This is a genomic window from Pinirhizobacter sp. (assembly GCF_036499745.1).
Lineage (GTDB): Bacteria > Pseudomonadota > Gammaproteobacteria > Xanthomonadales > Rhodanobacteraceae > Pinirhizobacter.
Genome location: NZ_DASYDG010000057.1, coordinates 1 through 57,671 on the forward strand (window position 1 = coordinate 1; position 57,671 = coordinate 57,671).

The 57,671-nt window shown below is 59.9% G+C and carries 50 protein-coding genes; 29 read left to right on the forward strand and 21 right to left on the reverse strand.

From position 1 onward, the window contains the following. Together VGM61_RS18260 and VGM61_RS18265 are read right to left on the reverse strand one after the other, a co-directional pair. On the reverse strand, positions 1-540 hold a 540-nt coding region (locus VGM61_RS18260), incomplete at its 3' end, for an HAD hydrolase-like protein (protein WP_331524340.1). Beyond that, positions 537-1,715, reverse strand: a complete 1,179-nt coding sequence (locus tag VGM61_RS18265; protein ID WP_331524341.1) for a phosphoglycerate kinase — start codon at positions 1,713-1,715, stop codon at positions 537-539. The genes VGM61_RS18265 and VGM61_RS18260, both read right to left, overlap by 4 nt. Before the next feature lie 67 nt (positions 1,716-1,782). Here VGM61_RS18265 and maiA point away from each other — a divergent pair, with 67 nt between their 5' ends. Beyond that, positions 1,783-2,442 (forward strand): maleylacetoacetate isomerase, encoded by a 660-nt coding sequence (maiA, locus tag VGM61_RS18270; RefSeq protein ID WP_331524342.1) that lies wholly within the window; start codon positions 1,783-1,785, stop codon positions 2,440-2,442. On the opposite strand, the gene VGM61_RS18275 is transcribed toward maiA, so the two are convergent. Continuing rightward, complete coding sequence (locus VGM61_RS18275; protein WP_331524343.1) at positions 2,424-3,533, reverse strand: PilT/PilU family type 4a pilus ATPase; 1,110 nt, start codon at positions 3,531-3,533, stop codon at positions 2,424-2,426. The two genes, maiA and VGM61_RS18275, sit on opposite strands and share 19 nt — an antisense overlap. Before the next feature lie 87 nt (positions 3,534-3,620). Between VGM61_RS18275 and VGM61_RS18280 the strand changes: the two genes are divergently transcribed. The 6 genes from VGM61_RS18280 to VGM61_RS18305 all read left to right on the forward strand — a co-directional run bounded on the left by VGM61_RS18280 (position 3,621) and on the right by VGM61_RS18305 (position 10,297). Beyond that, the gene (locus tag VGM61_RS18280; RefSeq protein WP_331524344.1) at positions 3,621-4,154 is read left to right on the forward strand and encodes a DUF4398 domain-containing protein; all 534 of its coding nucleotides are present in this window, start codon (positions 3,621-3,623) and stop codon (positions 4,152-4,154) included. Then, on the forward strand, positions 4,151-4,774 hold the full coding sequence (locus VGM61_RS18285; RefSeq protein ID WP_331524345.1) for a hypothetical protein: 624 nt from the start codon (positions 4,151-4,153) through the stop codon (positions 4,772-4,774). Before VGM61_RS18280 ends, VGM61_RS18285 begins: the two co-directional genes overlap by 4 nt. 308 nt (positions 4,775-5,082) lie before the next feature. Then, positions 5,083-5,301: a YdcH family protein gene (locus VGM61_RS18290; protein WP_331524346.1), complete on the forward strand. Its 219-nt coding sequence runs from the start codon at positions 5,083-5,085 to the stop codon at positions 5,299-5,301. Between the two features lie 179 nt (positions 5,302-5,480). Beyond that, a complete protein-coding gene (locus VGM61_RS18295; RefSeq protein WP_331524347.1) occupies positions 5,481-6,851 on the forward strand; it encodes a pyridoxal-phosphate dependent enzyme in 1,371 nt (456 codons plus the stop codon). Between the two features lie 33 nt (positions 6,852-6,884). After that, positions 6,885-8,714, forward strand: coding sequence for a glutamine--fructose-6-phosphate transaminase (isomerizing) (glmS, locus tag VGM61_RS18300; protein WP_331524348.1), 1,830 nt, complete (start codon positions 6,885-6,887; stop codon positions 8,712-8,714). A 116-nt stretch (positions 8,715-8,830) separates the two neighbouring features. Next, positions 8,831-10,297 carry a hypothetical protein gene (locus VGM61_RS18305; protein ID WP_331524349.1) on the forward strand — a complete coding sequence of 489 codons (1,467 nt, stop codon included), beginning with the start codon at positions 8,831-8,833 and terminating at the stop codon, positions 10,295-10,297. Between the two features lie 10 nt (positions 10,298-10,307). Here VGM61_RS18305 and VGM61_RS18310 read toward each other — a convergent pair whose 3' ends face one another. Genes VGM61_RS18310 through rfbB form a run of 5 tightly spaced genes read right to left on the reverse strand, consistent with a single transcriptional unit; the run spans position 10,308 to position 15,121 of the window. Then, complete coding sequence (locus tag VGM61_RS18310) at positions 10,308-11,648, reverse strand: phosphomannomutase (protein WP_331524350.1); 1,341 nt, start codon at positions 11,646-11,648, stop codon at positions 10,308-10,310. A gap of 53 nt (positions 11,649-11,701) precedes the next feature. Next, positions 11,702-12,643: a dTDP-4-dehydrorhamnose reductase gene (gene rfbD / locus VGM61_RS18315; RefSeq protein ID WP_331524351.1), complete on the reverse strand. Its 942-nt coding sequence runs from the start codon at positions 12,641-12,643 to the stop codon at positions 11,702-11,704. Next, positions 12,640-13,197, reverse strand: a complete 558-nt coding sequence (gene rfbC / locus VGM61_RS18320) for a dTDP-4-dehydrorhamnose 3,5-epimerase (RefSeq protein WP_331524352.1) — start codon at positions 13,195-13,197, stop codon at positions 12,640-12,642. The genes rfbD and rfbC overlap by 4 nt, the downstream gene beginning before the upstream one ends. Continuing rightward, the gene (rfbA, locus tag VGM61_RS18325) at positions 13,194-14,078 is read right to left on the reverse strand and encodes a glucose-1-phosphate thymidylyltransferase RfbA (protein ID WP_331524353.1); all 885 of its coding nucleotides are present in this window, start codon (positions 14,076-14,078) and stop codon (positions 13,194-13,196) included. The genes rfbC and rfbA overlap by 4 nt, the downstream gene beginning before the upstream one ends. Further along, complete coding sequence (gene rfbB, locus VGM61_RS18330) at positions 14,075-15,121, reverse strand: dTDP-glucose 4,6-dehydratase (RefSeq protein ID WP_331524354.1); 1,047 nt, start codon at positions 15,119-15,121, stop codon at positions 14,075-14,077. Before rfbB ends, rfbA begins: the two co-directional genes overlap by 4 nt. A gap of 145 nt (positions 15,122-15,266) precedes the next feature. Between rfbB and VGM61_RS18335 the strand changes: the two genes are divergently transcribed. From VGM61_RS18335 to VGM61_RS18365, 7 genes are all read left to right on the forward strand, one after another. Further along, the gene (locus VGM61_RS18335; RefSeq protein WP_331524355.1) at positions 15,267-16,439 is read left to right on the forward strand and encodes a PLP-dependent aspartate aminotransferase family protein; all 1,173 of its coding nucleotides are present in this window, start codon (positions 15,267-15,269) and stop codon (positions 16,437-16,439) included. Further along, a complete protein-coding gene (locus VGM61_RS18340) occupies positions 16,439-17,803 on the forward strand; it encodes a glycosyltransferase family 4 protein (RefSeq protein WP_331524356.1) in 1,365 nt (454 codons plus the stop codon). Before VGM61_RS18335 ends, VGM61_RS18340 begins: the two co-directional genes overlap by 1 nt. An 86-nt stretch (positions 17,804-17,889) precedes the next feature. Next, on the forward strand, positions 17,890-18,456 hold the full coding sequence (locus VGM61_RS18345; protein WP_331524357.1) for a hypothetical protein: 567 nt from the start codon (positions 17,890-17,892) through the stop codon (positions 18,454-18,456). Beyond that, the gene (locus VGM61_RS18350; protein ID WP_331524358.1) at positions 18,453-21,710 is read left to right on the forward strand and encodes a glycosyltransferase family 1 protein; all 3,258 of its coding nucleotides are present in this window, start codon (positions 18,453-18,455) and stop codon (positions 21,708-21,710) included. Before VGM61_RS18345 ends, VGM61_RS18350 begins: the two co-directional genes overlap by 4 nt. Further along, a complete protein-coding gene (gmd, locus tag VGM61_RS18355; RefSeq protein WP_331524359.1) occupies positions 21,710-22,744 on the forward strand; it encodes a GDP-mannose 4,6-dehydratase in 1,035 nt (344 codons plus the stop codon). The genes VGM61_RS18350 and gmd overlap by 1 nt, the downstream gene beginning before the upstream one ends. Further along, entirely contained in the window at positions 22,728-23,630 is a 903-nt protein-coding gene (locus VGM61_RS18360; protein WP_331524360.1) for an NAD-dependent epimerase/dehydratase family protein, read from the forward strand. The genes gmd and VGM61_RS18360 overlap by 17 nt, the downstream gene beginning before the upstream one ends. Before the next feature lie 79 nt (positions 23,631-23,709). Then, positions 23,710-26,238 carry a hypothetical protein gene (locus VGM61_RS18365; RefSeq protein ID WP_331524362.1) on the forward strand — a complete coding sequence of 843 codons (2,529 nt, stop codon included), beginning with the start codon at positions 23,710-23,712 and terminating at the stop codon, positions 26,236-26,238. Here the strand turns inward: VGM61_RS18365 and VGM61_RS18370 are convergent. From VGM61_RS18370 to VGM61_RS18415, 10 genes are all read right to left on the reverse strand, one after another. Continuing rightward, on the reverse strand, positions 26,235-27,605 hold the full coding sequence (locus tag VGM61_RS18370; RefSeq protein WP_331524363.1) for a hypothetical protein: 1,371 nt from the start codon (positions 27,603-27,605) through the stop codon (positions 26,235-26,237). The two genes, VGM61_RS18365 and VGM61_RS18370, sit on opposite strands and share 4 nt — an antisense overlap. A gap of 17 nt (positions 27,606-27,622) precedes the next feature. Beyond that, positions 27,623-28,969 carry a hypothetical protein gene (locus VGM61_RS18375; RefSeq protein ID WP_331524364.1) on the reverse strand — a complete coding sequence of 449 codons (1,347 nt, stop codon included), beginning with the start codon at positions 28,967-28,969 and terminating at the stop codon, positions 27,623-27,625. 79 nt (positions 28,970-29,048) lie between these two features. Continuing rightward, the gene (locus VGM61_RS18380) at positions 29,049-30,461 is read right to left on the reverse strand and encodes a mannose-1-phosphate guanylyltransferase/mannose-6-phosphate isomerase (protein WP_331524365.1); all 1,413 of its coding nucleotides are present in this window, start codon (positions 30,459-30,461) and stop codon (positions 29,049-29,051) included. Positions 30,462-30,518: 57 nt separating this feature from the next. Further along, a complete protein-coding gene (locus VGM61_RS18385; RefSeq protein WP_331524367.1) occupies positions 30,519-31,418 on the reverse strand; it encodes a class I SAM-dependent methyltransferase in 900 nt (299 codons plus the stop codon). Positions 31,419-31,433: 15 nt separating this feature from the next. Further along, the gene (locus VGM61_RS18390; RefSeq protein WP_331524368.1) at positions 31,434-33,578 is read right to left on the reverse strand and encodes a hypothetical protein; all 2,145 of its coding nucleotides are present in this window, start codon (positions 33,576-33,578) and stop codon (positions 31,434-31,436) included. Continuing rightward, on the reverse strand, positions 33,575-33,982 hold the full coding sequence (locus VGM61_RS18395; RefSeq protein ID WP_331524370.1) for a GtrA family protein: 408 nt from the start codon (positions 33,980-33,982) through the stop codon (positions 33,575-33,577). Before VGM61_RS18395 ends, VGM61_RS18390 begins: the two co-directional genes overlap by 4 nt. Beyond that, on the reverse strand, positions 33,979-34,668 hold the full coding sequence (locus VGM61_RS18400) for a glycosyltransferase family 2 protein (protein ID WP_331524371.1): 690 nt from the start codon (positions 34,666-34,668) through the stop codon (positions 33,979-33,981). Before VGM61_RS18400 ends, VGM61_RS18395 begins: the two co-directional genes overlap by 4 nt. Beyond that, positions 34,665-35,618 (reverse strand): UDP-glucuronic acid decarboxylase family protein, encoded by a 954-nt coding sequence (locus VGM61_RS18405; RefSeq protein ID WP_331524372.1) that lies wholly within the window; start codon positions 35,616-35,618, stop codon positions 34,665-34,667. The genes VGM61_RS18400 and VGM61_RS18405 overlap by 4 nt, the downstream gene beginning before the upstream one ends. Before the next feature lie 16 nt (positions 35,619-35,634). Further along, entirely contained in the window at positions 35,635-36,957 is a 1,323-nt protein-coding gene (locus tag VGM61_RS18410; RefSeq protein WP_331524373.1) for a UDP-glucose/GDP-mannose dehydrogenase family protein, read from the reverse strand. Between the two features lie 181 nt (positions 36,958-37,138). Next, positions 37,139-38,149 (reverse strand): glycosyltransferase family 2 protein, encoded by a 1,011-nt coding sequence (locus VGM61_RS18415; RefSeq protein ID WP_331524374.1) that lies wholly within the window; start codon positions 38,147-38,149, stop codon positions 37,139-37,141. Between the two features lie 148 nt (positions 38,150-38,297). On the opposite strand from VGM61_RS18415, the gene VGM61_RS18420 reads away from it, so the two are divergent. Together VGM61_RS18420 and VGM61_RS18425 are read left to right on the forward strand one after the other, a co-directional pair. After that, positions 38,298-38,933, forward strand: coding sequence for a class I SAM-dependent methyltransferase (locus VGM61_RS18420; protein WP_331524375.1), 636 nt, complete (start codon positions 38,298-38,300; stop codon positions 38,931-38,933). A 4-nt stretch (positions 38,934-38,937) separates the two neighbouring features. Then, positions 38,938-39,852 (forward strand): hypothetical protein, encoded by a 915-nt coding sequence (locus VGM61_RS18425; RefSeq protein ID WP_331524376.1) that lies wholly within the window; start codon positions 38,938-38,940, stop codon positions 39,850-39,852. Here the strand turns inward: VGM61_RS18425 and VGM61_RS18430 are convergent. Next, entirely contained in the window at positions 39,849-40,790 is a 942-nt protein-coding gene (locus VGM61_RS18430) for an electron transfer flavoprotein subunit alpha/FixB family protein (protein WP_331524377.1), read from the reverse strand. The two genes, VGM61_RS18425 and VGM61_RS18430, sit on opposite strands and share 4 nt — an antisense overlap. Positions 40,791-40,812: 22 nt before the next feature. Further along, positions 40,813-41,559, reverse strand: a complete 747-nt coding sequence (locus VGM61_RS18435) for an electron transfer flavoprotein subunit beta/FixA family protein (protein ID WP_331524379.1) — start codon at positions 41,557-41,559, stop codon at positions 40,813-40,815. A 153-nt stretch (positions 41,560-41,712) separates the two neighbouring features. Between VGM61_RS18435 and VGM61_RS18440 the strand changes: the two genes are divergently transcribed. From VGM61_RS18440 to VGM61_RS18475, 8 genes are all read left to right on the forward strand, one after another. Next, positions 41,713-42,582 (forward strand): ABC transporter permease, encoded by an 870-nt coding sequence (locus VGM61_RS18440; protein ID WP_331524380.1) that lies wholly within the window; start codon positions 41,713-41,715, stop codon positions 42,580-42,582. A gap of 9 nt (positions 42,583-42,591) precedes the next feature. Then, positions 42,592-43,335, forward strand: coding sequence for an ABC transporter ATP-binding protein (locus tag VGM61_RS18445; RefSeq protein WP_331524381.1), 744 nt, complete (start codon positions 42,592-42,594; stop codon positions 43,333-43,335). Between the two features lie 275 nt (positions 43,336-43,610). Continuing rightward, the gene (locus VGM61_RS18450) at positions 43,611-44,612 is read left to right on the forward strand and encodes a hypothetical protein (RefSeq protein WP_331524382.1); all 1,002 of its coding nucleotides are present in this window, start codon (positions 43,611-43,613) and stop codon (positions 44,610-44,612) included. 51 nt (positions 44,613-44,663) lie between these two features. Continuing rightward, positions 44,664-45,287 carry an acetyltransferase gene (locus VGM61_RS18455; RefSeq protein WP_331524383.1) on the forward strand — a complete coding sequence of 208 codons (624 nt, stop codon included), beginning with the start codon at positions 44,664-44,666 and terminating at the stop codon, positions 45,285-45,287. A 23-nt stretch (positions 45,288-45,310) separates the two neighbouring features. Further along, positions 45,311-46,411, forward strand: a complete 1,101-nt coding sequence (locus VGM61_RS18460; RefSeq protein WP_331524384.1) for a DegT/DnrJ/EryC1/StrS family aminotransferase — start codon at positions 45,311-45,313, stop codon at positions 46,409-46,411. Then, complete coding sequence (locus tag VGM61_RS18465) at positions 46,412-47,446, forward strand: glycosyltransferase family 4 protein (protein WP_331524385.1); 1,035 nt, start codon at positions 46,412-46,414, stop codon at positions 47,444-47,446. It begins immediately after the preceding gene. Next, entirely contained in the window at positions 47,443-48,480 is a 1,038-nt protein-coding gene (locus tag VGM61_RS18470) for a glycosyltransferase family 4 protein (RefSeq protein ID WP_331524386.1), read from the forward strand. The genes VGM61_RS18465 and VGM61_RS18470 overlap by 4 nt, the downstream gene beginning before the upstream one ends. Then, positions 48,477-49,769: a glycosyltransferase gene (locus VGM61_RS18475; protein WP_331524387.1), complete on the forward strand. Its 1,293-nt coding sequence runs from the start codon at positions 48,477-48,479 to the stop codon at positions 49,767-49,769. The genes VGM61_RS18470 and VGM61_RS18475 overlap by 4 nt, the downstream gene beginning before the upstream one ends. A gap of 53 nt (positions 49,770-49,822) precedes the next feature. Here VGM61_RS18475 and VGM61_RS18480 read toward each other — a convergent pair whose 3' ends face one another. Beyond that, on the reverse strand, positions 49,823-52,423 hold the full coding sequence (locus VGM61_RS18480; RefSeq protein ID WP_331524389.1) for a GtrA family protein: 2,601 nt from the start codon (positions 52,421-52,423) through the stop codon (positions 49,823-49,825). A 165-nt stretch (positions 52,424-52,588) separates the two neighbouring features. On the opposite strand from VGM61_RS18480, the gene rfbG reads away from it, so the two are divergent. The 5 genes from rfbG (at position 52,589) to VGM61_RS18505 (ending at position 57,440) form a co-directional block, all read left to right on the forward strand. After that, entirely contained in the window at positions 52,589-53,686 is a 1,098-nt protein-coding gene (gene rfbG, locus VGM61_RS18485) for a CDP-glucose 4,6-dehydratase (protein WP_331524390.1), read from the forward strand. After that, a complete protein-coding gene (locus tag VGM61_RS18490) occupies positions 53,683-54,615 on the forward strand; it encodes an NAD(P)-dependent oxidoreductase (RefSeq protein ID WP_331524391.1) in 933 nt (310 codons plus the stop codon). Before rfbG ends, VGM61_RS18490 begins: the two co-directional genes overlap by 4 nt. Then, a complete protein-coding gene (locus VGM61_RS18495) occupies positions 54,612-55,565 on the forward strand; it encodes a glycosyltransferase family 2 protein (RefSeq protein ID WP_331524392.1) in 954 nt (317 codons plus the stop codon). Before VGM61_RS18490 ends, VGM61_RS18495 begins: the two co-directional genes overlap by 4 nt. Positions 55,566-55,573: 8 nt before the next feature. Then, positions 55,574-56,344, forward strand: a complete 771-nt coding sequence (gene rfbF, locus VGM61_RS18500; RefSeq protein WP_331524393.1) for a glucose-1-phosphate cytidylyltransferase — start codon at positions 55,574-55,576, stop codon at positions 56,342-56,344. Between the two features lie 385 nt (positions 56,345-56,729). Continuing rightward, entirely contained in the window at positions 56,730-57,440 is a 711-nt protein-coding gene (locus VGM61_RS18505) for a class I SAM-dependent methyltransferase (protein WP_331524394.1), read from the forward strand. Positions 57,441-57,671 lie beyond the last annotated feature (231 nt).

A 57,671-nucleotide genomic window follows, 5' to 3' on the forward strand; every position in this document is an offset into this window, starting at 1 on the left:
CACGCCCACGCTTGCGATGTGGTTAGCCACGGCGCCTTCGATGTCGAAGCTGCGGTCGCCGACCATCACGGTGGATTCGCGCGGGCTGGCGAAGTCCTCGATGGCGGCTGCGATCATGCTGGCCTTCTGGCTGTGCGCACTTTCAGGTCCCGGCGCATAGATCCGCTCGAACAGGTGCCCGAAGGGCAGATCGGCGATGATCCGCTCGGCATGGTTGCGGGTCTTGCTGGTCACCACCGCCAGGCGGTCGCCGCGGCCATGGATGGCGGCCAGGGCCTCGGGAATGCCTTCATAGACGCGCCGCTGCTGCCAGCCGTTCTCGGCGAAATATACGTGGTAATGCTTCACCGCCTGCTCGACTCTTTCAGAATCGAGTAGTGCGCCGAAGTTCTGGCGAAGCGGCGGGCCGATCCACGCCCGCAGCGCGCGTTCGTCTGGCACGGCAGTATCGAGCTGGCCCAGCGCGTAACGAATGCCACCGAAAATGCCGGGCTCCGAATCGATCAACGTGCCGTCGAGGTCGAACAGGCAAAGTGTCACTTGCCGGCCCGGGCTTTCAACGCCGCCACCGCGGGTAATTCCTTGCCTTCGAGGAATTCAAGGAAGGCGCCGCCGCCGGTGGAAATATAGGAAATATCTTTCTCGATGCCGTACTTGTCCACCGCCGCCAGCGTGTCGCCGCCACCGGCGATGGAGAACGCTTTCGACGCGGCAATGGCACGGGCCAGGGTTTCGGTGCCCTTGCCGAAGGCATCGAACTCGAACACGCCTACCGGGCCATTCCACACGACGGTGCCCGCTTTCGCGATGAGCTGTGCGTAGCTATCGGCGGTCTCCGGCCCGATGTCCAGGATCAGTTCGTCATCCTCCACCTGGTCCACGCCCTTCACCCGCGGCGTGGCATCGGCGGAGAACTTGTCGGCCACCACCACATCGGTGGGAATGGGTACTTCGGCGCCGCGCGCCTTGGCGTCGGCCATCACCTTCTTTGCGGCATCCAGAAGGTCGGCCTCGTAAAGCGACTTGCCGACCTTGTAGCCGGCCGCGGCAATGAACGTATTGGCAATACCGCCGCCGACGATCAACTGGTCGATCTTGCCAGCGAGGTTCTCCAGCAGGGTGAGCTTGGTGGATACCTTCGAGCCTGCCACGATCGCCAGCAGTGGCCGTGCCGGAGCCTCCAGGGCCTTGCCCAGCGCGTCGAGCTCGGCCGACAGCAGCGGGCCTGCCGCCGCCACCGGGGCGAAGCGGATCACGCCATGGGTGGATGCCTGGGCGCGGTGCGCTGTGCCGAAAGCGTCCATCACGAACACATCGCACAGCGCCGCATATTTGCGCGACAGTGCCTCGTCGTCGGCGCCTTCGCCCACATTCATCCGGCAGTTCTCCAGCACCACCACCTCGCCTTCGGCCACGTCCACGCCGTCGAGATAGTCGCGCACCAGCCGTACCTTGCCGCCCAGCTGGGCACCAAGCCACTCGGCCACGGGGGCAAGTGAGGATTCAGGGTCGAATTCACCCTCCTTGGGCCGGCCCAGGTGCGAGAGCACCATCACGCGGGCGCCGGCGTCTTTCGCGGCACGGATGGTGGGCAGGGAAGCATCCAGGCGCTGGGTGGAGGTAATCCTGCCGTCCTTCACCGGCACATTGAGGTCTTCGCGGATCAATACCCGCTTGCCGTGGAGGTCGAGGTCGCTCATGCGGGTGACGGACATCTTCGAAGCTCCAGCGGTCGGGGAAAACAGCTATTGTCTGGACCCGCCGACCGCAACGCAAATGTCCATGAATCCTTCACCCATCCTGTACAGCTATTGGCGGTCCTCCGCGGCCTATCGCGTGCGCATCGCCCTGAACCTCAAGGGCATTGCCTACGAGACACGCACGGTGCACCTGGTGGCCAATGGTGGCGAGCATCACTCCGAAGCCTACCGGGCGTTGAACCCACTGGAGCTGCTGCCGACGCTGATCGACGGCACGGCAGTGCTTACCCAGTCGCTGGCGATCATGGAATACCTTGAGGAAACGCGACCGGAAGTGCCCTTGTTGCCTGCCGATCCACTGGGGCGGGCCCGCGTGCGTGCCCTGGCCCAGGCGGTGGCCGTGGATACGCATCCGCTGGCGAACCTCAGGGTGCTCAACGCGCTGGGTACACAGTTCGGTGCCACCCAGGAGCAACGGATGGCCTGGACACGGCACTGGATCACCGTCTGCTTTGATGCGCTGGAAACCATGCTGGCCGGGCAGGGTGGGCGTTTCTGCCATGGGGCGCTGCCTGGCATGGCCGACGCTTGCCTGGTGCCGCAGGTGTATAACGCCCACCGCTGGAATGTACCGATGGAGCCTTATCCCACCATCGCCCGCATCCACGCCCAGTGCGCCACGCTCGATGCGTTCGCCCGGGCCGCGCCCGAGGCGCAGCCTGATTACACGCCGATGCCGTAGGGGTCGCTGGAGGCGAACTCGTTGCCTGTGGCGCCTTCGGACAGGCGGATCTTCAGTGCCAGGCCATCGCGGGAATCGGCCTTGTTGAGGGCTTCTTCCAGTTCGATCTGGCCCTCGCGGTACAGGCGGTAGAGGGACTGGTCGAAGGTCTGCATGCCTTCCTGCAGCGAACGGTCCATCGCTTCCTTTACCTCGTGGATCTGGCCGCGGCGAATCATGTCGCGGATCAACGGGGTGTTCAGCAGCACTTCGGTGGCCGGCAGGCGGCGGTTGTCCTTACCCAGCACCAGGCGCTGACTGATCACCGCGCGCAGATTCAACGACAGGTTCATCAGCACGTTCTTGTGGGCTGATTCGGGGAAGAAGTTCAGGATGCGCTCGAGGGTCTGGTCGGCGTTGTTCGAATGGAGCGTTGCCAGGCACAGGTGGCCGGTTTCCGAGAAGGAAATGGCCGCTTCCATGGTTTCGGTGTCGCGGATTTCGCCGATCATGATCACGTCCGGCGCTTCGCGCATCGCGTTCTTCAGCGCTTCGTGGTAACTGTGGGTATCCAGGCCCACTTCGCGCTGGTTCACGATCGACCGTTTGTGGCGGTGCAGGTATTCGATGGGGTCTTCGACGGTAAGGATATGCCCCGAGCTGTTCTGGTTGCGGTGGTCGAGCATGGCCGCAAGGGTGGTGGACTTGCCTGAGCCTGTAGCGCCCACCACCAGGATAAGCCCGCGGGGCTCCATGATCAGGTCGCTGAAGATCCCCGGTAGCCGCAGTTCGTGAACGCTGGGGATGTCATTCTTGATGGCGCGGATGACCATGCCCAGCTCGCCGCGCTGCTTGAACACGTTGATGCGGAACCGGCCGGCTTCCTTCACGGCCAGGGCCATGTTCAGTTCCAGGTCGCGCTCGAACTGGGGAACCTGGCCTTCGTCCATGAGGGAATAGGCGATTTTCTTCACCATGCCGCTGGGCAGGCCGGTATTACCCAGGGGATAGAGCTTGCCTTCCACCTTGATGTTTACCGGGGCGCCCGTGGTCAGGAACATGTCCGACGCGCCCTTGTCTACCATCAGCTTCAGGAAATACCCAATATCCACGCCTTGCCCCTGTATTTCATTGCATTCGATGTTTAGGCCTGCCCACAATATCGACCATACCGCGCAGAACTGTAAGAGGAACGAGTGATGGTCCACATCTTTTTGCCGAAGCTAAGAAGCAACTGGCTTCGGTTACCTGGTTTGCCCGCCGTGGTGCTCGCCGTCGCGCTGCTGCATGGCTGTGCCAGCGTGCCGCCGCCGGACAGCCAGATGAACCAGGCGCAAAGCCAGCTGCGTACGGCCCGGGACGCAGGCGCTGCCGATTATGCGCCCGTGGACCTTGGCTTCGCCCAGGACAAGTTCCAGCAGGCGTCCGGCGCCATGGCCAGCCGCAAGTATGACCTGGCCGCCCAGCTGGCCGATGAGTCCCGCGCTGATGCGGAAGTGGCCACCATGAAGGCCCGCCTGGGCGCCGCCCGGTCGCAGATTTCGCAGAAGTCCACGGAAAACGGCAGGCTTCGCTCCGAGCTGACGCAAGCCCAGGCCGATGCCGAGAACCAGGCCCAGCAATCGGTGGCGCCGCCGCCTTCCAATGTCCAGGAGACCGAGATGACCTTGCCGTCCCCGGCGGAGAGCACCGTCCCGCCCGCGGGTGACGACAGCCAGGGAGGCCAGCAATGAACCGCTTCACCAAGCTTGCCGCAGGCATCGCGCTGGCCTTCACGGCGACGCTTGCCGTTGCCGCCAAGGACGACCTCGATGCCCAGCGCCTGTCCAACAGCCTGGACCAGCTGGCCAACGACCCCACCCTGGGTGGTTACGCCCAGGGCGAGCAGGCCCGCGCCCGTGATGCCATCAACCGCTTGTATGGCCTGAAGTCCAAAGAGCGCGCCCATGCGCTCTACATCGCCGAGCGCCGGGTAGACGTAGCCCGGGCTGCCGCGCAATTGCAGGACGCCCAGAGCCGCATCGCCAAACTCGATCGCGAGCACGACCAGATCCTGCTCGATACCAGCCGCCTGGAGGTCGAGAACGCTCGCCGCGAACTCGACCGCCAACGCCAGCAGGCCCAGGCCGTGGCGGCGGAGAACGCCCGCCTGCAACAGGAAGGCATGGATTCAGCCCAGGCAGCTGAACAGGCCCGCGCCGAAGCCGACCAGTCGCGCCGGCTCGCCGAGGCCCAGGCCAAGGTGGCGAACGCTGCCAAGCGCCAGGCCGCGGCCGCCACCGCGGCGGCACGAGCCCTGCGTGATTCCGGCGACAGCGGTTCGGCCACGCCACCAAAAAAAGGCGGTCAGTGAGCTAACTGCGACTTCCGTCCCAACTTGGCGATATTGCTGGAAAAAGAGGCCCCGCGTATGCGGGGCTTCTTTTATCAAGTGTTTGAAATATAAAGGAATTAATGGGGGTTTAATACCTTCCATGACAGCTTGCACGACCGTTTCACGCGGAGTAGCTTCGGTTCTCCGGGGGGTGCAATGTCCCTCGGGCGACCTTCCGGAAACGCTTCCCGCCATGCCGGTTCCCGGCATCGAACGGGTCGCAGGTTTCCCCACCGATGCGGCCGCATGGCCCACGTGCGCCGCGTCAACAGATGCAGGAGTCGACCATGTTCGAAAACCAGCAGCGTGACGATGTCGAGGCATTCATGAGGAGCGACGTGGAATTCCGTCGCCTCTACCAACACCACCAGGAACTGGACAGCAAGGTTCACGACGCCGAGATTGGTGTCCTTCCCATCGGCGATGCCACCTTGACTGGCATGAAACTCGAGAAACTCAAGGCAAAATCACGCTTGCTTAGGATGTGGGACAAGCGCTACGCATAGGTAAGTCAAGCCCCACCGGCAATAGGTTCTACCCCTTAAGACGGGCGCCTCTATGGCGCCCGTTTTGTTGCGCGAAGGACGGTCGTGCACGACCCTCGGTTATCATGGCGCGTCACTACCGGCTCGTGTGCCGCGCGTCAGGCAGGGGCCGCGCGTGGGCAGGGGCGAATGGAGCAGCAATGAGCGTCTACGGCACCGTCCTCGACCTGATCGGTCGCACCCCGATGGTGCGCGCGCAACACCTTGATACCGGCAAGGCCGAGTTGTTCTTCAAGATGGAGAGCATGAACCCCGGTGGTTCAATCAAGGACCGCATCGGCCTGTCGATGATCGAGGGCGCCGAGCGCGCCGGTCGCATCAAGCCTGGCGACACGCTGGTGGAAGGCACGGCCGGCAATACCGGTTTGGGCCTGGCCCTGGTGGCACAGCAGAAGGGCTATCGCCTGGTGCTGGTGGTGCCGGACAAGATGAGCCGCGAGAAGATCTTCAACCTCAAGGCCATGGGCGCCGAAGTGGTGCTCACCCGTTCGGATGTGGCCAAGGGCCATCCGGAGTACTACCAGGACATGGCTGAGCGCATTGCGCGCGAAACCCCGGGCGCGTATTTCATCAACCAGTTCGGCAACCCCGACAACCCGCTGGCGCATGCCCAGACCACTGGCCCTGAGATCCTCGAACAGATGGATGGGCGCGTGGATGCCATCGTGCTCGGTTGTGGATCGTCCGGCACCATGAGCGGCCTGACAGCCTTCCTGAAAGAACACTCGCCCCATACCGATCTGATCCTGGCCGACCCCGTGGGTTCGATCCTGGCCCAGTACATCAACGAGGGCGTGCTCTCCACCAAGTCCGGCAGCTGGATGGTCGAAGGCATCGGTGAGGATTTCCTCCCGTCCATCAGCGATTTTTCCAAGGTGGTCAAGGCCTATGCGATCAGCGACAAGGAAAGCTTCCACGCCGCGCGCGAGTTGTTGGCGAAGGAAGGCATCCTTGGAGGCTCGTCCACCGGCACCCTGCTTTCGGCCGCGCTGAAGTATTGCCGCGAGCAGACCGAACCGAAGCGAGTGGTCACCCTGGTCTGCGACACCGGCAACAAGTACCTGTCGAAGCTGTACAACGACTACTGGATGCTCGACAACGGCTTCCTGGAGCGCGAGCGCTACAACGACCTGCGTGATCTGATCCTTCGTCCCTACGCCCAGCGGGACACCGTGGTGGTGGGGCCGTCGGAGCTCCTGATCACCGCTTATAACCGCATGAAGCTGTACGACGTGTCGCAATTGCCGGTGATGGACGGCGACCGCATCGTCGGCATCCTGGACGAATCGGACGTACTGCTTCACGTGCACGTCGACGAGGCGCGTTTCCGCGACCCGGTGTCCACCGCGATGATCGAAAGCCTGACCATCCTGGATGTGAAATCCCCCATCGAAGCGTTGATGCCGGTGTTCGATCGCGGCCACGTGCCGATCGTGATGGACGGCGAGCGCTTCCTGGGGCTGATCACCCGCATCGACCTGTTGAACTACCTGCGCCGGAAAGTGAACTAGCCGGCGCCCGCTGTTAACCCAAGGACCAACGCCATGTGTGGAATAGTTGCAGCGACCGCCCAGCGTGACGTCGCCCCGCTGCTGATCGCGGGCCTGAAGGCACTGGAATACCGCGGCTACGACTCCGCAGGCCTGGCCGTGCTAGACGACGGCACGCTGCGCCGCGTCCGCGCCAAGGGCAAGGTGCGCGAAATGGAAGCGCGTTACGACGCCGACCCCACACCCGGCGGCACGGGTATCGCACACACCCGCTGGGCGACCCACGGCGTGCCCAGCGAGCACAACGCCCACCCGCATGTGGCCGGCAGCGTGTGCCTGGTGCACAACGGCATCATCGAGAACTATGCGCCACTGCGCGAGCAACTGAAGGCGCGCGGCCGCGTATTTACCTCCGACACCGATTCGGAAGTGATGGCGCATCTGATCGACGAGCGCATCGGGCAGGGCATGGACCTGCGCGAGGCGGTGCTCGCCACCGTTCGCGAACTCGAGGGCGCCTACGCGATCGCCGTGATCAGCGACAAGCATCCCGACCGCGTGGTCGGCGCGCGCCGTGGTTGCCCTCTTTTAGTGGGCGTGGGCATCGGCGAGCACCTGCTGGGCTCCGATGCACAGGCGCTGATCCAGGTGACCAAGCGCATGATGTACCTGGAAGAAGACGATGTGGTGGAAATCACCCGCGCCAGCGCCCAGGTCTATACGCTCGATGGGCAGCCGGTCGAGCGCGCCGTGCACGATAGCGAGCTCACGTCCGACGCCGTGGAGCGTGGCGAATACCGCCACTACATGCAGAAGGAAATCTTCGAGCAGCCGCGGGCGGTTACCGAGACCCTGGAAGGGCGCCTCGGACCGCACGGCGTGCTGCCGAACATCTTCGGCCTGGGCGCCGAAGAGATGCTTTCGAAGACCCGCCAGATGCATATCGTGGCTTGTGGCACCAGCTACCACGCGGGCCTGGTAGCCAAGTACTGGATCGAAGAGCTGGCGCGCATTCCCGTGAGCGTCGAGGTGGCCAGTGAATACCGCTATCGCGAGGCCGTGGTGCCGCCCGATAGCCTGTTCGTGGCCATTTCGCAGTCGGGTGAAACCGCCGATACGCTTGCTGCCCTGCGCGAAACAAAGCGCCGTGGATACCTGGGCACGCTAGGCATATGCAACGTGCCCGAATCCTCGCTGGTGCGCGAGGCCGACCTCAAGCTCATGACCCGCGCCGGCCCCGAGATCGGCGTGGCTTCCACCAAGGCCTTCACCACCCAGCTGGCGGGGCTTGCCCTGCTGGCGCTGGAACTCGGACGCCAGCGTGGCCTGGACGGCGCGCTTTACCTGAAGCGCTGTGCCGAACTACAGACCTTGCCGCGTTACATCGAACAGGCACTTTCACTGGAGCCGGCCATCGTTGAACTGGCAGCGCAGTTCGTCAGCCGCCAGCACGCGCTGTTCCTGGGACGGGGCGAGCACTATCCGGTGGCGCTGGAAGGCTCACTGAAGCTGAAGGAGATTTCGTACATCCACGCCGAGGCCTATCCGGCCGGTGAACTCAAGCATGGCCCACTGGCGCTGGTGGATGAGAACATGCCGGTGATCGCGGTGGCGCCGAACGGACCCTTGCTTGAGAAGCTGAAATCCAACCTGCAGGAAGTGCGGGCGCGTGGTGGCACGCTGGTGGTGTTTGCCGACCAGGCAGCGGTGATGGATGAGAACTTTGAGCAGGACACCACGCTTCGGCTGGACAGTGGCGGTGATTTCATTGCACCGGCCGTGTTTACCATTCCATTGCAGTTGCTTGCGTATCACGTGGCAGTGCTGCGGGGAACGGATGTCGATCAGCCGCGGAACCTGGCGAAGTCGGTGACGGTGGAATGAGGTGGTTTGCCTGGATTTTGCTCGCCGTTGGAAGATCCAGCAGGCGACGATGGGATCGGGCGCACTGAACATCCAAGTGGCAGTCGGCTAAACTCCTCCCGTTGCAGGGGGAGTCCATGGACGAACGTGCTTATCGAATTTTTTGGCTGGCCATCCTGACGGTGTGCGCAGCGATGTTCGCTGCCTATCTGGGCCTGACGCCTCTTGGGCACTGGCAAGTGGATGAATACCAGACTATCCGCGCCGTGGGTGACGGCGGGGCGGGATTTCTTTTCCAACGTGTCATGGGGTGGAGCCCAAGACCCATGTCGGAGGCGTTCGTCTACGGCTATGCCCTTCTTGTCGAAGCGCGTCACCAGCCCATGGTTGCAACCGTACTGGTGTCCTGTTGGTCGCTACTTGCCATCGGTGTCCTTGTCTTGCCACTTCGTCGAGGTGGTGTCAGATCCTGGCTCCCGGTGTCTGCAGCGCTTCTTGTCTTGTTCTTCCTCGGGCACCCGGTGTCGGAAATGTTCTATTGGCCGATGGCCACGCTTGCTTACGTGCCAACCCTGGCGGCCATTGCGCTGCTGCTTGGGATCACCCAGTGCCTTGAGACATCGACGGTTGCAACCTGGGTACTCACTTCTGTGGCGTTGACTGTGGCCGCGGCAAGCACCGAAGTAGGCGCGATGTTCGTTGTGGGGTTCGTTGTACTGCTGGGAATGGGGTGGCTGCCGGGCGCCACGTCATATCGCCGAGCACGCATCATCGCGCTGTTGCCGCCGACACTCATGGCCGCCTGGGTGCTTCGACAGCTCGTGGTCGTTCGCGCTGGACAGGATGCCGAGGTATTCGGTAATGCCGCCATTGCCCATCACGCCTTCGTCGCGTTCAAGGCTATGGTTCCGCAGGCTGGACGTGAGTGGCTCACGCTCGACCCGTCGCGGGCCACCGATAAGCAGCTGACACTGGGGCTCATCGTCAAGGCATTGTTCGCGCTGGGCGTATATGGTCTAGCTACTCATCGCCACGATGCTGTTGCGCAACGCATGCGATTGTCCCTGGCCTTGTCCGCCCTGGCGCTCGTGCCGGCGACGATTTTTACCGCCTACTATCAATTCGGCTCGCTTTGTTGCGAGCGCCATGCGACGTTTCGCCAGTGTATGGTTTATGTAGGGATCGCAGCCGCGGCCTCATGGCTGGCCAACTGGAAACATCGTCAAAAGGGCGTGGCCGAAAACGACCAGCGCATCTCGATGCCAGCAGGGAAACAGGCGTGGTTTGCCCTGGCTAGCCTTCTGGTAGCAGTGCTGGTGGCCGCTTCGAGCAGCGTACCCAGAATCCGCCACGACTACCTCGCATATGATCGCATCGCTGCTGCACGCCAGGCCACGTGGGACTCCGGCGTGGCGAACGGACGCTCCGGAGTGTTCACGCGAGTTGTATCGGGCCGCATTGTCGGAAACGACCCCAAGCTCCCGCAGGGTGCTGTGCGGGTTGGCGACGACAAGAATGCCGATGCCATCCTTGCGTATTTTGGCAAGGACAGCCTCGTGGTAGCTGATGAGCAGATACCCGCTGGCGGGGAATCACCCCGCTAGCGGGAAGGGTTCACGCTTCGATCAGTCCGCGCAGTTCTTCCGTGCGCCGTTCGAGCACCGGCAGGTTGCCGCGGGTTTCCACGTTCAGGCGCAGCAGCGGCTCGGTGTTGGACGAGCGGATGTTGAAGCGCCAGTCGGCGAATTCCATCGATACGCCGTCTGTGCGGTCTACACGGGGCTTATCGTCGGCGAAGTGCTGTTCGATCTTCGCCACGATGGCATTGGCGTCGGACACCTTGAAGTTGATTTCCCCGCTGCACGGGAATGTCTTCATGCGCTCGGCCAGCATCGATTCCAGCGACGTGCCCAGCTTGCACACACGCTCGGCCACCAGCAGCCAGGGGATCATGCCCGAGTCGCAATAGGCGAAGTCGCGGAAGTAGTGATGGGCGCTCATCTCGCCGCCATAGACGGCGTCCTCCTTGCGCATGCGTTCCTTGATGAAGGCATGGCCGGTCTTGCTTTCGATCGCGCTGCCGCCGGCCTCCTGGACCATCTCGATGGTGTTCCAGGTCAAGCGCGGGTCGTGGATCACCTTGCCGCCTGGGTGTTTCTCCACCAGCTGGGCGCCGAGCAGGCCCACGATGTAATAGCCTTCGATGAAGCTGCCACGTGCATCGAACAGGAAGCAACGGTCGAAGTCACCATCCCAGCCGATACCAAAATCAGCGCCTGATTCGATCACCGCTTTCGCGGTGGCGTCGCGGTTCTCGATCAGCAGGGGGTTGGGAATGCCGTTGGGAAACGTGCCGTCCGGCTCGTGGTTCACGCGCACGAACTCGAAGGGCAGGTGAGGGGCTAGCAGGTCGATAATGGCACCAGCGCCACCATTGCCGGCGTTGACCACGATCTTCAACGGCTTGAGCGCCTTGCGGTCGACGTAGGTCAGGAGGTGCTGGATATAGGCCGATTTGTCGTGGTCGCTTGTAAGGCCGCCGCGCGGCTTCGCATCGCCGAAATCGTTGGCTTCGACCAGCTTCTCGATGTCCTTCAGACCTGTGTCGCCGCTGATCGGCTTGGCACCGTCGCGCACCAGCTTCATGCCGTTGTAGTCGATAGGGTTGTGGCTGGCGGTGACCATGATGCCGCCGATGCTGCCGCGGTGGGCTGTCTGGAAGTAGACCTCCTCGGTGCCACCCAGGCCGATGTCCACCACATCGCAGCCTTCGTCACGCAGGCCGTTGCTCACCGCTTCGGCAAGTTTGGGGCTGTCCAGGCGGATGTCGTAACCCACCACCACGCTGCCGGTGCCGACGGTGCGCGCGAAGGCGCGGCCGATGCGGTAGGCGATATCGGGATTCAGCTGGTCGGGGATGCGGCCGCGGATGTCGTAGGCTTTGAAACAGTCCATCACTTGCTCCGTCGAGTCATGTCTTCGCGCTGATATAGCACGGTGCGCCTAAATCAAACGTGTTTTGCCTCGCAAAGCTCGTTCATCACCTGCGTAAGACCCACCGTCCAGTCAGGTAAGGGAAAGGCGAATGCATGTTGGAATTTGCGGTTGTCCAGCACCGAATAGGCCGGGCGTCGCGCTGGTGTGGGGAAGTCCGAGGTGGCGATGGGCACGACGAGCGGGCGTCGCGCCAGCAATCCGGTGGAGGTCGCGCGATCGACGATGGCCTGGGCGAAGCCGTGCCAAGACGTCTGTCCCGAGGCGACCACGTGATAGGTACCTTCCAGCACCTGTCGTTCGCGGGGTAATGCGGTCAACCATGCCGCTATGGCAGCGCGCGTGGCATCGGCAATCAACGCTACGGAGGTTGGCGCGCCGACCTGGTCGGCAACCACGCGCAGTTCGTCTCGGTCGGCTGCAAGGCGCAGCATCGTCAACAGGAAATTCTTCCCCCAGGGGGCATACACCCATGCCGTGCGAAATAGCAGGTAATGGGCACCAGAGGTTGCCAGGAGTGCCTCACCTTCGAGCTTGCTTCGGCCGTACGCCCCTGCGGGACCGGTGGGTGCATCTTCGGGATAGGGTTCGCTGGCGCGGCCGTCGAAAATGTAGTCGGTGGAAAAGTGCACCAGCAGCGCGCCATGCTGGCCTGCCCACGCGGCGATATCGCCGACGGCTTGCGCGTTGATCGCCGATGCCGTGGCTTCGTCCGACTCCGCTGCGTCGACCGCCGTATAGGCCGCCGCATTGACGATGATGTCCGGTCGCACTCGTTCAAGCAGATCCAGGACACTATCGGGTGCGGCCAGGTCAGCCGTTGCCAGGTGCGCGTCGGATACACCCTCTACCTGACGGCCGTCGCGTGTGGCTGCTGTTATCTCGCCGAGGTCGGTTAGCGCGGCGCAAAGCTGGCGCCCAAGTTGACCGCCCGCACCCAGGACGAGAATTTTCATCCCTGGAAAATGGGCAGTCGTTCAGGATGCACGTCGGCCAGCAGCGGCGCGCGCGTGTCCTTTTCGGACAGCAGCGGTTCGCTGACCGGCCAGTCGATGCCGAAGGTTGCGTCATCGAAGCGGATCGCCGCATCGGCGGCGGGGTCATAGACCTCAGTGCAGTGGTAGCTGAAGATCGCCTCGTCCGAGACCACCGCAAAACCGTGGGCGAAACCTTCGGGTATCCACATTTGCCGATGGTTCTCGGCAGTGAGCATGGCCGACACCCAGCGCCCGAAGGTTGGCGAGCCCTGGCGGATATCCACGGCTACATCGTAGACCTCGCCCACTAGCACGCTCACCAACTTGCCCTGCGGACGAGGCCACTGATAGTGCAGACCGCGCAATACGCCGCGTGCGGAACGCGACACGTTGGACTGGCGAAGGTCGACATCGATACCTGCCTCGACGAAGCGTGGCTGGTGGTAGCTTTCATAGAACCAGCCGCGGCTGTCACCGAACACCTTTGGCTCGAGGATCACCACGCCCGGCAGGGCGGTCTGGATGACATTCAACGCACGACTCCCTGGTCGATCAGGCGGAGCAGGTACTGGCCGTAGCCCGTTTTTTCCAGCGGACGTGCCAGCTCGCGCAGTTGCGTGGTGTCAATCCAGCCGTGCAGAAAGGCGATTTCCTCCGGGCAGCACACCTTCAAGCCCTGCCGGTTTTCGATGGTCTCGATATAGTTCGATGCTTCGATCAGCGACTCGTGGGTACCGGTATCCAGCCACGCATAGCCTCGCCCCAGTTGTTCCAGATGCAGGCTGCCTTCGTCGAGGTAGCAACGATTAAGGTCGGTAATCTCCAGCTCGCCACGCACGGAAGGCTTGAGCTTCGATGCGAACTCGCTGGCGCGGCCGTCGTAGAAATATAGGCCAGTAACGGCGTAGTTCGACTTTGGCTGGGCGGGTTTTTCTTCGATGTCCACGACCTTGCCGTTGGCATCGAACTCGGCCACCCCGTAGCGTTCGGGATCGCGCACCCAGTAGCCGAAGACGGTGGCACCCCGTTCGCGAGTGGCCGCACGGGCCATGCGATCGGTCAGGCCCACGCCGTAGAAGATGTTGTCGCCCAACACCAGGCAGCTCGGGTCCCCATCGACGAACGATTCGCCGATCAGGAACGCCTGGGCCAGGCCATCCGGGCTCGGTTGCACCGCATACTCGATGCGGATGCCCCACTGCGAGCCGTCGCCCAACAGTCGCTGGAACAACGCCTGCTCGTGCGGCGTATTGATCACCAGTATGTCGCGGATACCGGCAAGCATCAGCGTGGCCAGCGGGTAGTAGATCATCGGTTTGTCGTAGATCGGCAGTAGCTGCTTGCTGATCGCCTTGGTGATCGGGTACAGGCGGGTGCCGGAGCCGCCGGCCAGGATGATGCCCTTGGTAGTCATGCGCCCAATCGCTCCATGCGGTAGCTGCCATCCAATACGCGGGAAGTCCAGGCCTGATGGGCCAGGTACCAGTCAACCGTGGCGGCGATACCCTGTTCGAAAGTGAGGGAGGGTGTCCAGCCAAGCTCGTCGCGCAACTTGCCGGCGTCGATCGCGTAGCGGCGGTCGTGGCCTGGACGGTCGCGGACGAAGGTGATCAGGGATTCGTGGGCCCGGCCATCGGCCAATGGGCGGCGAGCGTCCAGCAGTGAGCAGATGGCCTTGACCACGTCGATGTTGGCGCGCTCGGCGTTGCCGCCTACGTTATAGGTTTCGCCAATGCGGCCTGCCTCCAGCACCCGGCTGATAGCCGAGCAGTGGTCACCCACGTACAACCAGTCGCGCACGTTCAGGCCATCGCCATACACAGGCAGTGGTTCACCTTCCATTGCCTTCTGGATCACCAGTGGGATCAATTTTTCGGGGAACTGGTAGGGGCCGTAGTTGTTCGAGCAATGGGTGGTGAGGACGGGCAAGCCGTAGGTGTGGTGGAAAGCCCGCACCAGATGGTCGGAAGCAGCCTTGGAGGCGGAGTAGGGCGAATTCGGCGCGTAAGGAGTGGTTTCGGTGAATTTACCCTCGCTTCCGAGCGAGCCGTAGACCTCGTCGGTGGACACATGCAGGAAGCGGAAGTCGGCCGAGTTTGCGAGGGTGTCGCGCCAGTAGTCGCGCGCGCATTCAAGCAGGCCAAGGGTGCCAACCACGTTGGTTTCAATAAAGGCTGCAGGGCCGTCGATGGAACGGTCGACGTGGGATTCGGCGGCGAAATTCACCACCGCGTCCGGCCGGTGGGTGACCAGTAGCCCCGCGACAAGATCGCGGTCGCCAATATCGCCGTGGACGAAGACGTGGTGTGGGCTATTCGAGAGAGTCTCAAGCGTATCGAGATTGCCCGCGTAGGTCAGTTTGTCGAGGTTGACCACCCGATGGCCGGCGGCCACGGCGGCAAGCACGAAGTTAGCCCCGATAAAGCCGGCTCCGCCGGTAACGAGAAGGGTTTTCATCAGGCTCCCGGGCCCTTGCCAAGACACCCATTGTGTCATGGGTAAGTGCCTGTTTGAGGCCCTGGGAAGCTGAACGAGCATCGATGTGACGCAGATATTTCGCGGTATCATGCGCGGTCGCAACCCAAGCCCAAGTCGAGCCCCCATGGCCAAGAAGAAGTCCGCCGCCCGTCCCCTCGGACTGGGCACCCGCGCCATCCACGCCGGTCAGTCGCCCGACCCGAGCACCGGCGCCATCATGACGCCGATCTACGCGACTTCGACCTATGTCCAGTCCAGCCCGGGCAAGCACCAGGGCTATGAATATTCCCGTACCCAGAACCCCACCCGCATGGCCTATGAGCGCTGCGTGGCCGCCCTGGAAGGCGGTGCGGCGGGGTTCGCCTTCGGCTCGGGCCTGGGCGCGGCCTCCACGGTATTGGACTTGCTGGATACCGGCAGCCACGTGATTGCCATGGACGACCTCTATGGCGGCACCTACCGTCTGTTCGAGCGTGTTCGCCGCCGGTCCGCCGGCCTGGACTTCACCTTCCTGGATTTGAACGACCTGTCGGCTGTGAAAGCTGCCATTCGTCCCGAGACCCGGATGATCTGGGCCGAGACCCCCACCAACCCGATGCTCAAGCTGGTGGACCTGGCCAAGCTGGGCGCCTTCGCCCGCAAGCACGGGTTGATCCTGGTAGTGGACAACACCTTCTGCTCGCCCATGCTGCAGCGCCCGCTGGAAACCGGAGCGCACCTGGTGCTGCATTCGGCCACCAAGTATCTGAACGGCCATTCGGACATGGTCGGCGGCATCGTGGTGGCTGGGGACGCCGAGATGGCCGAGCGCATGGGCTTCGTGCAGAACTCCGTGGGTGCGATCGCCGGACCTTTCGACAGTTTCCTGGCTATGCGCGGCCTGAAGACGCTTCACCTGCGCATGCGTGCTCATTGTGAAAGCGCGATGGAACTGGCCAAGTGGCTGGAGAAGCACCCTGCCGTTGAGCGCGTGATCTACCCCGGGCTGAAATCGCACCCGCAGCATGGCCTGGCCAAGCGTCAGATGGACGGTTTCGGCGGGATCATCTCGATGGAGGTGAAGGGTGGGCTGAAGAAGGCCCGGCGAATGCTGGAGCGCTGCGAGCTGTTTGCCCTTGCCGAGTCACTCGGTGGTGTAGAGAGCCTGATCGAGCATCCAGCGATCATGACGCATGCATCGATTCCGGTGGCCAATCGGAAGCGGTTGGGGATTAGCGATAGCCTGGTGCGGTTGTCGGTGGGGGTCGAGGACATCGCCGATCTCAAGTCCGAGCTGGCCGACGCGCTGGGCGAGTGATGGCGGCCCGTCCGGCGATGGCCGAGACCCCGGGAAATGATGCCGGTCCGGACGCCCGAGGTATCGGGCTACTGAATTTTTCTGCATGGATCCGTAGCCAGGGCTGGCTGCGGTCGATGTATCGTCACCTGCCGCAGCGCTGGCGTGATGATGTTTCGCGGCGCCTGGCCAGTCGCGCGGTGGCCGCATTGAAATTCCCGCCGTCCCCGGTCCCGGCCAATGCGCCGGCCCACGCAGCGGTGTACCCGCCTGCATCGTTTGGCGCTGGCGTGAACCTCATTGGCTATTTTCGCGGACAGTTCGGCCTCGGCGAAAATGCTCGCCTCTATACCCGTTCCCTGATGAGCGCCGGTTATCGCGTCGCCATCGTTGACCTGGACATCGATATTCCCCACGGCCTGGATGAGCGCAGCCTGGATAACCATCTGGTAACCGACCTGCCGTATCCGGTGAACCTGGTTTTCGTTAATCCTGATCACCTGGATGCGGCGCTGGAGCGACTTGGTCGTGACCGCCTTGCCGGGCATTACACAATGGCTTGCTGGTTCTGGGAGCTGGAGCGTTTTCCCGACGAGTGGCGTCCGGCTCTCGACTTGGTCGACGAAATCCTGGTGGCAACGCATTTCGTCGAAAAGGTCATGTCGTCGGCCACCGATAAGCCGGTAACGCGTGTGCCGATTCCCATCGATGAGCCCGTCGATAGCGGCCGGTCCCGCCAGGCATTTGGTATCGGTCCGGAATATACGTTTCTTACGACATTCGATTTCAATTCCTTCATCGAGCGGAAGAATCCATTCGCCGCCATCAAGGCATTCAGGCTTGCCTTCCCGGGCAACGAACCTGTGCGCCTGCTGATCAAGAGCAGCAACGGACATAGGCATCCGGAACTGCTGCGCAAGCTGCTCAATGCAGTGGCAGGCGAGCCACGTATCGTCGTGCGCGACGACGTACTGCCGCGCGGCGATGTACAGGCCCTGCAACGATGTACCGATGCTTACGTTTCATTGCATCGTTCAGAAGGTTTCGGCCTGGGCATGGCTGAGGCGATGCGTCTGGGCAAGCCCGTGATCGGCACAGCGTATTCGGGCAACCTCGACTTCATGACGCCGGACAATAGTTGCCTGGTTGACTACCACCTACGGCCGGTCGCGGAGGGGGAATATATGTATACCGAGGGTCAACACTGGGCCGAGGCCGACGTGAACCAGGCCGCTAGCTTCATGCGGCGGCTTGCCGGCGACCCGCTCTTTGGGTCGAAGTTGGGGCGCTGCGCGGCCCGGGATATCCGCGAGGGCTATGCCCCTTCCGTCAACGCGGCGTTGCTTATCGATCGTATCGAGGCCGTGGCGGTGACAAAGGGCTAGGACGGCACGGGCGGACTTATACGCGGCGATCCATCACTGATCGTCGCGCCGTTGATGTGATGTAGAGGGTGGGGTGTTACTGATTCATGGCTGACCTGAACACGCTCGAGGAACGGCTGGCTGCCGCCATTGGGGAAAGCGAGAAGCTTCGCGCCCAGCGCGACGCCTTGCTCATGCGCGTGACCATCGTGCAGAAAGCGGCGCGTACGACGGAACGCCGATTGCGTGACGAGCAACGACATCTGCTTGAGCAGATGCATCTGGTGCATCTGGAAAGCGTCGCACGTGCACAAGCGCTAGAGCTGCTTTTGCATAGCACCTCCTGGCGCTTGACGCTGCCAATTCGCAAGGCCAAGGGGCTGGTTCGTCGTGCATGGCGCATGGCACGTCCCCTTGTGGCATGGAGTGCCCGGGCCATTCGTCCTGCAGTCCGCAAGGTAGTCGGCGTGGCGCCGTTCCGCCAGGTGTTCGATCGCGCGTTTCCGGAAACGTCCCGCCTGGGCATCCACTTGCGGGCATTCCTGAGCGTGATGCCACCAGGCGAGGAAGTCGTGCCCATGTCCGCCACCGCAAGCGTCATTGCAGACGATCTCACGTCTCGAATCACGCTCCGCGCGCACCAGGCAGGCCTGCAGGCCGGGAGCCGTCGATGAAGCTCGTGATCGATCTGCAGGCGTGCCAGTCTCCCGACGGTCGTATCCGTGGGGTAGGCCGCTACTGCATGTCCCTTGCCAGGGCGATGGCAACCGATCCGCGGGGTCATGAAGTATGGCTGGCGGTTAATGGGGCGATGCCTGAATCCGCCGTCCAGATCCGCGACATGTTTGAGGACGTGATTCCCCGGCACCGGGTGGTGGCCTGGGAAGGGCTTGCGGCGACCGCCTCGCGTTTTCCGGAGAACCGTGTCAGAAGCCTGGTGGCCGAAGCATTGCGTGAGGATTTCCTCGAGAGCCTCGCACCGGACGTGGTCCTGACGTCGAGCATGATCGACGGATGGGTCGATTCGGTAGTCACCTCAGTTTCGAGCGAATCCTCAGCCTTGCAGGCAGCCATCGTCTTCGACCTCATTCCGCTGGTAATGCCTGCGGCTTACTTGCGCCAACCCGGCCAGGAGGCGTGGTATCGGGAGAAGTTAGGCCATCTGAGTCGCTGCGATGTCCTGTTGGGGATATCTGAGTCGACCTGCGACGAAGTGGTCGGGTTGATGGGGATAGAGCCGGATCGTGTGGTCAACATTTCAGCGGCCGTGGGTGATGAGTTTGTTCGATTGTCGAATGCAGCCGGCCATCGCCATGCGGGCCGGAAATTCGGTATATCAAGGCCTTTCGTCATGTATGCCGGTGGCTTTGATGTGCGCAAGAACCTTGCGCGTCTTATCGAAGCGTTTGCGCGATTGCCCGAAGGCGTCCGTTGCGGTCACCAACTCGTGCTGGTCGGGAACATCGATGTCATCGAGCGGGACGAACTGACGGTCGTCCGCGAAGCAGCCGGACTTGATGAAGACGAGTTGGTATTCACAGGGTTCGTTTCCGACCAGGAGCTGGTAAAGCTATACAACGCCTGCGCTCTTTATATTTTCCCGTCCGAGCACGAGGGCTTTGGTCTCCCGGCACTTGAAGCGATGTCCTGTGGTGCCGTTGTGATGGGCGCCAATGCCACGAGTTTGCCCGAGGTCATTGGTTATGCATCAGCGCTGTTCGATCCCCTCGATATCGATGCTATTCGTGCCGCGATGGAGAAGGGGTTGCTCGACGAAGGCTTCCGCCAGGCTATACGTCAGCACGGAGCGAATCAGACCAAGCGATTTTCATGGCGGGCATCGGCGTCCGCTGCGTGGGGTGCCATCGAGAATGCACTAGCTCATCGGCCAAGCCAGTCGGGCCCGCAAGTTGTGACGCTCCCATCGACGCAACGGCTCGCTGTGCGTGACGATGAGACTACGGCACGCCTTCTGCCGAACCTCCGGGACAAGCCATTGGAGCTGGTGGGCTCCGGATTACTCCCGCTCGTTACCACGGTCCTGGCGTCGGAATCGCCGGCCTTGTTGTCCGAACTGACGTATCGCCGCGATGGTTATCCGCTAAAGCCAGATGCAGGCCATATCGAACCTGCGCTCTCCGTACATGACCTTCGTCTTGCCTCGCCCCGTTGGTCCTGGGTTGCCACCGAGGCTGACCAAGACCCAAGGCGCGTGCGTTACGAGAAGCTTGTCAACCGCTTGCTGGACATTCCTGGCATCCAGACCTTGCCACCAGCTGACCTGAAGCGCGTGGCTAATGCCATGGCCAGCCAAACGTCAACGCAGGGGTCGATGCGTTCGTTGTACCTGGATGTGTCGCATCTGGTGATTGAAGATGCCAAGACCGGGATTCAGCGCGTGGTTCGGCACATCGTCGCGGAACTCCTGGCCGATCCTCCACCTGGGTTCCGCGTCGAGCCGGTCTATCTTCAGCGAGACGGCGTATTTCGTTATGCGCGCCAATGGATGCAGGGCAGGGTGCAGGCGGATTTCGTCCTGCCACCCGATGAACTGGTGATATTCCAGGCAGATGACATCTTTCTGGGGATTGACCTCACCGCGCATATGGTTCCGTACCTGACCGCTACATTCCACGCCATGCGCAGCGTTGGCGTCGAAGTTATCTTCGTCGTTTATGACGTCCTGCCGCTTTTACGCCCTGATTGCTTTGATCCCGCGGGGCTTCCCATGTTCCGCAGCTGGTACGAGTCGATCGCCCGAATCGCGGACGGCCTCATTTGCATCTCGCGCACGGTGGCCGATGAACTTGTCGCCTGGTTGGACCAGGGACATCCAGAACGTAGTCGCCCTCTCAAGATTGGGTGGTTCCATCTGGGTGCGGACCTGGTTGCCAATGACTCATCGATACACGCGCCGAGCGAGTTGCCGGCACCGATGCAGGGTCGTCCAACCTTCCTGATGGTCGGCACGATCGAGCCACGCAAGGGCCATGCGCAGGCACTGTCGGCGTTCGAACTGTTGTGGGCTGATGGCGTGGAGGTGAACCTTGTCATCATCGGCAAAGCGGGTTGGCATATGGATGAGACGATCGACCGGCTGCGCGGTCATGCCGAAGCCGGTCGACATCTTCACTGGCTTGAACGCGCCGATGATGCGACGCTGGTATCGATGTACCACGGCGCCACAGCCTTGCTGGCGTCCTCGGAAGGCGAAGGTTTTGGGCTTCCGTTAATCGAGGCAGCCCAGTACGGCCTTCCCATCCTTGCCCGGGACTTGCCCATTTTCAGGGAAGTCGCCGGGTCACACGCTTCGTATTTCGATGGCCTGTCCGCGCGCGAACTGGCTGCCGCCGTCAAGCAGTGGCTCGCACTCGAATCCGACGGTGTAGCACCACCCTCGGCGGGCATGCCGTGGCTAAGCTGGTACGCCAGTTCGCGCCAACTCCTGGACGTGGTCATCAACGGAAAATGGCCACTATCCTGGCGGTCAGGCCCGCGGCGACGTCTTGCGGCGAGTGATTACATGTCAGACTCGTCTGCGGGTGCCCTGGTGGCGACGGCTCGGGTGTCGACGGGCGAGCCCGGCCAGCTATATCTGAGCCGAGCCTTCCCAGCCACGGCCGGCCACTATCGGGTGGTGGCCAAGGGACGCCGCGATGGTGCCGATGGCATTGCCTGGATCGACGTGCTTGCCCATCGTGAATCCTCCAATATGGCCTCCGAGCCTCTAGACATGGTCGATGGGTTTTCACAAACCTTCGAATTCGAACTCCTCGAAGACGTCGCCGATCTGCGCGTAGGCATCATGGTCGATGCTGAAGTAACACTGGAGTTGAGCGCCATTGAGGTGGAGCGCTTGAGTCTGGGCGACGTGTCACCCAAAATGCCCCGTTCACCGAACGATCTAACGCACGCGATGGGATCCTAATGAAAACTGCACTGATCACCGGCATTTCCGGTCAAGATGGCGCTTATCTGGCCGAACTCCTGCTAGAGAAGGGGTATCGGGTGTTCGGGACATACCGCCGCACCAGTTCGGTGAACTTCTGGCGCATCGAGGAACTGGGTATCCAGAACCATCCCAACCTCGAACTGGTGGAGTTTGACCTGACCGACACGGGTTCGGCGATTCGCCTGCTGCAATCCACGGGCGCAACCGAGGTCTATAACCTGGCGGCCCAGAGCTTCGTGGGGGTGTCCTTCGATCAGCCGGCGACGACCGCCCAGATCACGGCCGTTGGCGCGCTGCACATGCTTGAGGCAATCCGGGTAGTGAATTCGGGTATTCGCTTCTACCAGGCATCGACTTCCGAGATGTTCGGCAAGGTGCAGGCTGTCCCGCAGAAGGAAGATACGCCGTTCTATCCCCGTAGCCCGTATGGCGTCGCCAAGCTCTACGCTCATTGGATTACGGTCAATTACCGCGAGTCCTATGGCATCTTTGGTTCGAGCGGCATCCTCTTCAACCACGAGTCACCGCTGCGCGGGCGTGAGTTCGTTACCCGCAAGATCACCGATGCGGTGGCCAAGATCAAGCTGGGCAAGCTTGATACCCTGGAGCTTGGCAACATGGATGCCAAGCGCGACTGGGGCTTTGCCAAGGAATACGTCGAGGGCATGTGGCGCATGCTCCAGGTTGACGAGCCGGACACTTTCGTTCTGGCCACCAACCGTACCGAAACGGTGCGCGACTTCGTCGCCCTTGCGTTCGCGGCTGTGGATATCCGCATCCGCTGGGAAGGTAAGGATGAGCACGAGAAAGGCATTTGTGCCGATACCGGCAAGATGCTGGTGCGAATCAATCCCAAGTTCTATCGGCCGGCCGAAGTCGAATTGCTCATTGGCGACGCCAGCAAGGCCGAGGCCAAGCTAGGCTGGAAGCCCAGCACCACCCTTGAAGAACTGTGCCGCATGATGGTCCAGGCCGACCTTCGCCGGAACGAACGTGACGCCTCCTACTAAACCCGGTCGTCGCGTATTGGTGACGGGCCACCGGGGGTTCTCGGGGCACTACGTCACCGAGGCCCTGAGCAGGGAAGGATTCGACGTCGTCGGTCTCACCGTCGACGGGGGCTTGGACACGGCAGCAATCGATATTCTTGATCGCCAGGATGTGATGGCCGCCGTCGCAGCGATCCGGCCGACGCATGTCATTCACCTTGCCGCCATTGCTTTCGTGGCCCATGGGGATGCCGAGGAGATGTATCGCGTCAACGTGGTTGGCACACGGAATCTCCTTGAGGCGCTCGCCAAGCATGTCCCGGACATTGAGCATGTGCTGCTTGCCAGTAGCGCCAATGTCTACGGCAATAGCGACCAGGAAGTTCTTTCCGAGGGCCTGCCGCCACGTCCGGCCAATGACTACGCCGTAAGCAAGATCGCCATGGAATACATGGCGCGTCTGTGGATGCCACATGTACCGATAACCTTGGTACGGCCATTCAACTATACCGGTGTAGGCCAGGCAGACCAGTTCCTGCTACCGAAGGTCGTGGGCCACTTCCGTCGCGGCGAGCGAGCCATCGAACTGGGCAATATCGACGTCGCCCGTGAGTTCCAGGACGTTCGATTCGTCGCTTCGGTATATGTACGCATACTCAAGGCTCCTCCGGCCGGTGATGCGGTCAATCTTTGTTCGGGTATCTCGATATCGCTAACGGACGTAATACGTGCCATGGAATCCATTGCCGGTTATGCCATCGACGTGAAGGTGAACCCTGCTTTCGTGCGCGCCAATGAGGTTGCCCGGCTCACAGGCGATACACGGCGGCTGGTTGCCATGATCGGGCCCCTTGACACTATTCCCCTTGAAGAGACCCTTCGCTGGATGTACGCGCACGCTGGTTAAATCGTGGATCTGGATGCTCGATCAGGGTGGGCGTGTTACGTTTTGCTCCAAATCCTGCAAGCTGACGGAGAGGATCTTCATGGACAACCACGCAGCCCGTGTGCGCCTGCCATCGACTGACCGTGTCCTGGAGTTGCTGGCGGTTTTCATCGCCGCCATCTCGACCATTGGTCTAATAGCCTCACTTGCGCAATGCTTCCTCGCGCCGCAGGTGGCGCTGCTCGCGACGCTGGTGACATGGGGTTATGCGAAGTGGATACCGGCGGCCGACGTGCTTGCGAGGAACCCAGGCACGATACGCCCAAATGCCCGCGTGGTCTGGCTCCTCATCGGTTTGACATTGTTTTTCCGGCTTGTTCCTTATAACTACGTTTTTGGGGGGCAGGATCAAGGTATCTACGTGAATATGGCCGCCCAGATCGTTCGTGGTGGCGGGGTGCAAGTCGAGGAAGAGACCATGGCGCGTATAAGCGACACGGCTTCGCGCGCGCTTTATTTCAAAGACAATTACGTCCAGCAACTCCAGCGTCCGGGTATCTATGCCACTTCCCGTACCTCCGACGGCATCCCGGTCCTGGAGTTCCAGTTCTACCATCTTTTCGCCGTCTGGATGGCAGTGTTCTCCGGCCTCTTCGGACAACCAGCGGGGGTCTATGCCCTGACCGTCATGGCTGTCGCATCGGTGGTTTACTTCTATCGACTCGCTCTGGCCCTGGGCGGTGAACGAACGGCAGCCTGGGCTGGTTTTCTTCTCGCCTGCAATCCTCTGCATGCATTCTTTTCAAAATTCCCCGTCACCGAAGTGCCGACATTGATGTTCTCGGCCATGGGGCTCGGATTCTTGGCGATTTACGCAACCGCGCCGCCGGAGGGCCGCCATACCCGGTGGCTGACGCTCGCGGCCGTGGGCATGGCCGGAGTCTTCTTTACCCGCATTTCCGGCTTTATGTACTTACCATTCCTGGTGGCGATTGCCCTGCTGGCGGCTGTTTGGGATGAACAGCGCGGGCGGGCTGCTGCAATCGTGGCATGGGTTGGCCTCGTGCTGGCGATATTCGTCGCATCTTGCCTATATGGGCTTCACTGGTCCGGTTCTTACGCGGATGCCATTTACGCATCGTCATTTTCTTCGGTCTTCGGCCCCCACTGGTTACGCTGGCTAGGTTATGTGGCGCTGCTGTTCCTGTCGGCCTATGCCCTCGCAGTAGTTTTTCTCAGGAACGATCGTCTTCGACGAATCATAACTACGAGATTTACAAACAAGGCAACATGGATTCCTGCAGTTGCCACCGGCCTGTTTCTGGTGTTTGCGGTGATGAAGTTTCGTCGCCTGGCGTATAGTCATGCGTTGGTGAATGACCCATGGGTCAACCAGTTGTCGGTTATCGCTGGCCAGGGAACGCATGCACTAAAGTCAGCAAGCCTGGTCGTGGCAGCGGTTTATCTCGGGCCGGTGTTGATCGTGGGTTGCCTGGCGGCCATGTGTTGGCGCTGGCGGGATTGGCGCGTGATTTGCGTTGTCCTGTTCATGCTGGGTTTTCTGTTCTACGTCGGCGTGATGCAGAACGTCATCCCTTACCAACCGTACTACGCACGCTACCTGGTGAGCGAGTTCGTGCCTTATGCCATCCTTTTGTGCGTGCTTGCCGCTTGCTCACTTCAAGGGAGGCTAGCCCGCAAGTCAGTCGCTTTGGGGCTAGGGTTTTCGATCGTATATGGAGCAGCACTGTCCATTCTTCCGATGTCGCACCGGGCACTGGAAGGATCAGCCCCCGCGCTCGACGAAATCGCCGGCTGGGTAAGTTCAGATGACCTGTTGATGGTCGATGGACCTGCGATGCACGGCGCGGGCCTATTCGATGGTTCGCTGGAGACACCGATGACATCTATGTACGGTCGTTACGTGACCGACGTCAATGCTGCATCGTTGTCGAACTGGAAGTATCTGGCCAATCTTGACCGTGATTTCGATGCGATCTACCTGCTTACTACCTCAAGTGCGCAACCATCTGGCTTCGACCTTGCCACGTCGATGCATTTGCGTGTAGGTAATTTCAGGTTCAACCATCGGCCACCCGGGCAGTACGCATCCATGGTGGATACTCAACTCTTCCTCTACCGATTGGTACGGATCCCGCCGACGCTCGACGCGGACCTCCTTCCCTCGATGGTCAACGGTAACATCATGGCGTATCGGGACGGATGGAGCTCGGAAGAGCGCTGGGGACGCTGGACCACGGGATCACATGCTAGCTTGCGCCTGCGGGACCGTGGGAACGATTTCCTAAAGGACGTCGCCGCGGTCAAGTTGACGTTTCGTGGTTTCGTGATCGATGGCCGTAATATACAGACGCTCGTCGTGCGCTCACCAGGCATACCCGATCAAACGTGGACGTTCCGGCGTGTGGGCGAGACTTTCGTCGCTACGATTCCCCTGGATAAGAGCGTCCGCACCCAGGGCAACGCTTTGGACATCACCATACTTACACCATTGGCCGCGTCGCCGTCAGCGCTGGAGGTGAGCACTGATTCGCGCGTCCTTGGCGTTGGACTTACGTCTGTCAGGTTTGTTGCGGCAGGTTCCAGCGAAGCGCAGCCGCTACGTTAATCGGCGCGCTTGCTGGTGCCTTGAGGGGAAGGGTCGCGCAAGCTGTGGCACAGGTGCCACGCAAGCTTTGTCAGCATGGGTGCCATAGATGCCATGGACAACACGAGCAAGTAAATCGCCACGGCAGCCTGCCAGATCCCATACCGAAGATGGTGCCGCTCGGCGATGTGGAACCCGCTGGCGAACTGGCGCCATGGAGCACTGAACTCGGGCGTGTACCAGCAAAGCAGCTCCAGCGCGTAGTCATTCTGTTCGCAGGTGGCGAAGTCCTGTGTACCCCAGACGAAGCCCTGGATGGATACCCAAGCGCTCAGAATCAACGTCGCAGGCAACCACAGCACTCGCCACCCGGTGGCGATGGATTGTGAAAGCATCGCCGAAGCCATCAATAATGTGGCGGGTATCGAGGCCAGCAGGAAGAATCGAGGTCCCCATGATCCTCCGCCGTACCACGCCCACCAGCGCGCATACGTCAGGATCATGACTACGGTGAACAACACAAGTACCCCTGTCAACCGGCGCAGTTCCGTGCCTTGGGATGGCCATGGCGACAGCAGGGGAAGGAACAGCCCAGGGCTAAAGAACACTAATCCCCGACCAAAGGCGAATGTGATGGATAGCAGTCCGAACAACAATGGATAGCTGAAACCCGGCAAAGCAGAGAACGGGAGGATAGTTCGGCTGCCATGTTCGGTGTCGGCGAGATAAGCGGATTGAAACATGGTGCCATTGCGAAAGTAGTTGTCCAGCATGCCTAGCGCCAGCGGTAGCAAAACCAAAGCCAGCACCGATAGGCGCCGCTGCCGCCAGGCTTCCAGTGCCATAACAACACCGAATGCTGGCAAAAGTGCTGGCGAGTTGGCGATGCCGATAGACATGACAACACCGCCTGCCATCCGCTGCGTTCGGAAGAGCAGGTAACCCAGTACCACGAGCGTCAGTGTGGTTAGTTCGGTGAAGAAGTGCTCGGTGGCCTGTGGCAACATTGATGCGCACATAAGTAACAGTACTGTCCGGCGTGCAATGGCAGCACCTTCACGGCCACGTACCCATCCATGCAGACCCGCCAGCAAAACGACGAAGACGACAAAGTTATATCGCGTGAGGAACGCCTCGGCCCGGTCGAACTTGCCGCCTAGCCAGTAGAGCGGGCTGGCAAGCAATGGCTGGATGATCGAGTACTTGGCCCTTGAAAGGGGGCCATCACTGAAGAGCGATTGCACCATCTTCAGGCGCACCAGGCCATCACTGTCGATGGTTGGCACCGCCGAACGGAACAACAGCACGATGCCGACGGCCACCAGCAACCACTCCACGATGCGGAGTCTGCCTTCCCACGCGTTATCAGTGGCGTCAAGTCGGTTCATGTTGCCAGATGATGACCTTAGTTGAACAGTCGACCCGGCAGTGCACGCATGGTGGCGTAGTCTGTCTTGTCGTATTTCACATACCCCTTCCAATAGGAAAAGGTCATGGTGAGGCTGAGTGCAATCGCCACGAAGGCGCCAAGGTAAACCAGGCGAGACCATGCTTTTACCAGCCTGTCCAGGCCAGCCGCCAGGGGAAGCGCCAGCAGCGCCATGATATCCACCAGTGGACGCGACCCGTAGCTTGCACCAAAGAACCACGAATACCAGCTGGCGCAGACATAGATCTCGATCACGAAGATCGCGGTGATCGCTGCTGCGAGCCATCGATCCTTGCGGAATAGCGAAGGTATGCCTGCTACGGCAAGGAGCATCACGGGCGCCCAGAAGAAAAATCCCTTTCGGATGCTGAAGAGAAAATTGAAGAGCTCAGGATGCGTCCAGTTGAAGGACTCATGCAGGAACGATTCGGCGTACGTGTTGGCAAGGAACTTGCCAGTGGTGGCATGCTGGTAAACGAGCTGCGGCAGGAGCGCCACGAACCAGGCCAGCACGCACAGAGACGATGCCGTTGCAAATCGGCGTAGGTCGCGTTCGTTCCAGAGGCGCTCGAACAGCACGCATGCAGGTAACAGCACGACGAAGCCATTGGGTATGCGAATGATCGTGGCGAGACCGGCGAAAGCACCACAGGCCACGACAAAGCCTATGCGCGCTCGGTGCGTTGTCGCATCCCGGTACGCCAGCGCCAGACGCAACACGATCGCGAATGCCGCAAAGGAATACACATGCGAGAAGGAGCCGTCGTAAGTGGCGTAGTGAAACAAGTTCGTCGCGAACGCCAGCAATGTAACTGTAAGCAGGCTAATCCGTTCGTCGAACCAGCGTCGAAGTGCGCCATACACCATCAGAATGCCTATCAGCAGCCATCCGATGGAACTGCCTACGTTTGCATACTGGAACAACCGGGAGTAACCAGTGGCCGGTCGAGCCGTCACCTTCTCGCCAATGTAGGCCACGAGAAACGATGGCGTTTCCATGATCGCCGTGCCGATCGGATATTTGGTGAACCACTTTCCGGTTTCCGAATGACGGGCGATCCCGTACGACTCAAGATGGGTATGCGGTGGGAGGTTGGCCTGGAGCGTGGTGTAACTAAGATCGTGGTCGACAAACGCTGCGGGCAGGTACGAGTAATAACCGAACCCATCCGAGCGGACCACGGGGGAATTCAGGCCTTCCCCGTAGATGTAAACGCATGCGGCGATGCATATTGCGGCGATGACCGCCATTAAGGTAGCAAGACGCCGCCGCTCGGATACTTCGGCTGGCAAGATTGCCATGCTCATTCCCCTTTCTTCCATGAAGAAAATTAACGCCAATGTGCGCGGGGATCAGAGTTCCGCGCCTATACAAGATTATCCTGCCGCGCAGGAAACGCTTTCAGGACCGCCCGTAGACGTCTTCGAAACGGACGATATCGTCTTCCCCAAGATAGCTGCCCGACTGCACTTCAATGAGTTCCAGCGGCACCTTGCCCGGATTGCGCAGACGATGCGTGCTTCCAAGTGGAAGGTAGGTACTCTGGTTCTCCGCCAGCAGGAAAACCTTGTCGTTGCAGGTGACCTCGGCCGTGCCGGAGACGACGATCCAGTGCTCGGCGCGATGGTGGTGCATCTGCAGGCTGAGAGCGGCACCGGGACGTACCACGATACGCTTGACCTGGAAGCGTTCGCCCATGTCGATGGAATCGTAGGCACCCCACGGACGGTAGACCTTGCGATGGAAGAGGTGCTCCCTGCGACCGGCGCGCTTGAGCTCATCGACCACCGTCTTGACGTCCTGTGCGCCCGCCATGGTGGTGACGAGAGTAGCATCTGGCGTCGTGACCACGACGACGTCTTCAACGCCCACCACGGCCACCAGGTGTCGGTCGTGGGTGCGGACCAAATTGTTGCTGCTACCGATGCTGATCACATCGCCCTCAAAGGCGTTGTTGTCTGCATCTTTCTCACTCGCCTGCCACAGCGCTGACCACGAACCGATATCACTCCAGTTGCAGTCCACCGGTACCACGACGGCGCGGTCGGTTCTCTCCATCACGGCGTAGTCGATCGAGATGTCGGGCGACGTGGCCATGGTTTCAGCATCAAGGCGAACGAAGTCGAGGTCACGGCTGGAAGTGGCGTAGGTGGCACGTGCAGCGCGAGCCACATCCGGAGCGTGTGTGTCTAGCTCGGCAAGGAAGCGCCGCGCGCCGAAGAGGAACATCCCCGAGTTCCACTCGTACTCGCCGCTGGCCACGTAGCCTTCGGCTATCTCCAGAGTCGGCTTTTCGACGAACTGGTCGACTTTGAATCCACCCGCGCCACAGGCCTCGCCGTGGCGGATGTAACCGAAGCCGGTTTCCGGCCCCGAGGGACGAATGCCGAAGGTCACCAGAAGGTCCTCCCTGGCAAACGGCACGGCCTTGGCCACGGCGTCCAGGAAACTGCGGCTGTCACCGATCAGGTGGTCGGCCGGCAACACCAGCAGGAGTGCCTCGGGGTCCGTGGTCATGGCATGCAGGGCTGCGAGCGCGATGGCCGGGGCGGTATTGCGAGGCACCGGCTCAAGCAGGATCGAAGCTTCCTCCACATGGAGTTCCTGCAACTGCTCGGCCACCATGAAGCGGTGGTCGTCGCTGCAGACGACAATGGGAGTTCCGGCATTGGACATGCGTGCCACGCGCTGCATGGTCTGCTGAAAGAGCGTTTCCCCCCCCATAAGGGCAAGAAACTGCTTCGGCCGGTTCTTGCGCGAAAGGGGCCATAGCCGAGTGCCGCTGCCGCCGCTGAGAATGACAGGCACGATCATCGTGGTGCTCCGGGAAAATGTATTCAATTGAACGGATTATAAGCGAATTGGGTCGGCTCAGCTGGCCATGTCGGCGTCCGGGTAGCTGCGGTAAAGCCACCGGGGCTTTCCTGGTGTCGCCGGCCGCGAGTTTCGAGCGCGGATGAAGATGTACTGCCCCAGATCGTGGATGCGATGCTTGACCACGCGCAACTCGCGGGCAAGGCGCCGCCCCGGGAACCATTCAGTGGCATGGTTCTCATGGACATCAGAGGCAAATACCAGCTCCACGTCGAAACCCAGGTGGGTGAGCAGGGTATACAGTTCGTGCTTGTTGTATTCCCGGTTGTGCCGCCCGTAGACGCCATAGCCGGATAACGGATCATAGAGATTGGCACCACAGAGCATCCGCGCCACGTTCTCCAGGCGACAGACGTTGGGCGTGCTCAGCACCAGATAGCCATCAGGTGCCAGCTTCTGCTTGATGCGCAATAGTGCCGCCATGGGGTCGCGCGCCAGGTGCTCGATCACCTCACAAAACAGCACCACGTCGAATAGGCCATCGAAGGGAATGTCCTCTATCTCGACGTTGTTGTTCATGAACGGAAACTCGAACGCCTCCCCGGTGTCGTCGTGCCGCATCACCTGTGTCGATCCACCACCATCGATGCCGAAATAGTTGGTGCAGGAAAGTTCGAAACGTCGGTATTTCTTCAACAGAATCGAGGTGAAGTAGGGGTTGGCGCCGATCTCCAGCAGGCGCCCGGTGCTATCCGGGACCAGGCCAAGCGTATATACAAACCGGCGAAAGTCCTCGTCGAGATAGGCCGCCAGTTCGCTTGCCGGGCCGCCATCGAGGCGAAACCCCGCCAGCCAGCTTCGTAATGTGGCTTCCGTCGTGTCCGCTGGAAGCGGCAGGGCTTGGCTGATGCCCGGAAAGCTCCTGGCGAAATTAAAGGCGAATGGATTGAGGCCCATGCGATTTGCCATTGCTCAGGAGGAAGGATGCCCGATCATGCCACCCTGTTGCGGTACCGTGCCATGGGTGTACTTACCGAGAAGCTGTAGAGGGGCACCAGCCTTTACTTCCACCTCGGTCGCGTGCACGGCCAGCGGCATGCCCGCGTCCTTGAACCAGGCCACGCGCTCCTGCACAAGCGTGACCGCAAGATGGTACCTGCCCGGTGCGGTCGGCGGTGGAATATGCAAGGTTGTCGTGCCCGCGCCGCCCGCGGGAATGCTTGCAGCGATCTCCTGCCGCGTCTTCCAGTTCCCGGCTTTGTCAGGCTCGCCGGGCAGTGGTACCCATTGCCACGAGAAGCGCACCGGATCGGTGCGCGGGGCGTTGGTAGTCAGTGTCACCGCGCCATGATTGACGATAGTGGCATCCACGGCGAGTTGGCTATCGGGCGTTAAGGTAATGGCCCCAAGGGTGATCCGTGCCGCCGCCATATCTCGCTCGCTCGGCCGCGGGGCTGCCTTGGACAGTTCATCCACGCTGCACTGGGCGCCGGCGATGACCACGCGGCGCGCGAGCGCATCGGCGGAAAACACTTCGTCCGGGTTGATCGCCACGCCGGCGGCAATGCGCGTATAGGCCTCGCCACAGGCATCGCCTGTCCAAGTGCCGGCGTAGCCCTCCGGGGCATTCCCGGAATAGCCATTGAGCGTGGCGCGGCCGAGCGCCTGGCCCGCGGCCATGCCGTCCAGATCCCACGACCAGTTTGGGGCCGACTCCAGTGGCACGAAAATGACGGCGTTAGGCGGTAGCGCCGCCGGCAGTCGGGAGAGCACGCGTTTCACGCGGGCCTCGTGTGCGGTGAACGGTGTCGAGGTGATGCGCATGGCCACGGCCTCGCCCATGGTCAGCACGGCCAGCATTGCGACCAAAACGAACCGCCATGCGCGCCGCGCACCGGTACGCGGGAGAAGGAGTGCATCGATACCTCCCGCGCACAGCATGGCGACCGGCAGCAGCATCGCCAGGATGATGCGGCTCACGGCGCGGATGGCGTTGGCGCCAGGCGCCTGGACGAACCAGAGATAGATCGAGTGCCCATGGATGCACAGGGTGAAGGCGACCAGCACGGCAAGCGTCGACGCCGCCAGCACGGACATGCGGTGTGTCGCCGGAGTGGCGCGCAGCAGCGCCAGTGCAGCAAGCACAAGGGGTAGGAATCCCACAAACATTTGCTGCTCTTGTCGCGCGGGAACGTCCAGACCACGCCCCAGCCACGACCACACCCGTGAATCGTCGGCCAGCAGATAGCTTCCGGCTCGCGGGAGCATCTTGACGATCTCCTCCGCCCCGCGCTGGAAGTGATATAGCGCAGCAAAATGGAGATAAGGCCGGAAGAGTACCCACATAAGGGCGAGCGACAACGTCAGCAGGCCAATAGTGAGCCATCGGTCATACTTGCTGGCCGCGGCATAAGCCTGCAGGACACGACGATGCGGGAAGGCCACGCCGAGCGAACTAGCGGTGGCCAGGGCTGCCAGCGTCCATGCGGCCAGCACCAATACGAGGAAATAACCCAGATAGATTGCGCAGTAGAACGTCAGGCAGACATACAGCGCGGCATAACCGAGTTGGCGCAGCGAGCCACCGTCGATGAAGCGGTGCCACGCCAGCAATGCCAGCGGCAGGGCGAAGCGAAATGTCAGCTGCACATGACCGAACTGGGTACTGGCCGGTAATCCGAAGGCGAAGACGAACGCTCCCACGGCAGAGCCAAGGACGCTATAACCCAGCTTGCGTAGCACCACATGACAGGAAACGAAATTGGCAATGCAGCCGGCGAGGAACCAGGCATCGAAAGCCTGGTACTGAGACAGGCCAGTGAGGCGTGCCAGGATGTAGAACCAGCCCGTACCGAAATGGTTGTCACTGAATGTGAGCGTGCCCCGTACCGGATAGTAGAATTCTGGCGTCCATAGGCTTTTGTCCGCCCCAGTGCACCAGCGATAAAGGTGCTCCAGGATGATGTTATTGAAACGCGCGTCACCGACATCGCCCGGCATGGCGGTAAAGCCGTGCATCGCAGTCCACACGACGAAGGTGATGCCTGCCGCGAGAAACAGGGCAGGCGTCAGGAGTCGCAGAAGGCTATTCGGCGTGGGGATCGCGGGGACTGTCAATCGGTCGTCCTGGCGGGCTTGAAGACAAAATAACGGCGGGCCCCGTAGTTCCAGAAGAACACTACGCCCGTACCGACGATCTTGGCGATGAGCGGATCCACCCGGTAAAAGTGGATGCACACCCACAGCGTGAACTGGTTGATGCATAGCCCAACCAGGCTCACCAGGAAGGTCAGCCCGATTTCGTGATGCTTGCGCGGAAACCGCACCCCACTTTCAAAGACGAAATGAATCGCCAGGAAATAGTTCACCAAGGTGGCGAGCGTGAAGCTCGCTATGGCCGCCGGGAACCAATGCAGGATCTCCCCGCGCGTGAGCAATGCGAAGGCCGTGAAATCCACGACGGCGGCTAAGCCGCCGACGAACAAATAACGGAAGAGCTTGAGGTTGAGCAGGAACTTCATCGGAAAAGGTTGTATTTCACGATGCAGTACAGCGCGCGGAAGCCGTCCTTCCAGCCAATCTTCTTGCCTTCCTCGTAGGTGCGACCGTAGTACGAGATGCCCACTTCGAAGATACGGCAGTGCGTCTTGGCGATCTTGGCCGTGATCTCCGGTTCGAAGCCGAAGCGGTTTTCCTCGATTTTCACCGCCTGGATGATCTCGCGACGGAACACCTTGTAGCAGGTCTCCATGTCAGTGAGATCGAGGTTGGTGAACATGTTCGACAGCAATGTAAGGAAGCTGTTGCCTACCTTGTGCCAGAAGTACAGCACGCGATGCGGCTGGCCGCCCATGAAACGCGAGCCGAATACGACATCGGCCTTGTTCAGGCGGATCGGTTCCACCAGGCTCGGATATTCGTTAGGGTCGTATTCCAGGTCGGCGTCCTGGATTATCACGATATCGCCCGTAGCGGCCTGGATGCCCGTGCGAAGGGCGGCGCCCTTGCCCTGATTGACCTCGTGATAGAGGATCTGGTCGACCAAGGGGGCGATCTCGTCGCGAAGGATCTGCCGCGTGTTGTCGCGTGAGCAATCGTCGACGATGATGATTTCCTTCTCGTCATACGGCGAGGCGCGCACGGCGTCAACGATCGTGCGAATGGTCTTTTCTTCGTTGTAGCAAGGGATAACGACGGAAAGCCTCATGCCTGCAACAACCTCTTGAAGTAGGAAATGGTTTCCTTGAGGCCATCCTCGAGCGAAACCTTTGGCTGCCAGTCCAATTCGGACTTGGCCAGGGAAATGTCCGGCTGGCGTTGCCGCGGATCATCCTGCGGCAACGGCTGGTACACGATTTTCGATGTGCTCCCGACGAGCGACAGGATCTTTTCGGCCAGTTCGAGCATGGTGAACTCGCCGGGATTGCCGATATTGACGGGGCCGGTGAAGTCGGCGCGGGTATCCATCATGCGGAGCATGGCCTCGATGAGGTCGTCGACATAACAGAAGCTGCGCGTCTGGCTGCCATCGCCATAAATCGTGATGTCCTCGCCCTTTAGTGCCTGGACGATGAAGTTGCTCACCACACGGCCGTCGTGCGGGTTCATGCGCGGACCGTAGGTGTTGAAGATGCGCACGACTTTGATCTCCAGGTTGTGCTGGCGACGGTAGTCGAAGAAGAGGGTCTCGGCGCAGCGCTTGCCTTCGTCGTAGCAGCTGCGGATACCGATTGGGTTCACCCGGCCCCAGTATTCCTCTTTTTGCGGATGCACTTCCGGATCACCGTAGACCTCGCTGGTTGACGCCTGGAGGATTCGCGCGCGCAGCCGCTTGGCCAGGCCAAGCATGTTGATCGCACCATGCACGCTGGTTTTGGTGGTCTGCACCGGATCGTACTGGTAGTGAATCGGCGAGGCTGGGCAAGCCAGGTTGAAAATCCGGTCAATCTCGACATACAACGGCATGGTGACGTCGTGCCGCACGAATTCGAAGTTGGTTCGGTCGTGCAGGTGGGCGACGTTTTTCTTCGTGCCCGTATAGAGGTTGTCCAGGCAAAGAACATCGGCACCGGCATCGACCAGGCGGTCGCAAAGATGCGAGCCCAGGAAACCCGCGCCACCGGTCACAAGGACCTTCTGTGTATCACGATACGTCATGTGTGGTCCTAAGTGCCTACGGGCGGCCGATGGAGATGTATTCGAACCCAAGTTCCCGGATATCCCGCGGAACGTACATATTGCGGCCGTCGATGATCACCGGTTGCTTGAGTCGCTCGCGGACGCCGTCGAAGTCAGGGCTGCGGAATTCCTTCCACTCGGTGACGATAATCAATGCATCGGCCCCTTGGCAGGCATCAAGCGGGCGGATAGAGAAAGTGATGCGAGACTCTTCAGCATAGATCCGCTTGGCCTCGTCAGTTGCCACAGGGTCGTAGGCCGTGATAGTGGCTCCGGCGGCAAGAAGTCCCGCGATGATCTCGCGACTGGCGGCCTCGCGCATGTCGTCAGTCTTGGGTTTGAATGCCAGGCCCCACAGCGCGAAATGGCGGCCATGCAATCGCTCGCCGAAGAGCTTCTTGACCTTGTCCACCAACAGCCGCTTCTGGCGATCATTAGCGCCTTCGACGGCTCGCAGGATATCGAGGTCAACCCCGTTGTCGGCTGCCGTCCGCACCAGCGCCTTGACGTCCTTGGGGAAGCATGAGCCGCCGTAACCGCACCCTGCGTAAAGGAAGGAATAGCCGATGCGCGAATCTGAGCCGATACCCACACGGACGGCTTCGATATCGGCGCCGACACGTTCGGCCAGTACGGACAGTTCGTTCATGAAACTGATGCGGGTGGCCAACATCGAATTCGCGGCGTACTTGGTGAGCTCCGCCGAGCGCACGTTCATTACCAGCAACCGGTCGTGGTTGCGTACGAACGGTGAGTACAGGGTGCGCATGGCTTCGATCGCACGCGGCTCGTCCGCACCGATCACGATGCGATCCGGACTCATGAAATCGTCGATCGCGGCCCCTTCCTTGAGGAACTCGGGGTTGGAGACCACGCTGAAAGGAATCTCTTCGCCGCGTTCGGCCAGCACGCTGGCCATGGCTTCGCGCACCTTGTCGGCTGTGCCTACCGGGACCGTGGACTTGTCCACCACGATTTTGTAATCCGTCATATGGCGCGCGATGTTCCGCGCGGCGGCGATGACGTATTTTAGATCGGCTGAACCATCCTCGTCCGGAGGCGTACCAACTGCAATGAACTGCACACGGCCGTGGGACGAAGCTCTCGCCGGATCGCTGGTGAAAGCGAGTCGTCCACCAGCCATATTGCGAGCGACCAGTTGGTCCAGGCCGGGTTCGTGGATAGGGATGCCGCCGGCATTGATCATGTCGATCTTCGCCTGGTCGATGTCCAGGCAAAGGACATCGTTGCCGACCTCCGCCAGGCAGGCACCCGTGACCAGGCCGACATAGCCAGAGCCGATGACAGTAATTCTCATGCAGACCGCCTCAATTCCATGAGCACGGGCATCCTTTCCTTGGTCGGATTGCGGTGTATGACACCACCAACCTGGGGGACGCCCGGCATTCGGGCCCCACCGGCCCGATCAAAGCGTCGTAGGTTACCACCGAGCCTGCCGGCTGCCCATAATCTTGCGAGCGCCGCCGTCAGGGATACGATTAGGGTTTACGATCCATTCTTGAATATAACTTCCTGATATCCATATCTATTTGCTCAAGAAGCTTGCGATTGCTGGCAATCAGTTCGCCAATCAGACCCATCATCACGAACAACAGGCTGCTGAGCAGGAACAGCGCGCACAGTATGACGGACTGGATGTGTCCCTGGCCCTCGCCGACAACGTAGAAGACGAGGAAGCGGACGCCTGCCACCAATCCTGCCAGCCCCAGCACTGCGCCGATTGAGACGAAGAACGTGAGCGGGCGGTAGATCACGAACACCCGGATGATCGTCATCAGCGAGCGGTTGACATAACTGGTGATGCTCTTGACCAGTCGTGAAGGTCGCAGGTCGCCATTGGTACGGATAGGCACCGAGATCACGCGCAGGTTGCTTTGTCCCGCCTGGATGATCGTCTCCAGCGTATAGGTGTAGGCATTGAACACATGCAAACGCATCGCTGCCTCGCGCGACAGTGCGCGGAAACCGCTAGGAGCGTCGGCGACCTGAGTGGTGCTTGCTACACGGACGGCCCAGCTGCCCAGCTTCTGCAGACGTTTCTTCACCCAGGAGAAGTGCTCGGTATCCTCGATCGGGCGCGCGCCGATCACCATATCGGCCTCACCGGCAAGTACCGGTGCCGTCAGTAAGGGGATGTCGTATCCACAATACTGATTGTCGGCATCGGTGTTGACAATGACGTCCGCGTCCAGGCGAAGGCAGGCGTCGATGCCCGTCATAAAGGCCTGCGCAAGACCCCGGTTCGTGGGGTGTCGCACAACGTGGTGCACGCCATGTTCAAGTGCGACCTGCGCTGTGGCATCGGTGGATCCGTCGTCGATGATGAGCCATTCGACGATGTCGAACCCGGGCACTTCGTGCGGAAGATCGGCCAGGGTAACGGCCAGGGTCTCAGCTTCGTCCAGGCATGGAATCTGGATGATCAGCTTTCGCGGCGCGGAGGGTTCGCGATGGAAGTCGCAGGCCAGGATGGATGAGGGTTCGCTCATGTTCGAGAAGCCGGTCCTCGATCGCTTACTGCGGAAAAGGTTGGAATCAAAGTAGTTTTTGCATACTCGGCGGCCGCCCAGGGCCTATTCGTCTTCGAGCATAGGACGGACCGGCCGTCGGCGCAAACATCGTCCGGGCTTCAAGGTTATGATCAGTGCCATGACCTCATCTGTGATCCAACCTGCGGGCAACTTTTACGATAAATACAATACGCGTAACCCCATCGCGCGTGCGCTTATGCAGGGTTTCCTGCGCGCTTTTGAGGAACTGGTGGCCATCGCCGGTCCTCCTGCCGACGTCGTGGAAATCGGTTGTGGTGAAGCCGAGCTGTCGATGCGCATGGCCCGTGCGGGCTGGCGGGTGGCTGGATGCGACATCGCTCCAGAGGCGGTTGAGGAGTCGCGCCGCCGCATCGAAGCGGCTGGTCTGTCGATACCGGTGTCCGTGTGCGATATCGCGCAGGCACCCGGTCAATTCCAGGCCGCGCAGCTTGTCGTGTGTTGCGAGGTCCTGGAGCACCTGGACGATCCGGACCACGCCTTGGATATCCTCTCGGGCCTGTCGACCCGTTATGTATTGGTAAGCGTTCCGCGCGAGCCCATCTGGCGAGTGCTTAACATGGCTCGCGGACGGTACCTGGTGCAGATGGGCAATACCCCTGGTCACGTGCAGCACTGGTCCAGACGTCGATTCCTTTCGTTGCTGAAGACCAGGCTCGAAATCGTCGCGGTCCGTACACCCCTGCCGTGGACGCTGGTTCTTTGCCGTCTCCGCAATGCCTAGGCACTTGCTGCGCCTGACCGGGTTGCTGTTGGGCCTGGTGTGCCTCGGCTGGATCTTCTGGCGTTTCGCTGAAGGCGGAGTACTGCAGGCACTGCTACATGCGCCTGAGCGCGGGATCGTGGCCTGGCGCACGCTGGCGGCCGTCCCGGTTTATACCCTGGGCCTGTGTTTCGTCGGTTTTGCGTGGGTGGCGATCCAATCGTCGCTCGTTCCTGCCCGATTGCCCAAGAAACGCCTCTTCGCCGTCTATGCGACGTCACAGTTCGCCAAATACCTGCCTGGCAACGTTGGACATTTCGTTACCCGGCACGTCCTGTTGCGACGATTGGGGCTGGGCCATGCGGCCCTTTTGGCGGGCACGCTGATCGAGGCCGGAATGCTCGTGGTCGCCGCGGCGCTGTTGGCCACGGGGGCCCTTCCGGCATTCGCGCCCGGATGGTCCGGGCGCGTTGTCGCGGCGGCCATCGTCGTGGTAGTGGCCATATCCCTGCAGGTGGCGTTCGCCTTCCATCGCCGGCCCGAATGGCATCGCTGGCTGCCTATGCATCGGCCTGGATACCTTCTCGTGGCGTGGCCGCTGCAGGGCGTCTACTTCGGCATCATGGCCCTGGCATTGATGCTGCCTGCCACAGCCCTGCCTTTGCCTTCGTCGATGTGGCTGGCGTTGCCGGCGACGGTGGCGGCGAGCTGGATCGCCGGTTATCTGGTGGTGGGCGCCCCCGCGGGCATCGGCGTGCGCGAGTTCGTCTTCCTGGTCTTGTTAAAAGGGCACCTGCCGGAGGGTGACATCCTGCTGCTGGCAGCGGCTTTCCGGGTGATCACCTTTGGCGGTGATTGCCTGTTGTTGCTCGTCGGTGTGGTGATGGGAGGGACCCGCACAGCCATTGCGGCCGATACGGGTCCCGTGGTTCCGGTTTAGCCCAAGGCCGCCTCAAGTTCGGGCAGGATCTTGAACAAATCCCCGACCAGGCCGATGTCAGCGATCTCGAAGATCGGCGCCTCGCCATCCTTGTTGATGGCTACAATGGTGCCGGCATCCTTGATGCCCGTCAGATGCTGGATGGCACCGGAGATACCCACCGCCATGTACAGCTCGGGAGCGATGATCTTGCCCGTCTGGCCCACCTGCAATTCATTCGGCACGTAGCCGGCGTCCACCGCGGCGCGCGAGGCTCCCACGGCGGCGCCGATTCGGTCGGCGAACTTGTAGATGATGTCGAAGTTCTCCTTCGAGCCGACACCGCGACCCCCGGAAACCACCTTCGCTGCGCCCTGCAGGTCAGGGCGGTCGCTCTTTCCCTGTTTGAGTTCGACGAAACGGGTGTGCGAGGGCAGGGCAACGTCAACGGCCAGGGCTTCGATCGGGGCCGAGCCCGAACTACCTGCCGCGGGCCAGGATGCCGTACGGATGGTGGCAACGACCATCTGGCTGGCGGGCGCTTCGACAGTGATGATGGCATTGCCGGCGTAGATCGGCCGGGTGAAGACGTGGCTGGACTCAACGGTGATTACATCGCTCACCTGGCCAACACCAAGCAGGGCTGCCACGCGGGGGGCGAGATCCTTGCCGAACGTGGTGGAAGGGGCGAATACGTGGGTGTAGCCAGCAGCGGCCTTTGCCACCTGCGGCGCCAACACGGCTGCCAGGGGATGCGCGTTCTCAGCGCGGGCCACGGTCAGCACCTTCGATACACCGTCGATCTTCGCGGCTTCGGCAGCCACCGCATCGGGGGCATCGGACAGTACCAGGACGTCGATGGATTCGGGTTTTACGGCCGCGGCAGCGCTGACCGCACGTGCGGTGGCGCCGTTGAGTTTGCCGTCCAGGTGTTCTGCAATGACTAGGATATTGCTCATGGGATTCTCCTGTGCGGCTGCCTTACAGCAGGCCCTTCTGTTTGAGGGTGGCAACCAGTTCAGCTGCATCCTTCACCATCACGCCTTTGCCGCGTTTGGGTGGGGCGGCATAGTGGGTGGTCTTCAGGGGCTCATGGGTATCCAGGCCCAGCGAGGAGAGCTCGAGCACGTCGATCGGCTTGGACTTGGCCTTCATGATGTCCGGCAGCTTGATGAAGCGCGGCTCGTTCAGGCGGAGGTCCGTGGTGATCACTGCCGGAAGGTCGGCTTCGATGGTCTCCAGGCCGGCATCGACTTCGCGGATCACGGTGACCTTACCGTCAGCCACGTCTACCTTGCTGGCGAAGGTCGCCTGGGGCCGATCCCACAAGGCCGCCAGCATCTGGCCGGTCTGGTTGGCGTCGTCGTCGATGGCCTGCTTGCCAAGGATCACCAGGCCGGGCTGTTCCTTCTCCACCAGCTTCAGGAAGGCCCGGGCGGCCACCAGGGGCTGCACTGCATCGCTGGTAGTGACGTGGATGGCACGGTTGGCGCCCATGGCCAGGCCGTTACGGAGGTGGGCTGTGAGGTCGGCCGGCCCGATGCCGACCACGATCACTTCCTCGGCTACGCCCTTCTCGCGCAGGCGGAGGGCTTCTTCCAGGGCAATGTCGTCGAACGGGTTGGCCGAGAGCTTCACGCCCTCGGTGACGACGCCGCTGCCGTCAGGTTTGACCTGGATGCGTACGTTGTAGTCAACGACGCGCTTGTAGCCGACCAGAATCTTCATCGGGGGTCCTCACGTGGAAACAGGCTCGAAAAGTCGCCCATTCTAGCCCGGGGGGTCTGCATCGGGCAGGGTGGATGCAAGAACTAGGCAGGCCATAACATAAAATTCACGCCGCGTCATATGAACGTCTCGTGGCAGGCATTCATCCACTAGATGACGGCGGCGGGGCGCGGCCTTAAACTCGCGTGTCTTTTTACCGATGTGAACCGCCACTCGATGCTGTCTAAGAGCCCCCCCTTTGTTGCCCTCGCCGACATTCTTGCGGCCACCCGGCGTTATCACCTCGTGGGGATGCTTGGCTGGCAAGATGTCAGGCAGCGCTATAGACGCTCGGCTCTGGGGCCTTTTTGGCTGACCATTAGTATGGGGGTGATGATCGGCACCATCGGCGTGGTATTTGGCGCCATCTTCAAGACCCCGCTTCGCGATTTCTTGCCCTTCCTTGCCGCTGGCATTGTCTTGTGGGGTTTCTTCTCCTCGGTGATCACCGAGGGGTGCTCGAGCTTCATTGCCGCCGATGCCATCATCAAGCAGCTCCCCATTCCGCTTTTTGCGCACGTCATGCGCACGATCTGGCGCAATGCGCTGATCCTTGGGCACAACATCGTAATCTTTCCCCTGGTGTTGCTCGCCGTGGCGCGGCCGCTCGACTGGACCGCCCTATTGGCGATCCCTGGTCTCGTGCTGGCGACGATCAATCTTGCCTGGCTCGCACTGTTGCTTGGCGTCTTCTGTGCGCGTTACCGTGATCTTCCGCAGATTGTCAGCAGTGCCTTGCAGGTGCTGTTCTACCTCACGCCCATCATGTGGATGCCAAGCAGCCTGCCGCCCACGGCGAAGGCCAAGATACTTGTAGACCTCAATCCTATGTATCACCTACTCGCCGTAGTCCGCGAGCCGCTGCTTGACCAGGTGCCAACCCAATTGGACTGGGCGGTCACCGGTGGCATGGCCGTCGTTGGCTGGGCCGTCGCGTTGTTCATTTATGGGCGTTACAAGCGCCGCATCGCGTACTGGCTCTGAGGAACGACCATGGCATCGATTGAATTCAACGACGTGACAGTCGACTTTCCGATTTACAATGCCAGCGGGCGCTCCTTGAAGAAGCGTCTCATGCGTGTTGCAACGGGTGGTCAGTTGGGGGCGGACGAACAGGGGCGGGTGATCGTTCGCGCACTGGAAGGCATCACTTTTTCTATGGCGGACGGCGACCGCGTCGGCCTGCTTGGCCACAATGGAGCAGGCAAGAGTACGTTGCTGCGGCTGTTGAGTGGCGTCTATGAGCCGTCGGTTGGTACTGCGCGCGTATCCGGGGAAGTCGGTTCGCTGCTTGATATTTCGCTGGGCATCGACGCAGAAGCCACTGGTCGCGAGAATATCTACCTGCGCGGCGGTCTTTTGGGCCTTCAGCGTCGCGACGTGACGCGACAGATCGAAGAGATCATCGAATTTTCCGAGCTAGGTGACTTCGTCGACATGCCAGTGCGCACGTACTCGACAGGTATGCACTTGAGGCTTGCGTTTGCTGTGTCAACCGTAGTCCGGCCCCAGATACTTCTAATGGATGAGTGGCTGTCAGTCGGAGATGAGGGTTTCAAACATAAGGCCGAAGCTCGCATGACAGAGCTCGTCCAGCAAACGAACATACTTGTCATCGCCAGCCACTCTCGTGAACTGATAATGCACACATGCAACCGGGTAATCTGGCTAGAACATGGGCGAATGAAGATGGATGGAACTCCCCAAGATATCTGTCGCGCCTACTTCGGGGAATAGTAGCTATGGCCACGTGGTATCGCAGGGGGTTCGATATTGCAGTAGCCGTCGACGCTGCCCCCGGATCAAGGCGTCCGCAGGGCGCCGGCGGGGGGTGCAAGCCTCCAACAATTGGCCCGAGCCACGACCTCGACCAGCTAGCGGCTCATGCTTCTGACTTGTCGCCACGAACCTTCCTTGGACGCGCCAAGGGCGTCATAAGGCATCCCATTCGGTGGGTATTTCGCACACTAAGACCTATTGCGCGGCCGATCGCTTATCGGTGGCGTGGTTTCATGGATGCAGGCACGCAGAATGAACTGGCTCACCTCCGCCTGCTATCGGAAGAGCAGCGCAACATCCTTCAAGCGCAAGAGGGAAGGATTGAAAGACTGTTCACGGCCCACTTCGATACGCGTCACATGGTGCTCAATGCCACAAATCATGCGTATAGGAATCTTCATTTGGCCGCGATTGATGTGATTCGTGAGATACAGGCTGCACGCGACCTATTAGAGACGGATATACAATCTCTTCGGGAAGGTTGCGCGCCAAACTCCACGTCTAGCGCAGACGATCACTCCGAATTCGTTCGTAAGGCATGGGCGAACACGGAGCTGCCAACGTTGACGCGGCGATCCTCGGCGAACGCAGAAGCTTCACCCGATTGTCTACAGGTGTTGCTCGTGAGTACAGTGTTTGGGCAGATAATCTGCGAGCCGATGGAAGGCGGTTTTCCAAATGATATTCCGGAGCCGCCTAGCGTAGTGCCGGGACTTGCTCGCGCACTAGCGAGCATGTTGCAACCCGGCGATGTCTACGTTGAATTCGGCGCGGGATCGGGTTTCTTGGTCTTAGCTGCATGCCAGGCATTGCTTGACCGCGGATCGATAATCGCGATCGAGCCCGATGCGCGACGTGCGGATTTTCTCAAGAAAACTCTTTGGCTCAACGGTTTTAACTCGATTGCTCGCGTAAACAACGTAGTCGAATTCGTGCTGGACGCGATGATAGATGCAGGCGCCAGGGTGGATTTGATACGCATCGACAGCGCCAATCTTGGTCCGAAGGTTCTGGCAGGGGCATCTAGAATCATGGCCGAGAATCCGAATCTTCGGTTGATTGTCGACCTCTCCGATGCCGATGACGCGGTGTGGATTCTCGAATCAGATTTCGGCGTGATGACCATAGATGAAACCTCCGGTTCGCTGGTCCCTGGTCGCGTGCGATCTCCCACTTCCGGCGGACGCTCCGATGTGGTCCTTAGTCGCGTACCTTTAAATGATTCAGATGGGTAATACGCAAAATCCTTCCGCTTTCTACAAATTCAGTTTATTCGTGAGGAAATCTTGAAAGACTCAGTTGTAGTTATCGGGGCGGGCGGCCATGCGAAAGTATGCGTGGAAATTCTGCATGCGATGGGAAGGCATGTGGCGTTTTGCGTTGGACAAGAAAAGAGTCCCGCTTGTTGCGCGGGCGTGCCCGTCGTCGAAGGTGACAAGCATCTATTGCGACTGTACGACGAGGGGTATGTCGAGGTGTTTGTGGCCATCGGATCAAATGGCTTGAGGCAGAAACTTGCTGCCATGGCTTTGAGTTTTGGCTATTCACTCGTCAGTGCAGTTAGCCCCAAGGCATGCGTTTCACCCTCCGCTACTCTGGGGCGCGGAATTGCCATCATGGCTGGCGCCTGCATTAATGCAGAGGCAATCATCGGTGACCTGGCGATCATAAATACAGGCTCGACAGTTGACCATGACTGCGTAATTGGAACGGCGGTACATATTGCACCGCAGTCTGGCTTAGCCGGGAACGTGAAAGTAGGTGACCGAACGTTTGTGGGTATCGGTTCGTGCGTCATCCCAGAAATAACCATCGGGTCTGACGTCACGCTTGGTGCGGGTAGCGTAGTGGTCAGAAATCTTCCAGCCGGCGTTAAAGCTCTTGGCGTGCCGGTGAGAATCGTAACGTAAGCAATCAAATTTGAGGGCTAGGCATGAAGCGGATATCAATAGCGCAGCCCAAGTTGGCGGGCAACGAGCGAAAATACGTTCTCGATTGTCTTGATACCAATTGGATATCCTCCATTGGCAAGTATATAGGCGCTTTTGAAGATGTATTTGCAAGTTTTTGTGGGGTGAAGCACGCCATTGCTGTGAACAATGGAACAACAGCTCTTCACCTCGCACTTGTTGCACTCGGATTGCAGCCTGGCGATGAAGTCATTGTTCCCACGGTGACATATATCGCAACGGCTAACGCCGTCAAGTACTGTGGTGCGGTGCCCGTACTAGTCGATGTCGACGCAGACACGATGAACATCGACCCCTCGGCAATCGAGGCAAAAATTACCTCACGGACGAAGGGCATTATCCCCGTACATCTCTATGGCCATCCGGCGGATATGGACTTGATCAGAGAGCTGGCGGTGCGGCGCGGCCTGTGGATTGTCGAAGACGCAGCCGAGGCGCATGGGGCGGAGGTGGGTGGCAAGCGCGTTGGTTCCCTTGGTACGTGCGCAACGTTCAGTTTCTTTGGAAACAAAATTGTCACTACCGGTGAAGGCGGAATGGTGACCACCGACGACGATGAGCTCGCCGCGAGGCTTAGGCTCTTCCGAGGCCAAGGCATGGACCCACAACGACGGTACTGGTTTCCGGTTGTTGGATACAACTATCGAATGACCAACATCCAGGCCGCGATCGGTCTTGCACAGATGGAAAACGTAGATAACTCCTTAAAGGAGCGAGACCGGCTGGCAGATTGGTACACGGGCTTGTTGGAGCCTCATGCGGACAAACTGGTGCTTCCAGCTAAGCGGCGGAATTTCCGGGAGGTTTATTGGATGTACAACGTCTTCCTGCGCACCGGTGACGCGTCGCGACGCGATGCCGTGATGTTGCGAATGGATGAAATGGGAATCGAAACTCGCCCGGTGTTCTATCCGATGCATGTTATGCCTCCTTATAAGGAGGACGCTTCCTACCCAGTGGCCGATGAATGGTACGTACGCGGTATTAACCTGCCGACTCACCAAGAGTTGACCGAGGACGATGTGAAGCGCGTTGTTGAATGTCTTTTGAAGGCGATGGCCTAAATGAAGATAGCCATCTGCTCGTCGTTCGTCCCCTTCGTGCATGGAGGGTACCGAAATATTGTCGAGTGGCTGGCCAAGGCGCTTCGGGGCGCTGGGCATCAGGTCGAGATTGTCTATCTTCCACAGTCTGAAGAAGCCGATCAACTTTTTACGCACATGGCAGCATATCGCCTTGTAGATCTTGATGCGGCCGATGTTGTGGTGTGTTTTCGCCCCCAGGCACATCTTGTTCGACATCGTCGAAAAGTTGTCTGGTTCATCCACCACATTCGGCAATACTACGATCTCTGGGATACCGAGTACCGCGGCCTGCCTGATACACCTAAATACCGCGGTATTCGATCTGCGCTTCAAGAGCTCGATACGCAAGCGCTCCGCGAGGCTCATACCATTTTCAGTAACTCAGCAGTCATGGCCCAGCGCTTGATGACTTTCAATTCTCTCGCCAGCGAGGTGTTGTTCCCACCGGTTGACGAACCGGGGCGATTTCGTCACGGACCGACTGGCGACGAAATCGTTTGCATATGCCGGATGGAGCACCATAAACGCCAACATTTGCTGGTGGAGGGGTTGGCACACACTACTACTGATGTGCGTCTTCGCCTGATGGGACGTTCAGGTTCGTCGGCCTTTGTCGATAACCTTAGAGAACTCGCACTACGCCTTGGCGTGGATAAAAGAGTCTTGATCGATGATCGCTGGATAAGCGAGGAAGAAAAAATCGATCTCCTTGCAGGGTGCCTCGCGTCTGCCTATGTGCCATTCGACGAAGACTCATACGGATATCCGACACTTGAGGCGGCGCATGCGAGCAAACCAACCCTCACGACGATTGATAGCGGGGGAGTTACTGAATTCGTCCGTGATGGAATAGAGGGGCTGGTTTGCGCGCCGGAGGCCGAGAAGATCGGTGCAGCCATGGATAAGTTATTCCTCGACAAGAAAACATCTTTGTCAATGGGTCGCGCAGCGCATGATCGAATTGCCGAACTTAAGATCAGCTGGGCTCATGTGATTGAGAGGCTTCTGGCATGAAGGTCCTTATCGTGAATAACATGGCCCCGTTTGTATGGGGGGGGGCTGAGGAACTTGCTCATCACTTGGCGCGGAACCTCGAAATTAGTGGGCACGAAGCTGACATTCTCAGGATTCCCTTTCAGTGGAACCCTGCTACTGGCATCCCCGCCCAAATGGCAATGGTCCGAGCGTTCGATGTACGTGCTGCGGATCGCGTGATCGTGCTGAAATTTCCCGCCTACCTTGTTGATCACCCCGAAAAAACCTATTGGTTGTTGCATCAGTATCGTCAGGCATATGACCTATTCGACGCAGGGCAAACAAACATTTCGCTGGATGAGGAAGGGCGCCATATCCGGTCAGCGATCCATCGTGCTGATGACGAAAGCTTTCGCGAGGCGAGGGCAATATTTACTAATTCCGACGTGACGCGTGATCGCCTTCAAAAATACAATGGATTCAAAGCTCAGTCACTTCCGCCTCCGCTGAATGACCCGGAGCTGTTCACCGGTGGAGACGTGGGAAACTATGTATTTGCTGGGGGCCGGGTAAACCTGCTCAAGCGCCAGCATCTTTTGATCGAAGCCATGCGTTTTTCGGCTCACGGCGTGCGCCTTGTAGTAGCCGGTCCCCCTGATTCTCCTGAAGACGCTGAGCGCCTCCAAGATCTAGTTGGTCGTTATGGCTTGGAAGATAGGGTCAGTCTTGATCTTCGGTTTCTTCCCAGGCGGACTTACGCTGACTATCTCAATGGTAGTGCTGCGGTGGCCTATCTTCCGTTTGACGAAGATTCGTTGGGCTATGTTTCGATGGAAGGGGCGACCGCTGGGAAGGCGCTCCTTACGACCGATGATAGCGGTGGAGTTCTCGGGTTGGTCGCGTCAGGACAGACGGGGTTCGTTGTTAAAGCGGACCCTCGTGAACTCGCTCACGCTATGAATTCGCTTCAGCTCGACAAGGAGTTGGCACGTCGTCTAGGTCTCGGGGCGAAGGACTTGTGGAGAACGATGAACATTACGTGGCCTGCTACGATCAGGAGCCTGCTGGCATGAAGTTCGTGATATTTACGCCTGGTTTGCGTGCATCTGCCATCGGACGCATGACGGCGCTCGTCGCGAGGGAACTTGTCGATACCGGACATCAGGTCATCATTGTTCGGTCGGAAGAAGCTCCGCTACTCGAGCGACTTCCTCACGACTTCGGCACAATATCTACTGACTGGACACGTCGCGAAATTGTTGAGGAATACCTTCAAGATGCTGACGGGGTTGTCTACCAGATTGGAGACAACTATCCATTCCACCATGGATGTCTGGAGTGGATGGACGCATACCCCGGCATTGTTTGCCTCCATGACTTTTACCTGGGCCACCTTTTTTATGGCTGGTCGCAAGGGCGGCATGATGAAGCGCGAGGTATTCTTCTCGACCTGTATGGTGATGGCGGGGACACAAAGTTCTTCAACGCTTCCGCAAAGTCGAGTTTCATTGAAGAAACTGTCGCGGACATGCCATTGGTTGAGTGGGTATCGCGAAAAGCACTAGGTGTCGTGACTCACAGCGCAGGATCGATCCAGAAAATATTAACCTCATGTGCAGGCCCTGTAGTCGTAACGCCCTTGGCATATGACGCGTCCACGATCGCCGGGCGGCATGAAGTCGGTGCTCCGAGGGTTGATTTGATAGAGGTGCTGACCGTCGGTCATATCAATCCCAACAAGCGTGTTCAGTCTGTTATCGAAGCGATTGGTAGCAGTAAGATTCTTCGCGATCGCGTGCTCTATCGGCTTGTCGGTCCCGTGGAACCTCATATTTTCTTCGAGCTTTCTGCTGCTGCGCGCCGTTATGGCGTGCGCCTCAGGATTTTGGGTGAAGTCGATGACATTGCTCTTGCTCACGCATTCAACTCGGCCGACGTCGTCTGTTGTTTGCGTTGGCCCAGTCTTGAAGCGGCGTCTGCGTCGGCGATTGAGGCAATGCTTCACGCGAAAGCCGTGATCGTTACAAAGACGGGCTTTTACCGGGATATTCCGACGTCAGCAGTTATCCACGTCGATCCGGAGAATGAGGTCATCGAGCTTCGTGACGCGCTTGAGCGACTTACCGCCGAGCCAGCAATTGCTACAAGTATGGGTGCTGTTGCGCGCGAGTGGGCCAAACATACGTTTACAGCTTCTTCGTATGCTGAATCATTGCTTGAGATCGCAACCTTGGTTTCTCGTACAGGGCCACTACATCAGGCGATACAGGCATTTGAGCGGCATCTGCGAGGGTGGGGTTCGAGCGAGTCAATGTACGCACTGGAAGGTTCGTTAGCAGCTTTGGCTTGGCGCGGCGAATAGCGCCTACTCGTAGGAGAACGGGGAAATGGCATCCGCCGTTGCGCATCGTCTGCCTATCGGATTATTGTCGCCGCGGCGGGACGAAATTCGTAACGTTCCAGGCGTGCAGATAGACCGTAGTAAGCGTCCACAGTTGGTCCGTCAATTGTCCAGAGGTTTCGGCCGTTGTGAAGTACGCGCGCTGGTATGCGACCTTCAAAGCGGTTTTTCTGATCGAACTCGACATTAATGGGTGTTCCATTCACTGATATTTTTAGGCGCGATCGGACAGTCTCGTTTGCAAAAGCACTGAATTTGCCGCGGAGCACGTACGCTGTGTCGGTGGGGCGTATATCGAATACTAGGGACGCGTGACCGGCCACCTTCCACACACTGGACTGGTGGTGGAAGTAGCCTACGTTCCATTCTGGCTCCCTCCAACCCGTGCCGCGGATGACTTTTTCTAGGCTCCACCAGCGACCGAAGTCGGCCTTTACGATCGGACCTGACTCCTGATCGCGGAACATAAGCCAAGTCCATGGTGCTGTCGCGCGCAATTGCTTGGTGCGCCGTTCCACTATAGACGCGTCGAGCGCCGGATCTTGCGGAGCTTGCATTGGATATGCACTCCCGTCGGCGGCGAGGGTGATGACAGTTGTGTCGGCATCCGCAAGGTATCGCTTCGGGGATGAATCTACTGCGGTTCCTTGGTTGATGGCGCTGGGTTCCGTAAGAATCCAGCCCTTCGAGTCTCGCGTGCACGTCCCGACGCGACCAAGCGCATTTACGGTTTGCCATGTGCCTTCAGGCATGCGGCAGATCTCCACTGCTCCAACGCTCCTTCCATAGAAATAGGGCAGGGTGATATCGAGTGCGCCCGGCAGGAACATCCACGTCTGACCAAGTTCGTCCGTTCCATCCAGTATCAGGATCTGACGCGCTTGGGGTCTCGGCCCCAGTGCTTGTAGAAGTGCATCTAGGTGACGGCGCTGTGTTGCAGATATGTCGTCATAATGATGCATCTGCACCAGTTGCGCGCCAAGTCCGAAGAACACCATGAACGCGGCTATGCATGAGGCCAGCCAGCGCCGCCATGGCCTGTGACTGCAACCAAGGGCCAGAAGGATCCCTGCCCACGCCAGGGCGGCGCCTGGCGAGGCGAATAGATAGGTACGCTGCGTGATGGCTAGGTGCGCGGGAGAAATTAGGAATGGTGCGTAGCCTGCGCAGGCGAGAATGAGTCCGCCGATCAGAGCGCGCGCCGAGCGGTGCATGGATGGGAGATCGTCGGTCGGAACTGCCTTTCGTCGAGTGAGTATCCAGATGGCGGCGATCAAGAACATCGTGACGATGCTGAGATACCACAGACTTTTAAACTCGACGAACACCATGGCAACGGCGTCATACCATCCGCCAAGTATGGCCCGCAACAGACCTACGGTAAATAGTTTCGGGAGTGCTTGTAACAGCCTGAGCAAGAGGTGTTTGTCGCCGAGGACGCTCTGTTGGTAACTTGTGATTTGGGGAGACGTAACGGCGACGTAGGCCAAATACGCAGTCAGGGCGGTCAACCAGAAGACCGTGACGTGCCAGCGTGAGCGTAGCAGGCTCCAGGTATCGCGCAACGGCTCACGAACAGCAAGCACGATGACGGGAAAAATGACGAGTGGAAGCGCTGCTTCGTACATGCATATCGAGCACAGCAAGACGACCCCTGCCGCGATGGAGGCGACCCACGATGTCACACGGTTCCGTGTGAGTGTGGCCTCGACAAATAAGCTGGATGCGACAAGCTCGAGCGCCAGTCCCCAATCGATGTGTATGCTTCGGAACGAAAGCTGCATTGTGTCGGCCGGATAGATCAGCACGAGGGCTGACACAAAAACGGCGAACGGTACTCGGCGGCTCGCCCTAAGCGCCAAATGACCCATGGCGGCGCCTTTGATCACTAAGGATGCCATCAGCAAAAGATGCCAAGAGAGGGTCGAGTCTGGTCCCAGGGCATAGGCCACGGCTTGGGGAAAGATAGTCAGCGGACGTAGCGCGTGCGTAGGAAGTGGGCTATGCACCGACGTGATGAAAAATGTACCGTGGATGCCAAACAAACCGAGTATGTCCCACTCCTCGATCAGGCCACCCATTGCAAATCCGAATGGCAACCAGATGGCGGCCACTACCAGCATAGGTACAACGACAAAGTGTGCCAACCACCAGCCGATACCATGGCCACCGTCGGCATGGTCGACGAGGTCGTCATGCGTTTTTTCCATGGTGATAACCATCTTGCTCAAGGCGTAGGTGAGAGGGATCGTAAAAAATATCAAGCAAAGCGGTGCCAGCATCTTCGGAACGCGCAGTGCGCCGACGAGAAGCTCCAACGCAAGCGCTGAAAAGACATACTGGGCGACGTAAACGAGCGGATACGCCGCTGCACTCTTTATGGAAATTGAGGCGGAAAATACGAAGCGTGCGTTAAACAGGTACGAAAATCCGATGCCGAAGGCATAACCAACCGCGTAGGCGACTTGATAATTGATCAGAAACGAAAGTGCGACATACACCAGGTAAGTTAACCCAGTGTTAAGAAGCCCGCCGATGGCAAAAATGAACCAACGCCTGAAGCGTGGTGACGCAGTAATCCTGAAAAACGGCAGGTCGCCGGCTGTGAAAGTCATGGATGGCGAACTCCGCGGGCGGGACCGGGCATCAGCAGCGCCCTTTTGCTGGCCGGTTGGGCGACGAGTTTAGAATATTCATTGTCGTCCGGCCAGATGGCCTGCCTTTCTTGGAGGTCACCCAATCCGCCATAATCTTTGGAATCTGACGCTGGGTACCTTTGAATGGATCGTCTCCCCCTATTGCCCTTCGAGATCGCCCTTCGCGGAAAGAGGGTCATGGTCACTGGCCATACGGGCTTCACTGGAAGCTGGGTTTGCTCCTGGCTCCTCGACATCGGCGCGGCGGTTGGCGGGTTTGCCCTTGCACCGGTGACGCAGCCTTCTTTATATACTGCGACGAACCTGGACGACCGCGTTACTTCTACGATCGGCGATGTTCGTCACCCTGAAGGCATCCGTGCGGCCATGGACGCGTTTATGCCCGACGCGGTGCTTCATCTGGCGGCCCAGCCGCTCGTACGCGCTTCATATGCCCGGCCTGTCGAGACATTCGATATTAACGTCATGGGTACCGTGCACGTTCTTGAAGCGGCTCGGCATTGCCCGAGTGTACGTTCGGTGGTGTGTGTCACCACCGACAAGGTGTATCGCAACAACGAATGGGAGTGGCCATATCGCGAGAACGATCCCCTCGGTGGCAAAGATCCGTACAGCGCATCCAAGTCCGCAGCCGAAATGGTTATCGACAGCTACCGACTGTCCTATGGTGGCGAGGGCGCCATGCGGATCGCCACAGCGCGGGGCGGCAACATCATCGGCGGAGGCGACTGGTCTGGAGACAGGCTCATACCCGATTTCGTGCGAGCTGTAACCCAGGGCACCACGCTGACGTTGCGATATCCGGATGCGACGCGACCCTGGCAACACGTCCTTGCGCTCGCTCAAGGCTACCTCATGCTCTTGGCAGCACTTTTTGAAGATCGAACAACGGCTTCCAGGTCATGGAACCTCGGCCCTCACGAGACACGACAGCATAGTGTGCGGGACGTACTTGGCATGATGTGTGCCGAATGGACATCTCCATCCCTGGATCTCATGGACAATCCTCTCTCCGAAGCCCGAGCACTTGCGCTGGATAGCGGCCTTGCTGCCAACATCCTCGGGTGGAACCCGCCTTGGGATACGCCACGCGTCGTGCAGGAGACGGCCCGCTGGTACCGCGAGTACTACCGTGACCCTTCCTTGGCTACAGCGATAACCCAGGAGCAACTGGCGCTTTGGCGAGCCGATCTCCAGCCCATGACTAAGTCGAGGGTATGAGAGTTCTCGTTACCGGCGCGAGCGGCTTCGTTGGCCGTAGATTCCTGCGTCACCTACAGGCGGATGGCTTGCAGGGTGTAGGACTTGGTCGCGCTCCAGCGGAACCCGATTGCATCGACTGGATATTAGTTAGTGGCTACGACCTGCCTGGGCTACACCAGGCGACACTGGGCATGTCATTCGATGGCATCGTGCACCTGGCGGCAGCGGGGGTGCATCCTGCTGATCGTGAAGTCGCGTCTTTGGTCGATGGCAACGTGGGCGCCCCCGTCGCCGTCGTCCAGCTCGCGAGCCAGCTGCAAGCGAGGTTCGTCGTGGTGGCGGGTAGTTCCGCTGAATATGCTCAGACGCGGGCTCCGCGGTTGGATGAGCATGCCACGCTGGAACAGGGAGCGCTTTATGGAGCCACCAAGGCCGCTGGGGGACTGCTTGCGCTTTCAGTAGCCACAACATTGGGCGTTCCCTGCGCAGTGCTCAGGCTATTCAATGTTTTTGGCCCCGGCGAGGCACCACACCGACTCCTACCCACCCTTCACCGGAACCTAAAATTAGGCCAGGCGGTTGCCTTGTCGGCGGGTACCCAAATTCGTGATTTTGTACATATCGACGATGCATGTCGCGCCATCATGCTTGCAATGCGAGGTCTCACAGACGCCAGCCTGGCGCCCGGCGCGTATAACGTTGCAACGGGTATCGGCCATTCTGTCCGCGAATTTGCCTTGGCTGTCGGAGATGCCATGGGTAAGTCTTCTGGCTTGCTTGAGTTCGGTGCGCTGCCGATGCGTCCTGATGATCGCCACGTCGTCGTCGGTGATGCCAGCGCGTTCCACGCGGCCACAGGCTGGACCCCCGCTGTCCCATTCGCCGTTGCGGTGGACCGCGCGGTCGATGAGCTCAATTGCCAAGGTTCCGTCAAGGGTTGCCTATGAAACCGCTTATTTCCATTTCCATTCCGGTCTTCAACGAAGAAGCGAATATCGATGCGCTCTATGCGCGTCTTGTCGCGCTGGCCGAGCACATGAAGGATCGTTGCGATATCGAGTTCGTTTTCAGCGACAACAACTCGACTGACCACACCTGGGCAAAGCTTGATGCATTGTCGCTTTCAGATCCTCGAGTCCGCGCCATCCGGTTTTCGAAAAACTTCGGTTTCCAGCGTTCCATCCTGGCTAACTACATGCATACTCGCGGCGATGCAGTCATGCAGATCGACGCGGACCTGCAGGATCCACCTGAGATGCTCGAGCAGTTCATGGATTTTTGGGAGGCCGGGTACCACGTCGTGTTCGGTATTCGAGCCGAGCGGCCCGAAGGCAAGCTGATCACGCGATTCCGTGAGGTTGGATACGCGGCCATTGACAAGCTCAGTGAGTATCCGGTATCGCGCAATGCCGGTGATTTTCGCTTGATCGACAGGAAAGTCGTTGACGCCTTGCAAAAATATCGGTCGTCGGATCCTTACCTTCGCGGCATCATCGCCGGCATGGGGTTCCGCCAGCGGGGGGTCCCCTACGCACGCGCCGCGCGGGTAGCTGGAGAAAGCAAGTTTGGCTTGTTCAAGCTGGTGCAACTGGGTATTACCGGCGTGCTCAACCACTCGACCGTCCCGTTGAGGCTCGCAACGGTGGCTGGCGTGGCGATCCTGCTGTTGAGTACTGTCGGAGCCGTGTACTACCTGGTTATGAGGGTGGTCCATCCTGAGTGGCCGCGAGGCATAGCCAGTGTGCTGGTGCTGGTGCTCTTCGGCGTTGGATTTCAGTCCCTGCTCCTGGGGATCCTGGGTGAATACCTTCTCCGCATTTACAAGATTCTTCGAAACGAACCCGTGGCGATCGTCGAAGAAAGCCTTAACTTTCCAATTGAAGAGCTCAAGCTCTAGGGGTCTCCATGAAAGCTGTCATTCTTGCAGGCGGACTCGGCACCCGCATCGCCGAGGAGTCCGACCACAAGCCCAAGCCCATGGTGGAGATTGGCGGCCGGCCGTTGCTCTGGCACATCATGAAAACTTATAGCGCACACGGGATACGCGATTTCGTGGTTTGCCTTGGCTACAAGGGTTACGTCATCAAGGAATACTTCTTCAATTACTACAGGCATACCGCCGACCTGCGCATCGACCTGCGGACAGGTGATGCCAAGGTACTTGATTCACAGGCCGAGGACTGGACGATCACTTTGGTGGACACGGGGATGGAGACCATGACGGGTGGCCGTCTGAAACGAGTTGGGCACCTACTTGAGGACACCTTTTGCCTTACCTACGGCGATGGGTTGGCAGACATCGATGTCTCGGCCGAACTCGAGTTCCACCGTTCACACGGCAGGCTCGCGACCGTCGCTGCTGTGCGTCCGCCGGGAAGGTTCGGTGTACTCAATATGGGTGACGATGGCAATGTGACGAGTTTCACCGAGAAGCCAAGCGATGAAATCGGCTGGATCAATGGCGGGTTCTTCGTGATGGAGCCGGCGGCGATCGAATACATCGCAGGTGATGAAACGTCGCTGGAGCGTGAGCCGCTTAGTGACTTGGCCACGAATGAACAGCTTGCTGCATTCCGTCACACAGGATTTTGGCAACCTTGCGACACGCTCCGCGACAAGCGCTATCTCGAAGCACTCTGGGACGAGGGCGGCGCGCCATGGGTCCCAAAGGCCTGAGTCGAGTCGGTACCCCGATCCAGGTGAAGGGAGCCCTCGCTCGACGGGTGGATCAAACACCCGGCCTCCCGGCTAATCCTTGGGCGGGCTTGGGCGTTCAACTCGCTTGCGTGCAATCATCGCTGGGGCATGCCATGGTAGCTATCACCACTATTGCAGTGGAACGAACGCCCTGGCCTGCGACTTGATCCGCAAACGGCAAGCTTCGAGTGGAACGCTGTCCTTACCGACCAATGGTCTCGCGCTGCCGCCCCGAACTACTCGTTGCTTTAAAGTCTAACCGCGAGGCAAACTGGCCCCACGATGACACGCGGATAGGCGTCAGCTGATAGGATAGGCGACGCGCTTTGTGGTCCGCCGCATAAGTTGTTCAGGAGCCTGCATCATGCCTCTTTCGCATTCGTCCAAGGAGCGGCCAGAGTTCGACCGCTATGCTGACAGCTACACGGACCTCCACAAGGTGAGTGTTGCTGCCAGCGGGGAGGAGCCGGCTTACTTTTCCGCGTACAAGGCCAAGTACATGGCAAGTCGCGCGCGCAATGTTAGCTTGACACCGGCTATTCTCGATTTTGGCTGCGGCGTTGGTAACTCAGTGCCGCACTTGCGCGAGGCTTTTCCCTCCGCAGTACTCCATGGTTCGGATCCTTCTAGCGAAAGCATTCGCCTGGCTCGTTCGCGGCTTGAAGACACCGCGACTTTTCTTGAGTCGGGAAGTGAAGCGCTGCCTTATGCCGATGGCATGTTCGACCTCGTCCTTGTCGCTTGTGTCCTGCACCACATCCAGCCATCTGAGCGGGCCCGTTGGATGGCTGAGATACGCAGGGTCATGAAGCCCGGCGCGCAACTCTTCATCTTTGAGCACAACATGCTCAATCCGCTCACACGCAAAGTGGTACGCGAATGCCCATTCGATGAGGACGCGGTGTTCCTCTCGAGGAGCGAACTGCTTGGCTTGGCCCGCTACGCTGGCTTTGGCAAAATCGACGCTCGCTATGTCGTATTCTTTCCGCGACAGCTTGCTACGCTTCGGCCGCTCGAACCCCTGCTCAGTTGGTTGCCCCTGGGGGCCCAGTACGTGATCGAAGCCATCGCGTAACGCCTTCAGGTTGGGCCTGTGAAAAGGATTCGCCAGATGGACGGAGGTATCCGATGAAATGGATCCCCCTGCCGCATCCTGAGTGTTATTTGTGGAGGCGTGTCTTTCCAGGCCAGCGTGGTTCCAACAGAATGACTCGTTCCACGCCAGCGGCCTTCAAGGATCCTAGATCCTATGGTCGAGGCAAATCGTGCCTTGTCGCACCGGTTCCACACGGTAGAACGCTACCTG

What these genes read in the sequence shown, in the direction of transcription:
- VGM61_RS18365 (WP_331524362.1), top strand. Translation starts at nt 23,710, where the DNA reads ATGGACAACCACGCAGCCCGTGTGCGCCTGCCATCGACTGACCGTGTC.
- VGM61_RS18380 (WP_331524365.1), bottom strand. Translation starts at nt 30,461, where the DNA reads ATGATCGTGCCTGTCATTCTCAGCGGCGGCAGCGGCACTCGGCTATGG.
- VGM61_RS18310 (WP_331524350.1), bottom strand. Translation starts at nt 11,648, where the DNA reads ATGGACTGTTTCAAAGCCTACGACATCCGCGGCCGCATCCCCGACCAG.
- VGM61_RS18345 (WP_331524357.1), top strand. Translation starts at nt 17,890, where the DNA reads ATGGCTGACCTGAACACGCTCGAGGAACGGCTGGCTGCCGCCATTGGG.
- rfbB (WP_331524354.1), bottom strand. Translation starts at nt 15,121, where the DNA reads ATGAAAACCCTTCTCGTTACCGGCGGAGCCGGCTTTATCGGGGCTAAC.
- VGM61_RS18420 (WP_331524375.1), top strand. Translation starts at nt 38,298, where the DNA reads ATGATCAGTGCCATGACCTCATCTGTGATCCAACCTGCGGGCAACTTT.
- rfbD (WP_331524351.1), bottom strand. Translation starts at nt 12,643, where the DNA reads ATGAAAATTCTCGTCCTGGGTGCGGGCGGTCAACTTGGGCGCCAGCTT.
- VGM61_RS18465 (WP_331524385.1), top strand. Translation starts at nt 46,412, where the DNA reads ATGAAGATAGCCATCTGCTCGTCGTTCGTCCCCTTCGTGCATGGAGGG.
- VGM61_RS18415 (WP_331524374.1), bottom strand. Translation starts at nt 38,149, where the DNA reads ATGAGCGAACCCTCATCCATCCTGGCCTGCGACTTCCATCGCGAACCC.
- VGM61_RS18445 (WP_331524381.1), top strand. Translation starts at nt 42,592, where the DNA reads ATGGCATCGATTGAATTCAACGACGTGACAGTCGACTTTCCGATTTAC.
- VGM61_RS18475 (WP_331524387.1), top strand. Translation starts at nt 48,477, where the DNA reads ATGAAGTTCGTGATATTTACGCCTGGTTTGCGTGCATCTGCCATCGGA.
- rfbA (WP_331524353.1), bottom strand. Translation starts at nt 14,078, where the DNA reads ATGACTACCAAGGGCATCATCCTGGCCGGCGGCTCCGGCACCCGCCTG.
- VGM61_RS18370 (WP_331524363.1), bottom strand. Translation starts at nt 27,605, where the DNA reads ATGAACCGACTTGACGCCACTGATAACGCGTGGGAAGGCAGACTCCGC.
- rfbG (WP_331524390.1), top strand. Translation starts at nt 52,589, where the DNA reads ATGGATCGTCTCCCCCTATTGCCCTTCGAGATCGCCCTTCGCGGAAAG.
- VGM61_RS18460 (WP_331524384.1), top strand. Translation starts at nt 45,311, where the DNA reads ATGAAGCGGATATCAATAGCGCAGCCCAAGTTGGCGGGCAACGAGCGA.
- glmS (WP_331524348.1), top strand. Translation starts at nt 6,885, where the DNA reads ATGTGTGGAATAGTTGCAGCGACCGCCCAGCGTGACGTCGCCCCGCTG.
- VGM61_RS18490 (WP_331524391.1), top strand. Translation starts at nt 53,683, where the DNA reads ATGAGAGTTCTCGTTACCGGCGCGAGCGGCTTCGTTGGCCGTAGATTC.
- VGM61_RS18470 (WP_331524386.1), top strand. Translation starts at nt 47,443, where the DNA reads ATGAAGGTCCTTATCGTGAATAACATGGCCCCGTTTGTATGGGGGGGG.
- VGM61_RS18335 (WP_331524355.1), top strand. Translation starts at nt 15,267, where the DNA reads ATGGCCAAGAAGAAGTCCGCCGCCCGTCCCCTCGGACTGGGCACCCGC.
- VGM61_RS18285 (WP_331524345.1), top strand. Translation starts at nt 4,151, where the DNA reads ATGAACCGCTTCACCAAGCTTGCCGCAGGCATCGCGCTGGCCTTCACG.
- VGM61_RS18265 (WP_331524341.1), bottom strand. Translation starts at nt 1,715, where the DNA reads ATGTCCGTCACCCGCATGAGCGACCTCGACCTCCACGGCAAGCGGGTA.
- gmd (WP_331524359.1), top strand. Translation starts at nt 21,710, where the DNA reads ATGAAAACTGCACTGATCACCGGCATTTCCGGTCAAGATGGCGCTTAT.
- VGM61_RS18375 (WP_331524364.1), bottom strand. Translation starts at nt 28,969, where the DNA reads ATGGAAGAAAGGGGAATGAGCATGGCAATCTTGCCAGCCGAAGTATCC.
- VGM61_RS18505 (WP_331524394.1), top strand. Translation starts at nt 56,730, where the DNA reads ATGCCTCTTTCGCATTCGTCCAAGGAGCGGCCAGAGTTCGACCGCTAT.
- VGM61_RS18400 (WP_331524371.1), bottom strand. Translation starts at nt 34,668, where the DNA reads ATGAGGCTTTCCGTCGTTATCCCTTGCTACAACGAAGAAAAGACCATT.
- VGM61_RS18340 (WP_331524356.1), top strand. Translation starts at nt 16,439, where the DNA reads ATGGCGGCCCGTCCGGCGATGGCCGAGACCCCGGGAAATGATGCCGGT.
- VGM61_RS18450 (WP_331524382.1), top strand. Translation starts at nt 43,611, where the DNA reads ATGGATGCAGGCACGCAGAATGAACTGGCTCACCTCCGCCTGCTATCG.
- VGM61_RS18405 (WP_331524372.1), bottom strand. Translation starts at nt 35,618, where the DNA reads ATGACGTATCGTGATACACAGAAGGTCCTTGTGACCGGTGGCGCGGGT.
- VGM61_RS18435 (WP_331524379.1), bottom strand. Translation starts at nt 41,559, where the DNA reads ATGAAGATTCTGGTCGGCTACAAGCGCGTCGTTGACTACAACGTACGC.
- VGM61_RS18350 (WP_331524358.1), top strand. Translation starts at nt 18,453, where the DNA reads ATGAAGCTCGTGATCGATCTGCAGGCGTGCCAGTCTCCCGACGGTCGT.
- VGM61_RS18440 (WP_331524380.1), top strand. Translation starts at nt 41,713, where the DNA reads ATGACGGCGGCGGGGCGCGGCCTTAAACTCGCGTGTCTTTTTACCGAT.
- VGM61_RS18280 (WP_331524344.1), top strand. Translation starts at nt 3,621, where the DNA reads ATGGTCCACATCTTTTTGCCGAAGCTAAGAAGCAACTGGCTTCGGTTA.
- VGM61_RS18385 (WP_331524367.1), bottom strand. Translation starts at nt 31,418, where the DNA reads ATGGGCCTCAATCCATTCGCCTTTAATTTCGCCAGGAGCTTTCCGGGC.
- VGM61_RS18410 (WP_331524373.1), bottom strand. Translation starts at nt 36,957, where the DNA reads ATGAGAATTACTGTCATCGGCTCTGGCTATGTCGGCCTGGTCACGGGT.
- VGM61_RS18495 (WP_331524392.1), top strand. Translation starts at nt 54,612, where the DNA reads ATGAAACCGCTTATTTCCATTTCCATTCCGGTCTTCAACGAAGAAGCG.
- VGM61_RS18305 (WP_331524349.1), top strand. Translation starts at nt 8,831, where the DNA reads ATGGACGAACGTGCTTATCGAATTTTTTGGCTGGCCATCCTGACGGTG.
- maiA (WP_331524342.1), top strand. Translation starts at nt 1,783, where the DNA reads ATGAATCCTTCACCCATCCTGTACAGCTATTGGCGGTCCTCCGCGGCC.
- VGM61_RS18290 (WP_331524346.1), top strand. Translation starts at nt 5,083, where the DNA reads ATGTTCGAAAACCAGCAGCGTGACGATGTCGAGGCATTCATGAGGAGC.
- VGM61_RS18295 (WP_331524347.1), top strand. Translation starts at nt 5,481, where the DNA reads ATGAGCGTCTACGGCACCGTCCTCGACCTGATCGGTCGCACCCCGATG.
- rfbF (WP_331524393.1), top strand. Translation starts at nt 55,574, where the DNA reads ATGAAAGCTGTCATTCTTGCAGGCGGACTCGGCACCCGCATCGCCGAG.
- VGM61_RS18430 (WP_331524377.1), bottom strand. Translation starts at nt 40,790, where the DNA reads ATGAGCAATATCCTAGTCATTGCAGAACACCTGGACGGCAAACTCAAC.
- VGM61_RS18395 (WP_331524370.1), bottom strand. Translation starts at nt 33,982, where the DNA reads ATGAAGTTCCTGCTCAACCTCAAGCTCTTCCGTTATTTGTTCGTCGGC.
- VGM61_RS18480 (WP_331524389.1), bottom strand. Translation starts at nt 52,423, where the DNA reads ATGACTTTCACAGCCGGCGACCTGCCGTTTTTCAGGATTACTGCGTCA.